Here is a 57,671-nt window from a genome sequence, read left to right as displayed (position 1 = left end):
CATAATGTAGTTGCAGTCACTCCCTTTTAATACAAAAAGAAGAGGCTGCCAGAGATGGCAGCCTTTTCTTTTTGTATTCAGATAATTTATAATTACTCACTTCTGAGCGCTATAACAGGATCCTTCTTAGCTGCAAGTCTCGATGGGATAAGTCCTCCGATCAATGTCAGTATAACGCTGATGATTACCAGCATCACTCCACCCTTCCAAGGAAGCGCCGATACACCGGCAACGTTGATATAACTCTCTATCACCTTACTGATCGGTATATTGATCAGCACCGTCACGCCGATTCCTATGAGTCCTGAGAAGAGACCTATTATAAATGTCTCCGCATTGAACACTCTTGAGATATCCTTCTTTGAAGCTCCTATGCTTCGCAGAATACCAATCTCCTTTGTTCTCTCAAGAACTGAGATATATGTGATTATTCCGATCATGATGGATGAAACTATCAATGAAATTGCCACAAATGCAATGAGTACATAGGTTATCGCGTTGATGATCTTGGTCACCGATGACAGCATGATTCCGATGTAATCAGTGTATGTGATCTCCTTGTCAGGATAATCCTCGTTGTACTTGTCTATAAGCTTTGTTATCTCGTCCTTATCCGCAAATTCTGCACAGTAGAGGTTGATGGAAGCCGGCTTTGCAAGCTCTGCATATCCAAGCTTTGACATGTTATCCTCATAAGTAGATGTTGACTCCTGGAAGAAACCGTAACCCTTGAGCATATCGAAGAGCTGTTCCTTGGTCATGGACGCCATCTGTGCCTGCATGTCCTCAGTAACCTGACCTGAAGCCATAAGCTGCTGCATAACAGAATCCATATCCACATCATCCGCTGTCAGTTCCTTGCCATCTGAAAATGGCATTCCTGTAAATATGTCAGTATCAGGATTATCCATCTGAGCCTTGAGTACATCTGTCTTCTCGTTCTCTGAAACTATGTAATTGGCAAGCTCCGATGTGTAACCTATATATCCCGGCTGCATGGTAGTTGCATACGCTTTATCCGAAGCCCTGATTACTGCCGACACCTTTACTTCAAGGCCCCCGGCCACTGCAGACTTCAGAAAATCAGCATCAGAACTCATATCTGTGTATGTTCCATCATCATTCTTCTTGTACAGATCGCCCGGAAGCACAACCTTAAACTTGAGATTAAGAAGGTCATCGTATGTAAACACCATCTGCTCAAGCTCCGGTGCCTCTCCGCCAGCAAGTATGGTTGAAACCATATCGCTCAGTTCCTTTGAATCCCTAAGTCCAAGAGTATACAGTGTAAAATCACTTATCTCATTGTTCTTGTCGACGACAAGTACAACCTCGTTCTTGTTCTCAGGCCAGTGTCCTGCCAGTACATCGTACTGCTGCTTGAGCAGAGTGTCATTGTCAAGCATCTGTGTCCACATGTCCATTGATGATGAGCCGTAACTAAACGCCGACATGAAATCTGCCGTTGACTCCTGTGCCTCCGCCATACCTCCAAATCCCATATCTGCCATTGTGGTGCTTGGATTTACCTGGGCAACACCGCCATTTGCACTGTTCTCGTTAAACACATATAATGGTGTATCATATGTGTATGTTATATCACTTGTATACTTGGTGAAGCCGTTTGCATCGTCTTCTATATAATTCTTAAATGACTCAAGGTCGTTCTCCTTCACATCTGACACCATGGACACGAGCATGTCTCCCATGATATCTCCCGAATATATCTTGTCCTCGCCAGCGTGATTGTGATCTGAATTCTCCTCGTTGTTACCTACCATCTTTGAGAGCAGCTCATTGTAATCCATCGCTTTCTTCGTTATCTGCACTGGATATGTGGCAAGTGTCTCCTCCTGTACATCGTTTATGTACTTCTGGAATCCAGACGATAGCGACAATATAAGTGCTATTCCTATGATTCCTATACTTCCGGCAAATGCTGTTAAGAATGTCCTTCCTTTCTTGGTCATGAGGTTGTTCAGACTCAGCGAGAACGCTGTGAACATACTCATGGATGTCTTTCTAGGTTCATAACTTCCGTCATCCTCCTTTGCTTCATCCTCATCTGAGAATGGATTGGAGTCATCTATTATATTTCCATCGAGGAGCTTTACGATTCTTGTTGAATACTGCTGTGCCAACTCCGGGTTGTGCGTGACCATAATAACCAGCTTGTCCTTGGCTATCTCCTTGAGCAGTTCCATGATCTGAACACTTGTCTCTGTGTCAAGTGCACCCGTTGGCTCATCCGCCAACAGAATATCCGGATCGTTTATGAGTGCTCTGGCGATGGCAACTCTCTGCATCTGTCCACCGGACATCTGGTTTGGTTTCTTGTGAATCTGATTTCCCAGACCAACCCTCTCCAAAACCTCCTTCGCTCTCTTTCTTCTCTCTGCCTTTGATACTCCAGACAAAGTAAGCGCAAGCTCTACATTTGACAGTACCGACTGATGCGGTATCAGATTGTAGCTCTGGAATACAAATCCGACTGAATTGTTTCTATATGAATCCCAGTCTCTTGACTTGAAATCCTTTGTCGACTTGCCATTGATAACCAGATCTCCACTGGTGTACTGATCCAGTCCGCCCACTATGTTCAGAAGCGTTGTCTTTCCACAACCCGACTGACCAAGTATGGACACAAACTCATTTCTCCTAAAGTTCACAGATACACCCTTAAGTGCCTGAACAACTTCATCACCAGTGTGATAATCCTTCACGATATTCTTAAGCTGAAGCATTCTGTCCTCCCTTTTTAAGATTATATTGTGCAAAAGCATAGTAAGGTGCTTTGCGCCACGTCTGTGTGCATACACATAACGTATTATGTTCTATATGCATTACTCTTTTATATATTTGTCAGTATTACTGGCAAATCATAGCATTTAATTTTTTTCAATGCAATTAAGGCGGACTATTCTTTATAAATGTTTTATTTTTTTCATTTCTATCGATAAGTTCAAACTAACTATATGTTGAACTTTTGGCTAAAAATTCTTTTATTTTCTTATTATATGGGGTATAATCAGCGTAAGTGGGTACATTGTATCCAAATATAATTTTACGGAGGATTTTACAAATGTTAGTTTCAGCAACAGAAATGTTAAAGAAAGCTAAGGCTGGTCACTACGCAGTAGGTCAGTTCAACATCAACAACCTTGAGTGGACAAAGGCTGTTCTCCTCACAGCTCAGGAGCTTCAGTCACCTGTTATCCTTGGTGTTTCAGAGGGCGCTGGAAAGTATATGACAGGATTTGAGACAGTTGCAGCAATGGTTAAGGCTATGGATGAGTCACTTGGAATCACAGTTCCTGTAGCTCTTCACCTTGATCACGGAACATACGAAGGATGCTACAAGTGTGTTAAGGCTGGATTTACTTCAATCATGTTCGATGGTTCACACTATCCATTCGAGGAGAACCTTGCTAAGTCAACAGAGCTCGTTAACGTAGCTCATCAGCTTGGCCTCTCAATCGAGTGTGAGGTTGGTTCTATCGGTGGTGAGGAAGACGGAGTTATTGGTATGGGCGAGTGCGCTGATCCAGCGGAGTGCAAGACTATCGCTGATCTCGGCGTTGATATGCTTGCTGCTGGTATCGGTAACATCCATGGTAAGTACCCAGCTAACTGGAAGGGACTTAGCTTTGAGACACTTGATGCTATCCAGCAGAAGACAGGCGTTATGCCATTAGTTCTTCACGGTGGTACAGGTATCCCAGCTGACATGATCAAGAAGGCTATTTCACTTGGCGTTTCAAAGATCAACGTTAACACAGAGTGCCAGTTATCATTCGCAGATGCTACAAGAAAGTACATCGAGGCTGGTAAGGATCTTGAGGGCAAGGGATTTGATCCTAGAAAGCTTCTCGCTCCTGGTTTCGAGGCTATCAAGGCTACTGTTAAGGAGAAGATGGAACTCTTCGGATCAGTTGGTAAGGCTAACGACTAATTAACAGATCTTTAACAGAACAATTAACAAATGTAACGATAAACTGTTCGACAGCTTTCGGACAAGTATCGCTCACGTAAACTTAAAGGAACCCCATCACAGCTTGCACAAGCCATGATGGGGTTCTTATTCTTACTTATTTTTCTTTTATATTATTTTTTTTCTTCACTAATATAAATTTCTAAATTCTAATCTTGCTTCTCTGCCTTATCCTTTTTTCTGCTGATTGTCCACCATATAGGAACTGATATCAGCATGAAAAGTGCCGCTGCCACGCTGATCCATGCACCGACTCCGAGTCTTGCATTTGCCGCTGCATCTAGCTTTCCAAGATCTATCAATGACAGAACAAATTCAAATATCAATATTCCGCCAACAACTATAGATATAACAAGGTCTGCTATATAACAGCCTGCCTTGTTGATAAATGCACAGATCACGTCTGCTATAATAACTACCGCCACAACAAGCATTGACAGTACATTTATCCCAAACACTCCAACTATACTTCTGGCATCTGTCCCCATATAAGCATAAGGAATAAATACTGATACAACAGCCATGATAATGCCGATCAGGTTTAACATATTAGGTACATGTGTGGATCCCTTCTTCACATCATCAGGTATGTTCTGCCTGTTCTCATATCCCATATAACCCATAGGGTTGTTGTATGGCGTTGGCTGTACCGGCTGGCCGTACTGCGACTGTGGCTGGTATGGCTGCTGGGTTGGCTGGCCATACTGCGACTGTGGCTGGTATGGCTGCTGGGTTGGCTGGCCATACTGCGGCATCTGCTGGTATGGTGTCTGCATTGGCTGTGCTCCCTGGATATACTGTGACTGTGGCTGATATGGCTGCTGGGCTGGCTGACCGTACTGCGACTGTGGCTGGTATGGATGCTGCACCGGCTGGCCATACTGTGGCATATGCTGATACAGTGACTGAGCTGGCTGTGCTACCTGACTATATGGTGCTTGAACTGACTGCACACCCTGACCATTCTGTGCCTGACTATTCTCAGCCATCATAGCCTTTTTCTGCTCAGAAGTCGACCTGCCATCAACTCTGTCAATATCTTCTACTCTATTCTGTTCATCCATGTTCGTCATCTACCTCCGATGTAATTATTCGACACATCCCTTACATATCGAGATACCTCTTCAGATACTGTCCTGTATAGGACTGAGGTATCTTCGCAACTTCCTCTGGAGTTCCTCTGGCAATAACCGTTCCACCGCCAGCACCTCCTTCAGGTCCCATGTCAATAATATAATCTGCGGTCTTGATAACGTCAAGATTATGTTCGATAACCACAACTGTGTTGCCGCCCTCGCTGAGCCTTCTGAGTATATCCACAAGTCTGTGCACATCAGCAAAATGAAGTCCCGTGGTAGGCTCATCAAGCACATATATTGTCTTTCCTGTTCCTCGTCTCGAAAGCTCTGTTGCAAGCTTGATTCTCTGTGCCTCTCCGCCTGACAGAGTGGTGGATGGCTGTCCAAGCCTGATATATCCTAGTCCCACATCTCGCAACGTTTCTATCTTCCTGAGTATTCTCGGAACATTTGCAAAGAACTCACATGCCTCATCAACAGTCATATCGAGAACTTCATTGATACTCTTACCCTTGTATTTGACCTCCAGGGTCTCCCTGTTGTATCTCTTTCCTCCGCACACCTCACATGGCACATATATATCTGGCAGGAAGTGCATCTCTATCTTGATTATTCCATCTCCACGACACGCCTCACATCGTCCACCAGATACATTGAAGCTGAATCTTCCCTTGCCGTAACCTCTTGCCTTGGCATCCTTTGTACCGGCAAACAGGTCTCTTATCAGGTCAAACGTACCTGTGTAGGTAGCCGGATTGGATCTCGGAGTTCTTCCTATAGGTGACTGGTCTATATTTATGATCTTGTCCAAAGCATCATAACCGATGATATGGTCATGCTTTCCTGCCTTAACCCTGCTTTTATTGAGTCTTCTCGCAAGTTTCTTGTACAGGATCTCATTTACCAGAGAACTCTTTCCCGAACCTGATACACCTGTAACGCATGTCATGACTCCAAGTGGTATATCCACATCTATATGTTTAAGATTATTCTCATAAGCATTCTTGACTGTGAGCCATCCGGTTGGCTTTCTCCTCACATCCGGAACCTCTATCTTCTTCCTGCCGCTTAAGTAGTCACCGGTGATAGAATTCTCACATTTCATAATGTCTTCAGCCGTACCCTCAGCTACCACATATCCACCATTTGCACCGGCTCCCGGTCCTATATCTATAATGTGATCCGCCGCCCTCATAGTGTCCTCGTCGTGCTCTACAACGATAAGCGTATTTCCAAGGTCTCTCAGATTCTTGAGCGCTGCTATCAGCTTGTCATTGTCCCTCTGGTGAAGTCCGATACTTGGCTCATCCAGAATATATGCAACTCCGACCAGACCTGAACCTATCTGCGTGGCAAGTCTTATTCTCTGTGCCTCTCCACCTGAGAGCGTGCTTGTACCTCTACTCAGACACAGATAGTCAAGTCCCACATCAATAAGAAAATGCAGTCTCGACCTTATCTCCTTGAGTATGGCCGCACCTATCATCTTCTGTCTGTCAGTGAGCTCCAGATCTTTCATGAACTTTGCAAGTTCTGTGATAGGTAGTTCTGTAAGTTCGGCAATATTCTTATCTCCAACTGTAACAGCAAGGGCTGTCGGCTTAAGTCTCTTACCACCACAGACCTCACACGGAGTTACAGTCATGAATGTCTCATACTCGGCCTTTGTGGACTCCGCAGATGTCTCCCTGTATCTTCTGGCAACACTCTTTATGAGTCCCTCAAATGTTATATCATACACTCCCTCCCCGCGCTGTCCTTTATAATGCACCTTAACCGGTCGTGAGTTCTTTCCATATAATAAGAGATCCTTGATATCCTGTGGATATTCCTGAAATGGTGTATCAAGAGAGAATCCATACTCCGCACTGAGTGCCCTGAGTATTGCATTTGAATAGCTCTTGCCATCATTGCACGACTGCCATCCCAGAACCACTATGGCTCCATCATTTATCGACAAACTCTGATCGGGTATCATAAGATCCGGATCAAATTCCATCTTGAAGCCAAGACCTGCACATGTCGGGCATGCGCCAAATGGATTGTTGAACGAAAAGCTTCTCGGCTCTATCTCATCTATGCTGATTCCGCAATCCGGGCATGAAAAGCTGTCTGAGAAATTGATAATGGTATTCTCCTTCTGAACACCATTCTCATCCCTCTCCCCGATCACCTCAATCTTCATAAGCCCCTCTGCAAGCTGAAGTGCGGTCTCTATGGAATCTGTGAGTCGCCTCTCCACATCCTGTCTTACAACCAGACGATCGACAACTATATCTATACTGTGCTTCTTGTTCTTATCGAGCTTTATCTCCTCCGACAGCTCATACATGCTGCCATCGACTACCACTCTGACAAATCCGCTCTTCTTTGCCTTCTCCAGCAGCTTTACATGCTCTCCCTTTCGGCCTCTGACCACAGGCGCAAGCACCATGAACTTTGTCCTCTCAGGTAGCTTCATGATCTCATCCACCATCTGGTCAACCGTCTGTCTGCTTATGACCTTACCACAGTTCGGGCAGTGTGGTATTCCCACTCTGGCATAGAGAAGTCTGAAATAGTCGTATATCTCAGTGACAGTGCCAACTGTGGATCGGGGATTTCTGTTTGTTGACTTCTGATCTATGGAGATTGCAGGGGAAAGTCCCTCTATCTTATCCACGTCCGGCTTCTCAGCCTGTCCAAGGAACTGTCTCGCATAGGAGGACAGCGACTCCATGTATCGTCTCTGTCCCTCCGCATATATCGTGTCAAATGCCAGTGAAGACTTACCTGATCCCGAAAGTCCTGTCACGACAACAAATTTGTCCCTTGGAATCTTGACATTGATATTTTTCAGATTATTTTCACGTGCGCCCTCAATAGTAATATACTTCCTGTCAATATTCCTGCTGGCGTTGAAATAATCATCATCTTTCATGCTCGCATCCGTTATATTCTCCAAATGCTCACCACGTTCATAATTCTTATTGTCTTCCATCTTGATCTAACCTTTTCTCTTTATTATTTATATTTGTTATATCTTAATTATCTACCCTGCATCCATCTATTCTTTATCATAATCTCTCAGTGCCGCCTTATACACCTTGAGCTGATCCCTGATCTCTGCCGCCACCTCAAAGTTGAGGTCTGCTGCCGCCATATTCATCTTCTTGGTCAGCTTGGCGATAACCTTCTGAAGCTCCTTCTTCGTCATGGACTCAGCGTCCTTATCCTCCTCTGGAAGTTCCTCCTTCTTCACCTCTATGGTTATGAGATCCCTTATGCTCTTCTCTATAGTCTTAGGGGTTATTCCATGTTCCTCATTATACTTCTGCTGTATCTCACGACGTCTGCTCGTCTCATCGAGGGCATACTTCATAGAACCCGTGATAGTATCCGCATACATGATGACATGTCCATCCACATTTCGGGCTGCTCTTCCTATGGTCTGGATGAGTGATGTCTCCGATCGCAGGAAACCTTCCTTATCAGCGTCAAGTATTGCCACCAGAGTGATCTCCGGTATATCAAGACCCTCTCTCAGAAGGTTGATTCCAACAAGCACATCAAATACTCCAAGGCGGAGATCTCTCACTATCTCAACTCTCTCCATGGTGTCTATATCCGAGTGCAGATATTTTACCTTTATATCATTGTCCCTCATATAGCTGGTGAGATCTTCAGCCATACGCTTGGTAAGTGTTGTCACAAGTACCTTGTGTCCCTGCTCGGTCTCCTTGCGAACCTCTTTCAGCAGATCATCTATCTGTCCCTCCACCGGTCTGACCTCAACCGGCGGATCAAGAAGTCCTGTAGGTCTGATGATTTGTTCAGCCATAAGCATCTGGTGCTCCTCCTCGTATTTGCCCGGTGTGGCTGATACAAACATGACCTGATCAAGCTTCTGCTCAAATTCCGAGAAGTTGAGTGGTCTGTTGTCAAGTGCCGATGGAAGCCTGAATCCATAGTCAACCAAATTCATCTTACGGGATCGGTCTCCCGAATACATCGCGCCAACCTGAGGCACAGTCATATGTGACTCATCTATAATAAGAAGAAAGTCATCATCAAAGAAATCCAGCAGTGTGCTCGGCGTCTCTCCGGCTGATCTTCCAGCCAGCGGACCGGAATAGTTCTCTATACCAGAGCAAAATCCAGTCTCTCTCATCATCTCCATATCAAAGTTAGTTCTCTCCTCGATACGCTGTGCCTCGATGAGTTTATCCTTTGACTTGAAGTAAGCAACTCTGTCCTTGAGCTCCGCCTCTATCCTCTTCAGTGCCTTCTCCATCTTCTCCTGTCCAACCACATAGTGGGACGCCGGGAACAGACAGGTATATGTCAGATCCCTCTTTCCCTCTCCAGTGAGCGGATCAAACTCTGTGATCCTGTCTATCTCATCACCAAAAAACTCTATCCTTATTCCATCGTCAAATGTTGACACAGGTATTATCTCAAGTACATCCCCGCGCACTCTGAACGTGCCTCTCTGCAGATCCATGTCATTCCTGTCATACTGTATATCTGTCAGTTCATCGATGACCTGATCTCTGTCCTTTATCATTCCGACTCTGAATGACAGCATCTGATTCCTGTACTCGTCCGGATCACCGATACCATATATGCACGACACAGACGCGACCACGATTACGTCCTTTCTGTCTATGAGCGCAGCTGTTGCACTATGTCTCATCCGGTCAATATCGTCATTAATAGACGAATCCTTTGCAATATAAGTATCCGTAGACGCCACATATGCTTCCGGCTGATAATAATCGTAGTATGATACAAAATACTCCACCGCATTGTTCGGGAAAAATTCTTTCATCTCCCCATAAAGCTGCGCCGCCAGAGTCTTGTTATGTGCAAGTATCAGTGTTGGCTTATTAAGCTGCTGTATGACATTCGCCATGGTAAAAGTCTTACCAGATCCGGTTACACCCAGCAGCGTCTCAAACTGATTACCTTCCTGAAAACCCTTTACCAATTTTTCTATTGCCTCCGGCTGATCTCCGGTGGGCTTGTATTCCGATACCAATTCAAAATGATCCATAAAAGTCTCCTACTCTAGGCTAAAACCTGCATCTATTATATCGAACATTAGTTCCCATATCAAGTAAAAACACGGCAGTTGCTCAAGTTTATTTATCCCCTGAACAACTGCCACTATACTTCATCTGTTTGCTCACAACACCTTCTATACCGCTAGTTCATCCCTACCCAGGCTTATCTCATAGCAGCCTTTCTCATCTACAGTCACCACGACCCTCTCAAATCCTGTGTAAAATCTTAATATATACAGATCATCTGCCCTTGAGATAACCACCTCAGCATTCATCTCCGCAAGATCTGTCATATTGTCTTTCAACACACCCTCGCTGACTCTGATGATCTGTCTCTCCTTCTCCACCTGTCTCTTCTCCTGAAGCTCCTTATAATAAAGGAAGAGATTCTCCTCCAACGCCTTTGATCTGCAGCTGCATCTGTGAAAATAGCTGCCGATGATCATATAAAGCATGTATGCTGTCTCCTGCTGTCTGTGTGATGTCTTTTCTGTAAATGAATATCTCATAATCGTTACCTCCATAATGAAAAAATAAAATAGTTTTTGCTGCCTCGGATACCAGGCAGATGCATATTCAGTTTTCATTTGAAATCTGCCCATGCCCGAAAGGCAACAAAAAAAGAGTCATGATCGCAGACTTGTAGCACTTGCTACTCATCATGTTTTCAAACTCTTCTACTTAAAATATGATTTATTCAATTTTCATTATGGATATCAGCAATCGCTGATGTATATGTTATATCAAAAACTAATTGTGGTGTCAACATATTTATAAATATATCTATAAAACACAAGAGAGCCAGATTTCTCCGACTCTCTTAAATATGCATCCACAAATGCATACCCCAATTAGTATCTATAATTTCCTACCTTATCGCATCGCATCCTTCATGCTCTTCACATAATCTCTCACATAAGGCACACAGTCCTTGCCGTACTGGGCGCACAGCTTAACGATGGCTGAACCGACGATGACACCGTCTGACTTCTCCGCCATCTGCTTCGCCTGCTCAGGTGTGGATATTCCGAAACCTACAGCGCAAGGGATGTCCTTCGCCTTCTTCACCAGATCGACCATTGCTCCTATGTCGGTGGTGATCTTGGTTCTTGTTCCAGTTACACCGAGTGATGACACACAATACACAAATCCACTCGCATCATTTGCGATCATGGATATTCTCTCATGGGATGTCGGTGCGATGAGTGAAATGAGATCCACATCATACTGCTTGCAGATTCCGTCAAACTCATCCTTCTCCTCGTAAGGAATGTCAGGAAGGATCAGTCCATCTATGCCGATCTCCCTGCATGTGCTGATGAATCTCTCCGAACCGTACGAGAACACGACATTTGCATATGTCATGAACACCATAGGTATTGTCACTTTCTTGCGGAGCTTTCTCACAAGGTCAAATACCTTGTCTGTCGTCACACCGCCTGCCAGCGCTCTTATATTTGCGCCCTGGATGACCGGGCCCTCGGCTGTCGGGTCTGAGAATGGAATTCCCAACTCGATGAGGTCTGCACCGGCCTCCACCATTGCGTATACTACCTCCTCTGTCACATCCAGCGACGGATCGCCACATGTCACAAATGGTATAAATGCTTTTCCATGCTCAAATGCTTTTGATATATTACTCATGAAGATCCTCCCCTCTGTATCTTGCGATGGCTGCAACGTCCTTGTCGCCACGTCCTGATACATTGATCACTATTATTTTATCCTTATCCATTGTAGGTGCCAGCTTCATGGCGTAAGCCACAGCGTGGGCGCTCTCTATCGCAGGGATGATTCCCTCGATCCTTGACAGATACTCAAATGCATCAACTGCCTCGTCATCTGTGATCGCCACATACTCTGCACGTCCTATGTCGTGAAGGTACGCGTGCTCAGGTCCGATTCCCGGATAATCAAGTCCCGCTGAGATCGAATATACAGGTGCGATCTGGCCATATTCATCCTGACAGAAGTATGACTTCATGCCATGGAATATACCAAGCTTTCCAGTCGCAATAGTTGCCGCTGTCTCAAATGTATCAACACCTCTGCCTGCTGCCTCACAGCCGATCAGTCTGACGCTCTCGTCAGGTATGAAATCATAGAAAGCTCCGATGGCATTTGAACCGCCGCCCACACATGCCATGACGACATCAGGAAGTCTTCCCTCCTTCTCCATGAGCTGTGCCTTGATCTCTTTACTGATCACAGCCTGGAAATCACGGACGATCTCAGGGAAAGGATACGGTCCCATGACTGAGCCGAGTACATAGTGTGTGTCATCGATCCTGCTTGTCCACTCACGGAATGCCTCAGATACCGCATCCTTCAGTGTTGCTGTTCCAGTCTTTACCGGATGAACCTTTGCACCCAGAAGTCTCATTCTGTACACGTTGAGAGCCTGTCTGATCGTGTCCTCCTCGCCCATGTATATCTCACACTCCATGCCCATCATGGCTGCAACTGTAGCTGTTGCAACACCGTGCTGTCCGGCACCGGTCTCCGCGATAACTCTTGTCTTGCCCATTCTCTTGGCAAGGAGCATCTGTCCGATTACGTTGTTGATCTTGTGCGCTCCTGTGTGGTTCAGATCCTCTCTCTTAAGGTAGATCTTTGCACCGCCCAGATCCTTTGTCATTCTCTCCGCATAGTAAAGTCTGCTAGGTCTTCCCGCATACTCGTTGAGCATCTCTGTGAGTTCTCTGTTGAACTCCGGATCATCTTTATATTTCTTGTAAGCCTCCTCCAGCTCCAGCATCGCATTCATCAGAGTCTCTGGAATGTACTGGCCGCCGTGAACGCCAAATCTGCCTTTTGACATATGTTCTTCCTCCTGTTTTTGTCTTCTCAGATATATTTTCAAATGTAATTTCTACACTTTTGTATTGTGTTTCTTCTATATAATATGTTACTCGCCTCTAAGTTCCGCAAACAACTTCTTCTTGTCGGGACTTCTCATAAATGTCTCACCTATGAGCACCGCATCAGTTCCATTTGCCTTGAGCCTGTCTATGTCCTCTTTTGCCTTGATTCCACTCTCAGACACATACACCATCTTCTGGGGTACTAAAGTGTCAGCCGCAGCTCCTGTACCAGTGACAGGTACCTCCGTCCCCATATGGGTGGCTGGCACCGTATCCGGTATCAGCTTTCTAAGACGAACACTGTTCATGATGTCCACCGTAAATGTTCTGAGGTCTCTGTTGTTCACCCCGATGATGCCGGCTCCGCAGGCTATCGCCCGTCTGACCTCATCCTCATCGTGAGCCTCAACCAGAGCCGACATCCCAAGTTCATGCGCAAGCCGAAGATATGAGGCAAGCTGCTCGTCATCCAGTATGGCGCAAATCAAAAGCACCGCCGAGGCTCCTATGACCTTTGCCTCATATATCATATACTCGTCAACTGTAAAATCCTTCCTCAGCAGCGGTATATTTACCTCCTTCTTTATATCCATCAGGAACTGATTGCTTCCCTGGAAATAAAACGGCTCAGTGAGCACCGATATGGCTGAAGCACCAGCCGCCTCATATTCCTTTGCGATCTCAACATAAGGAAAGTCCGGTGCGATAAGCCCCTTGGAAGGCGATGCCTTCTTGACCTCACAGATAAACGATATTCCATCCGCTGCCAGATTATCCCTAAATGGGAACTTACTATATGGGCTGCTGCCGTTATCCGTCTCTCTGGCAACTATATCAAGTGCCTGTCTCTTCATCTCCTCAAGAGGAACTTTTTTCTTCTGCTCCGCCACACGTTCCTTTGTCTTTGCAGCTATCTCATCTAATATCATCTCTTACCTCTCTATACAACTTTCTATCATAGTCTGCGATAAAACTTATCTACTCATTTGTCAGTCTTACAAATGCATCAAGCGTCTCAGCAGCCTTGTCACTGTCGATCACGTCCTCTGCAACCTTGATTCCATCCGCTATGGAATCTGCCTTGCCTGCGATGTAGATACAAGCTGCTGCGTTCAGTACAACTGCATTTCTCTTGGCTCCAGTAATCTTACCTGACAGGATATCGCGGGTGATCTGTGCATTTTCCTCAGGATCGCCGCCCACCAGATCCTCCTTACTGCACCTCTCAAATCCGAAATCCTCTGGCTTGATCTCATACTTTGTGATCTCGCCATCTTTGATCTCTGCTACAGTTGTAGGTGCGCTCATGGAGATCTCATCCAGACAATCCTGTCCGTATACGACAAGTCCCCGTTTTACGCCAAGACCAACAAGTACAGGAGCCATCTGATCAACAAGCTCCTCCTTGTATACTCCCATGATCTGCATCTGAGCCTTTGCTGGGTTAGTGAGAGGTCCAAGGATATTGAATACTGTCGGTATTCCAAGTGCCTTTCTGACCGGGCCTGCATATTTCATCGCCTTGTGATATACCTGGGCAAACATAAAGCTCATGTTGCACTCAGCAAGAACCTTGCCCATCTTTTCAGGTGATATGGAGATATTTACACCAAGAGCCTCAAGTACATCCGCTGCTCCACTCTTGCTCGATACGCTTCTGTTGCCGTGCTTTGCGATCGGTACTCCGGCCGCCGCTGCAACTATACCACTCGTTGTCGATATGTTAAATGAATTCGCACAATCCCCACCTGTTCCCACGATCTCAAGAACATCTATTCCGTCATGTGGAAGAGACTCCGCATGGTCTCTCATTCCATTTGCACTGGCTGTTATCTCATCAAGTGTCTCGCCCTTCATGTGAAGCGCTGTGAGATATCCAGCCGTTGTCTCTCCCGGCACCTGGCCGCTGAATATTTCATCCATGCTGGCATATGCCTCATCGTATGTAAGATCCTGTCCTGTTACTACCTTCTTAAGAGTTTCCTGTATCATCGCCATATCCTCCTTATTTTATATCATTTTATATCTCTAAAAAATTCCTGAGCATTATCTTGCCCTTCGGTGTCAATATCGACTCCGGATGGAACTGAACTCCATATACCTCATAATTCCTGTGTTTTACTGCCATGATCTCTCCATCCTCCGTCCTGGCTGTGACCTCCAGGCATTCCGGAAAATTCTCATCGGCTGCTGCCAGTGAATGATATCTGGCAACCTGTATCTTGCTCTGAAGTCCTCTGAACAATCTGCAGTTCAGATCCACATCAACCAGCGACATCTTTCCATGCATAAGTTTCTTTGCATATGTGACTGTCGCACCATATGTCTCACAAATCGCCTGATGTCCGAGACACACGCCGAGGATTGGTACTTTTCCTGCAAAATATCTCACCGCTTCCTCACACATTCCCGCATCCGAAGGTCTTCCGGGTCCCGGTGAGATGATTATGTGATCCGGATTCATCGCCTCGATCTCCTCACAGGTGAACTCATCATTTCTTATAACCTTTATATCCGGATTTATTGCCCCCACAAGCTGATACAGGTTGTAGGAGAAGCTGTCATAATTATCTATAAGTATTGTCATTTGTTTTGTCCTCCTTGTATTTATTGTGCATGCGCATGAAAAGCGCTCATTGTGAGTGCTGTTGTAACTGCCTTTGCCTTGTTGATACATTCCTGGAACTCATTTGCCGGAACACTGTCCGCCACGATTCCCGCTCCGGATCTGACAAATACCTTGTCACCCTTTTTGTATGCGATCCTTATGGCTATACATGTATCAAGATTCCCTGTGAAATCTATGTATCCTATGGCTCCACCATATATTCCTCTCTTGTTGTTCTCCAGCTCGTTGATGATCTGACACGCTCTGATCTTCGGTGCTCCCGAGAGGGTTCCTGCTGGAAGTACCGCATCCACGGCTGACAGCTCATCATACCTGCTGTCATCGATCTCTCCTTTGACCGTTGACCCGATATGCATTACATGTGAGTACCTCTGAACCTTCATGTACTGCTCAACCTCAACAGTTCCGAACTTGCTTATCTTACCAAGATCATTTCTTCCGAGATCCACCAGCATGTTGTGCTCCGCCAGCTCCTTCTCATCCGCCATAAGTCCGGCCTCAAGTCTCATATCCTCTTCCTTTGTCTTTCCCCTCGGTCTCGTTCCAGCAAGAGGAAATGTGTGGAGCACGCCATTCTCAAGCTTTACCAGTGTCTCAGGTGATGCGCCCGCAACCTCTATCTGGTCGCCGCTGAAGTAGAACATATACGGAGAAGGATTTGTGCTTCTGAGAACCCTGTATGTATTGAACAGTGAACCCTCCATCTCAGCCTCAAGTCTGTTGGACAGAACCACCTGGAAGATATCTCCCTCGAATATGTACTTCTTTGCCCTCTCGACCATGCTGCAATATTTTTCTTTATTGAACAGAGGCTTGAAATCACTCTTCATCTTAACCGGCTCTATCTCAGCCATCTCTCCATCGAGGATTAGCTTCTTCATATCTTCTATGTCAGCAAGTGCCTTTGCATATCCGGTTTCTATATCGGACGTGTCAGCATTTGCAATGAGGATCAGCTTTGACTTGAAATTGTCAAATGCTATGACCTTGTCAAATAACATCAGATCCAGATCCTGAAATCCCTCATCGTCATCGGCATCGATCACAAGCTTCTTCTCACTGTACTTTATATAATCATATGAGAAGTAACCGACAAACCCGCCTGTAAATGTTGGAAGTCCTTCTATCTTCGGACTCTTGTAATCCTTAAGTATCTCTCTTATGAATCCCTCAGGATGAATGTCATCCGCTTTCTTTATCACATTTCCATCTATATCCTTGAGCTGTATGTGCCCATTCATGCATGTGACATCAAGCTTCGGATTGTAACCAAGAAATGTGTACCGTCCCCACACCTCCTGATTCTCCACGCTCTCAAGTATGTAACAGTGCTCATTTGCCGCTTTCAGCTTTCTGAGTAAGTTGATAGGTGTGATCACATCCGATAACATCTCACAGCACACCGGAACCATCCTATATCCGTCTGCCGCATATTTCTTTGCCTCGTTAAGTTCTGGTCTTATCATGTCTCATCCTCCTTGCCAATTAATATAAAAAAAACCACAGGACATAAAAAAAATTCCTTATCCTACAAACATTAGGACAAGAAATCTAATCTCCTGCGGTGCCACCTAATTTCATCAATAAATAAAAAAAAATATATATAAATAATTTATATATATTTATATATATCGATGCCCTCGACCATATACAATCATATATGTACCTTCTATAACGGTAGGTCTCCGTCTCCCCTACTTGAATCTCAAATCTTTCGGTTTGCCCTCACAAGTCCATTCACCTGCACTCCCATCGCTGCAATCACACCACCTGCAACTCTCTGAACATGTTATATGCCGCTACTCCTCTTGATCAACGGTTTATCTTATATCTGTAACCATAATGCGCTTTCCTAGTAAATTTGTCAAGAATAATTTTTCAAGTTTTTGCTATATTTTCACTCGTTTTTTACTGTTTCCCGCATATTTGCTGGACTTTTTCCACTTATCATTTATTTTATACTTTCTTAATTATTTGCAGATTGACTACACCCCCCAACTGAAATATCCTATACATTAGACTTGAGGACGGAGGGGCATGTACCTCCATCCCCACGATTAACGATAAAGTTTTCAGCGGATTTTATAAAGTTATCAACATTAAGGAGTAGTTATGAACACAAGTACAATTTCTTCAAATTCTGAAGAGAGAATGGGCACGGCGCCGATATTTAAACTTATGCTCTCCATGGGCATTCCAACATTTGTGGCGCAGCTAATCAATCTCTTATACAACATAGTGGACAGAATATACATAGGACATATCCCCGAGGTAGGCGCAGCATCCCTCACCGGAATCGGACTGTGTCTCCCGATCATCACCCTTGTAAGTGCATTCAGCGTGTTCGTGGGCGCGGGCGGAGCACCTCTGGCTTCCATTGCTCTCGGTAAAGGCGACAGGGACAAGGCACAGCGCATCCTGTCAAATGGCGTAATCCTGCTCATCATATTTACAATTATTGTTATGGCTGTCATCTACGCATTGAAGAAACCGCTTCTGTATTTCTTCGGTGCCAGCGATGCCACCTATCCACATGCCGATGACTATCTGAGCATTTACCTTATAGGCACTATATTTGTCATGATCACCACCGGACTGAACACATTTATCACAGCCCAGGGACAGTCAAAGACCGCCATGTTTTCTGTGCTCATAGGAGCCATATTCAACATCATCCTCGATCCGATATTCATATTTGCACTGAACCTCGGAATCAAGGGTGCGGCCATAGCGACCGTCATATCCCAGGCGATAAGTGCGGCATGGGTTATCAGATTTCTGACATCCGACAAGGCTAGTCTTCGCATATCAGCGCAGATGATGCGTCCACAAGGCAAGCTGATCCTGTCAATTGCAGCTCTCGGTGTGTCACCATTTATCATGCAGGTCACGGAGAGCCTTATAACCATCGTGTTCACTCACGGGCTCCAGAAGTACGGCGATGACCTGTACGTGGGATCATTCACCATACTCCAAAGTATCATGCAGATTATATTTATCCCGATGAGCGGTTTCTCCCAGGGAGTCCAGCCCATCATCAGCTACAACTACGGCAAGGGCAACGTGGACAGAGTGAAGAAGACATGTACCATACTGATAACCATGTCCATCATAGTGTCATTTGTCCTGGCTGGGGCCGCATTCCTGTTTCCGTCCGTGGCAGCCGGAATATTTACCTCGGATGAATCCCTCAAAGCACTCTGTGCAAAAGTTCTTCCGATATACATATTCGGAATGATGTTCTTTGGCATACAGAACGGATGTCAGCAGTCCTTCATATCCATGGGACAAGCAGGCAAATCCCTTATATTTGCACTGCTGAGAAAGGTCATACTGATAATCCCACTCGCGATCATCCTGCCATACTGCACGCACTCAGTCATGAGTATTTACTACGCCGAGCCTATCAGCGACATAGTGTCCGCATTCTCATGCGGCGCAACATTCATGCTGACATTTAAGTCAATGATGAAAGGTGCAGGGAAGAAGTAACCCTCCTCATTTTCCTTCTCAGCAACACCATGCCCACCACGCACGACACGATCTCCGTGATCGGGAATGCCCACCATATCAGTGATACATCCGCCTGACCGCCTCTGACCAGAGCCGCAAATGCTCCGGCAAGCGGCAGGATGATTATCAACTGTCTAAGCAGCGATATCACAAGCGATTCCACACCGCCTTCAAGGGCCTGATATATTCCCTGAAATGCAACATTTACCCCGGCAAATACGAAACTTAGGGAGATTATCCTCATGGCGTCTATAAAATACACTCTGGACTGTCCCGCATTGAAAAGTCCGGCAAATGCAGCTGGAAACAGCTCTGTCACAGCCATTCCAAACACCATCAGCACTATTGTGTAGATTATTCCATACTTAATCGCATCATTTATCCTCTTTCTGTCACCCATTCCATAGCTGTATGCCGTGATCGGGGTGATCGCATCCCTGAGTCCAAATGCGAGAAACAGCACAAACTGCTGAACCTTGTAGAACAGACCATATGCAGTCTGCACCGACTGGTTAAACTTGAGAATGAGATTCAGGGCGTATACCATGATGGACATAAGTGCCTGGGCTATGATGGCCGGGAGTCCTATGGCATATATTCCCCGGATGATTCTCCAGTCAGGCTTCATGTATGCACATCCATGTTCAAATTCCTTATTAAGTCTCAGATGGAACACACACAGCAGAACCGCAGACGCTATCTGACCTATAATAGTCGCATAGGCGGCTCCTCTGACTCCCATCTCAGGAAATGGTCCTACTCCGTATATGAGAAGCGGATCAAGTATGATGTTTATGACAGCTCCCATCACCTGACCTATCGTTGAATACATGGATCTGCCAGTTGCCTGAAGCAATTTCTCAAAAAGCGAGAAAAATATTATTCCAAATGAATACACACAGCATATTCTTAGATAATCCACAGCCATCTCTGTGACCTGCGTGTCCATAGTCTGTGAGACTATATAAGTCCTCACTCCCAATATTCCAAATAACAAACACACCACATATATTACAGCACCGAGAAACAGACTGTTGCCAGCCACCTTGGCAGCTCTTTCCTTATCACCCTGACCAAGGGTTCTGGCAATAAACGCATTTGTGCCGACTCCCGTGCCTATGCCCAGAGCAACCATGAGCATCTGCACCGGAAATACCAGCGTGAGGGCATTTAACGCGGCCTCACTTCCCACCTTCATATTTCCCACAAATGCGCTGTCTACGATGTTGTACACCGCCTGAAGCGCCATGGAAAGAATCATAGGAATTCCCATCTGGATCATCAGCTTTCCAACTGGCATATCTTTCATCTTATTTCTCTCTCTGTTTTCCTCTTTGTTCTTATCCATTTCTTCCACTCTTCAAACTCCTTTCCCTGAACAAAAAAAGCAGCTACCGCCTAAGTTAGTTGGACTTACGCTGAATAGCTACACACTAGAAAATTATTATATATACACATAAAAAGCGAGTGACAAAACTGGATTTACGCAATCTTTGCCACTCGCTTTCGATGTGTATTATACTTTTTGTTTTTGAAAAAGTAAAGTTGTAAAATTTATAATGGACTGAACATGTTATCCAGAATATCCTGATAATTTCTGTCACCAAGTGTCTCTATAGCTATTATCATCGTATACTTTCCGTCATCTGATCTTACTATTACATTTGTCAGAGAGTACTCAGTTCCAGACATATCAGCCGTTGCTGTACATATGTAGTGCTCTTCGCCAAATACTGTACACTTGGAATAATCAGTCTCAATATTGCTTGCTTCAGCGCCAATTCTACTTGCTGTAGATGTAATAACAGTATCCATCTGAGCAACAGTTGCCTTTGCTACTGTATTCTCATCAGCCCACACATCATAACCGTAATTTCCACCACCCTTAGGGGACTTTATTTTGAGCAGAATATAGTGTGTACCATCATTTGCACAGAATGCATAATCGTTTCCTACCGTAAAGCTATTGTCCAGATTATCCAATGCCCTCTGTACAGTCTCATCGCTATTGGAATCCTCCACAACCTCAGAGATATCGGTGGCAGTCAGTAATGAACCTCTTGTCTGAATTCCATAGCTTCCTTCAAGGTTGATCTTAAATCCAAAATACGAATTCTCATAACCATTCTTGGTGTATACACCTACTATTGAAGGATCAGCTTCTGCCTCTTCACTGTCCTCTGTATCTTCCTCTGTGTCCTCCTCATCAATGGCGACCGAACTGTCCTCAGTATCATCTGCAGTGTCCTGTGTTTCAGTATCCTGCTCCTCTGTTGCTGCTTCTGTCTCAGCTTCAGTTGTAGCCTTAGTTACAGAATTGTCATTGCCCCCACAGCCTGTCAGCATCAATCCCATCATCATTGCAGCCACTACAATATAACTTGTTCCCTTTTTCATATTGTTCATTTCCTCCTAAATGTATAAAATTAGCAACATCTCTATTATAAGGTAACTATTATATTATGCAAGATATTTATGATTGCAAACTATACAAACCTGACGGCTGTCCACTATAGCTATGAACTTTTCTTTATTATATACGTCCACCATATACAGGAAAACCACTGCTCGCTCCATAGCTCTCGATCTTCTTGAAATTCTTAAGAGCCTCCATATCCTCTGCACTTATCTCGAAATCGACCTCTGTATTGCTCTTCATGTGCTCTGGATTGGCCGTCTTTGGCAGTGAAATTGTTCCGAGCTGGATAGTATATCTGATGCAGAGCTGTGGAACAGTCACACCATACTTGTCCGCCATAGCCTTGATCTCAGGCTGATTGAGTATCTCACCATGTGCGATAGGTGAATAAGCCTCAACAAGTATATCGTTCTTCTGACAGTAATCCACCAGTTCTATCGGAGTATTGCTGATGTGAAGAAGTATCTGGTTGACCATAGGCTTGATCTCAGCAGTCTCCATAAGGCTCTCGATATCACCGATCTGGAAATTGGATATACCAATAGCCTTGAGCTTGCCTTCCTTGTATGCCTCCTCAAGTGCTCTCCATGCTGCTCTGTTGCCCTCCACGTATCTGTCATCGCTCTGATTTACCTTTACCCAAGGCTGTGGGCTGTGAATGATCATCATATCGAGATAGTCAAGTCCCATCTTCTCAAGCGTTCCATCGATTCCCGCCTTGGCCTCCTCATATGTCTTGTGCTCAGCCGCAACCTTTGAGACTACGAACAGTTCTTCTCTTGGAATACCACAGGTTCTAACTCCTTCGCCTACTCCGCGCTCATTGCCGTATGCCTGTGCAGTGTCAATATGTCTGTAACCTATCTTTACGGCCTCCCTCACGGCATCTGCTACCTTGTCATCGTCGATGAACCATGTTCCAAGTCCAAGCTTTGGAATTGCTACTCCATTGTTAAGTGTGTAAGTTTCTTTTAACATTTTTATATCCTCCTGTTTCTTTTTATTTCAATTTCAAATTATTTCCAGCTATGTTTATTACATCTGTTCAGTTACTTATCTGACACATTACTGTCCAAGGCCGAGCCCGCTTATCCAGTCGGCCACATCCTGCTGTGTCACACCCGACGAGAATCTCTGACCATCCTTCCAGTCTCCGCTTCCTGCCTCAGAAGCCAGATCATCTGCACTGCTTCCCAGTCCTGAGCTCGCCGATGTGCAGAACGGATATACAGTCTTGCCAGTGAAGTCATTTGCCTTGACAAATGAATCTACCGGCCATGCAGACGTTCCCCACCATATAGGATAACCTACAAATACCGTATCATACGATTCCCAGCCAGGAACTTCAGTGGTGGTAAGCTCCACATCCCTGAGGCTTTCGTCATTGTGTTCCTTTGATACCCTGCTGCTGTCATCATTGTAGTTCAGATCATCCGATGTATACTCCTGGGCCGGGGTGATCTCAAATATATCTGCTCCTGTCTCTGCCGCTATATATTCTGCAGCATCTTTTGTATTTCCAGTTGCTGAAAAATAGATCACCAGAGTCTTACCTGTCTCTGTGTCAACATTGTCTGTCTCATCAGCGCTGCTTTCCTCGCTGATCTGTTCCTCTGATACCGTAGAGTCAGCGTTGTCGTTGCTTGTATCGGCCTCATTGACCGCATCCGTAACAACCTCTGTCTGGGTTTCTGCCTGTGTGGTACTTTTACTTTCTGTGCTGTCACCACTTCCGCATCCAACAAGTCCAAAAGCCATAACAGCACACACTAAAAATGCTCCTAATTTCTTCATTAAAGCGTCCTCCTGTCTGTTTTAACTACCATATTTTCGAAAAACGTCAGGAACTGTTTCTCTGACATATCTAATAATACTCTTTGGAGTTCACTTCAAGGCAAGGACTTTTTTGTATTCTTGATTTTTCTATCGTCTGCTCATTTTTGCTGTATTTTCACTCCACAAATCAAGCACCATATATTTTGTATCTTTTTCCTTCTGAATCACCCATTTTAGGAAAATATTATCTCCTTTTCCATATAAAAAGGCCCGAAAGACACAAAATCTGTAAATTTGTATCTTTCGAGCCAATTTCAATCTTATTTGCGAAAATATTGTATCTTTTCTGTTGTAATCTGCCTGATGGAAACAATTTTGAGATAATTTTCTTCCACCGGATTTCAGCCAATCTTTATGATAAAGTCATATCTCCATCCTTAACCCAGCCGAGTTTTCTCACCACCATGTTGATGAGCGGGCAGAGAACTGCAGGAAGTACAAATGAGATTAGGATCAGACCAACCCAGTCCATAGCTGTGACCGCTGTCTTGCTTCCCGCCTCGATATCATTCATCCAGCCTGTGTATACTCCGATCTGTCCAACCAGACCACATGTACCCATACCTGATGATACAGGAGTTCCATTCATCTGAAGCTTGAACAGACATGTTGCAAGAGGACCTGTGATCGCAGAGGTAACTATAGGTGCGATCCAGATTCTCGGATTCTTGATGATGTTACCCATCTGGAGCATTGATGTTCCGATTCCCTGTGAAACAAGGCCACCCCATTTATTCTCTCTGAATGACATAACTGCAAATCCAACCATCTGCGCACAACATCCCGCCACAGCAGCACCGCCGGCCAGACCTGTAAGTCCGAATGCCGCACATATCGCAGCGGATGATATCGGAAGTGTAAGTGCCACACCGACGAGAACTGATACCGCAATACCCATCCAGAACGGCTGAAGGTTTGTAGCCAGCATGATGAGATCTCCGACCTTCATGGCTATGGCACCGAGTGTAGGTGCAAGAAGTGCAGACACAGCCACACCACTTCCGATGGTAACCAGAGGTGTCACCAGTATGTCAATCTTTGTCTCCTTTGAGACAACCTTTCCAAGTTCAGTTGCAATAACTGCAATAAAATAAACTGCCAGCGGGCCTCCTGCGCCGCCCAAGGCATTTGCCGCAAATCCAACTGTTATCAGTGAGAACAATACGAGCTGTGGTGCCTTAAGAGCATATCCTATAGCCACCGCCATCGCAGGTCCTGCCATAGCAGATGCGAGACCTCCAACTGTATAATCTGTTCCATTCACGGTCGCAACAACCGCTTTAAGAAATGGCACACCAAACTGATTGCCAAGTGTGTTCAGGATAGTTCCGATAAGCAGAGTACAGAACAATCCCTGTGCCATGGCACCGAGAGCATCTATTCCGTATCTCTTGACACTGAACACAATGTCTTTCTTCTTCAAGAATCCTTTTACCTTTTCCATCATTCTTCTCCTTATTGGAATTATATTGCTGTCAATTACTTCAATTTCTCAAGTATACCCAGTGTATACCTCCATGTTCTCTGTACACTGGCAACATCCATAGACTCTCTGCTGGTATGGATATTTTTCATATCCGGGCCAAATGATACACAGTCCAGACCCGGCATCTTGCCAGCGAAAAGGCCACACTCCACTCCGGCGTGAATCGCCTGTATAACAGGCTTTCTTCCATACTGCTCTTCAAACACATCCACCATAATATCTCTGAGAGGAGAATCATGTCTGTACTCCCATGCAGGATAATCCCCCTGCACTTCCAGACTTCCACCAGCCGAGACAGATACACATCGGAGCTGATCTATCAGATTTTCCTTTTCAGACTGTACACTGCTTCTTACTGAAAAGCTTGCTGTGACCTCATCCTCAGTTGTATTCAATATTCCAAGATTCAGCGATGTCTGCACAAGCCCTTCTATATCATTGCTCATCTTCTGAATTCCATTTGGCATCATCATAAGACTCCTGATAACTATATCCGATGACTTTTCTGTCATAACTCTGTTGATCATGGTTCTACCATACATATCGTTCTGCACATCATCCGCGTTATTATATGAACCCAGATCATCTGACAGATCCGTTTCTACTTTCACTATAAGCTCTGGATCAGTATTTCCAAATTCATGCCTCAGAATATTCTCATTCTTTTCCGCAGATTTTACAAAGTTATCCACATCCTCCGGATCAATACCCACATATGCCTTCGCCTTGTTAGGTATTGCATTGTCCTTAAGACCGCCCTGTATAGATATCAGTCTGTATGGAACATCCCTTCCTATATTATATAGAAGTCTTGCAAGCTGCTTGTCGGCATTTGCCCTCTGTTTTATGATCTCCACGCCGGAATGTCCACCGGTAAGACCCTCTACAATAATTCTCACAACTGAATGATCATCTTCTGCATTCTCATATTCAACCGGAATATGGCACGTAGCACACGCACCTCCGGCACATGACACCAACAGATACCCCTCATCCTCAGAATCCAGATTGAGCATGATCCGTGACTTAAGTGGACTACAGTCAATCGCCGCAGCTCCCAGCATTCCTATCTCCTCATCAACCGTAAATACGCACTCAATCGGTGGATGTGGTATATCGTCGGCATCCAGTATAGCCAGTGCAAATGCCACAGCTATCCCGTCATCTCCGCCAAGGGTGGTTCCATCAGCGGATATCACTCCGTCCTCAAGCACTAGTCTCAGTCCGTCCCGCTCAAAATCAATATCACAGTCAACATCTTTCTCACAGACCATATCCATATGTCCCTGTAGCATGACAGGGGCACTGTCCTCATACCCGGCAGTTCCGTCCTTGAATATGATCACATTGTTGCTCTCATCCTGTATATATCTCAGATTTTTGTCTATGGCAAACTTCACCAGATAATCACTTATCTTCTTTGTATCCGACGATCCGTGTGGAATCCCGCATATCTCCTCAAAGAAACGAAAAACTCCATATGGCTCGATATTTGATAAAACTCCCATGCTATATTCTCCTTTTTATAGTATTTTTCATGCCCAATTACTTTATTAGAATACTTTCTATCAGGTATTTCATTTCAACTCTACAATCCGTATACTATCATGTCTCTGATTATATATTTGACACCCGTCAATTTCAACTCACCTCTCAAATTTCATAGTACCTGCATTCGTTGACTTTGTAACCTCTTAATGATATATATTAATCAAATGCGTAACTTAGCATACAACACAGATTGCACAGACATCCATGTGCAGTAGATTGGAGAGTATCATGTCAGAGAATTGTACACACAACTGCAGTACCTGTGGCCAGAGCTGTTCCAGCAGAACAGAACCACAGAGTCTTATCATAGAGCCACATCCAGGTTCGCATATAAAGCATATTATTGCCGTGGTCAGCGGCAAAGGAGGAGTCGGCAAATCCTCAGTAACCTGTCAGCTCGCCGTTCTCATGCAGCGCATGGGTTACAAGACAGCCATACTTGACGCAGATATCACAGGACCTTCTATTCCAAAGGCATTTGGCGTACATAAGACACCAGAGGCAGAAGGAGATTTCCTGTATCCCGATGAGACGGAAACAGGAATCAAGATCATGTCTGTGAATCTTCTTCTGGACGACGAGACAACACCTGTCCTCTGGAGAGGACCTATCATAGCGGGAACAGTCAAGCAGTTCTACTCAGACATCATCTGGGGAGACATAGACTATATGTTCATCGACTGTCCTCCTGGAACCGGCGACGTGCCACTTACCATATTCCAGTCCATCCCTATAGATGGAGTTGTGGTAGTTACCACCCCTCAGGATCTCGTATCTGTCATCGTTGGAAAGGCTGTTCACATGGCAGACAGCATGAATATCCCTGTCATTGGTATGATAGAGAATATGTCATATTTCATTTGTCCTGACTGCAATAACAAGCACTATATATTTGGCAAGAGCCAGCTTGAGCAGGTCATAAGAGACCTGTATATAGGGCACGCGATCCGTCTGCCTATCAATCCTTCCCTTGCGGGGCTTATGGATAGGGGTGAGATAGAGCACATGGAAGCAAATGCTGATCTTCAGGAATTTGCTGATCTCATAAGCACATTTGACCCTGACAAATACTAATTCACCTGTCAGTTAATAACAATTATCATCTATTTTGGAGGTAAATAATATGGATATCCGGCACATCCTGAACAACTGCATATTGTGTCCAAGAAAATGCGGTGTAGACCGTACATCCGGTCACACAGGTGCCTGCCATATGACAGACACAGTCAGGGTGAGCCGTGCAGCGCTACACATGTGGGAAGAGCCATGTATATCCGGAGAGAACGGTTCAGGTGCCGTATTCTTCTCCGGATGTGCACTTGGATGCTGCTTCTGCCAGAATAAAGCCATATCCGGAGGCAAGGCTGGCAAGGATATATCCATATCAAGGCTGTGCAACATTTTCTTTGAACTTCAGGATAAGGGTGCCAACAACATCAATCTTGTCACACCGGATCACTATATACCACAGATCATATCAGCTATAGACATGGCGAGATCACGGAACTTCAAGCTTCCATTTGTATATAACTGCAGTGGTTATGAAACGGCCGAGATGATACAGCTACTTGATGGCTATATAGACGTGTATCTTCCAGATTTCAAATTCATGTCACCGGATCTGTCCGCAAAATACAGTAATGCTCCAGACTATCCTGAACATGCCAAAACCTCCATATCTGAGATGGTCAGACAATGCGGCGGAGACCAGACCCGCTTTGATGACGACGGAATTATGCAGAGAGGTGTTATCGTCCGTCATCTGCAGCTTCCTGATCATCTGGATGATTCCAAGTCAATAATCACATATCTATATAACACATACAAAGATTCAATATATATAAGCATCATGAACCAGTACACCCCTATGCCGGGAATTGAGAATAGATTTCCAGAGCTTGGCAGAACTATAACTCCTTCTGAATACGATGAGCTTGTGGATTATGCCATTGATATCGGCGTTGAAAATGGATTTATACAGGAGGGTGAGACAGCAAAAGAGAGCTTCATTCCAGCATTCGATAACGAAGGCGTGTAACCCACACATCTTCAAATAAGGAAATAAATAAAAGGCCATGGATTTTTGCACAAAAAAATGGACCAGCCACAACATATTGCAGTCAATCCATCTTGTAGTGGGCCGCCGGGGGCTCGAACCCCGCACACCCTGATTAAGAGTCAGGTGCTCTACCAAATGAGCTAGCGGCCCGTATTTATTTATTATGTTCGTCACAACAGAGTAGATTATATATCAGTTCTGAGAATAATGCAAGTGTTTTTCTCATTTTTTTCAACTTTTCTGACATCCAGCAAATGATTTCAAACTGAGTGACAAAAAAATGGACCAGCCACAATTATATTGCAGTCAATCCACCTTGTAGTGGGCCGCCGGGGGCTCGAACCCCGCACACCCTGATTAAGAGTCAGGTGCTCTACCAAATGAGCTAGCGGCCCGTATTTATCATGTTGTGTTCGTCACAACAGATTAGAGTATACATTAGTTCTTTTTATAATGCAAGTGTTTTTTTCAACTTTTTTCATTTTTATTTGTTCGGTATTACTCTGCTCCTATCCCATATCAAAATTACCAGTTATATATATTGTTTGAATATCATTTTCGCCTATGTTATTATTATAAGGTATGACTTTTTCAATAAAAAGAAGATTTTTACAATAAATAGATGGAGATTACTATGAGACTGAGAAATGTAAAAGGATCAAGAGAGACTATCGCAGCAAATGACTATGTAGTGCACAATGAAACAGGCATGAAGGGACATTGGCATGAGTTATTTGACAACGATAACCCTATACATATTGAGATAGGCATGGGCAAGGGACAGTTTATCATGGAGCTTGCAAGACGCAATCCTGATATCAATTACATAGGCATAGAGAAGTATTCAAGTGTCCTGGTGCGTGCCCTTGAGAAAAGAGAGCTTGAACCTGAGATGACGAATCTCTACTTTATAAGAATGGATGCCGAATATATAACTGACGTATTCGATACAAATGAAGTAGATAGAATATATCTCAATTTCTCGGACCCATGGCCAAAGGACAGGCATGCCAAGAGACGTCTCACATCTACACATTTTCTTGGTCTGTATGATCAGTTCCTCGCCCCTGAGGGAAGAGTTATATTTAAGACTGATAACAGAGGACTCTTTGATTTCTCTCTGGAACAGGTTCCCGAGGCAGGATGGATCCTTGAGAACTACACATATGACCTTCACAATTCAGAATACAACGAAGGCAACATCATGACCGAGTATGAGACCAAATTCTCAGCAATGGGAACACCTATCAACAGACTCGTCGCATACAGGGAAAAGAAATAAACGTTGATTTTGCATTTGTTGACACACAGTTTTTGGTATACTACAATGAAGATTACAGCAAATTTATGGAAAGGAGTTTCATCATGGATACATCTTCTATAGAAAGTCTCAAATTGGTGCGCAAGACCAATCAGGATCTGTTGAATTTCTTTAATGATTCATATATCAGCAAGCTTGAGCAGGTTCAGTCACTCAAAACTGAAGATTTTGAACTCAAGGCAAAGATAGACCAGCTTATAAAGACATTAGATGTATACTCCTTCAAGACAAGCACTGGTCACAATGTATTTTCACCATTCTCAGTAGACACCACCTCACAGCAGGAAAAGGCTACTCAGATAGAGCTTCAGTTAAAGGAGCTTCAGGATATGCAGCAGACTCTTCATCTTCAGATCAAAGAGGACGAAGAAGAAACCGCATTGCTTAAGAAGCGTATAACTGATCTATCCACCTCCAACAGACATATAGATGATCTTCTGACGGAGGTGACTGAGGAAGTATCTACTATTAATAATGAAGATACAACAGAAACAGACGGACCAGATACTGATTCCCTGACAGCAGCGGATCACGGAAAAAATATCCTCAGATTGTACCAATATGAGAAAAAACAGCTTGCGGACAGGATTCAATCTGACATCACAGATGTTCTTGACTCCAATTCACACAAGCTGGATGTACTGTCCTGGCTTATAAGATCAGATATCAACAGAGCTAAGGTCACACTCGAAGAGCTCACCTCGTCAACGGCAAAACTTGCCGACCATGTAGATGAACTTGCCAATTCTCTCTCTGGAGAATCAGACAGCGAAGAGCCTGTATGGAATCATCTTGAGAAACTTTTCCAGGGTTACAGGGATGAACATCCTGAATGTGGCATATCATACGACATCAACTGTGCTGATTATGCCATGAATATTTCAGGTATTGTAGCTACATATCTTTTATCAATAACTAAAGATATTATGGACAACATATTTGTTCATTCAAATGCCAACAAGGTTTCAATCAAGATATATCTGAGCAGTAAGCTCATAGATGTATATATCAACGACAATGGCGTGGGTATAGACAACAATTATGATACCAACAGTCCATGGTACAGCAGTCTCCACAGAATCAAGGAGATCATATATCTGTTAAATGGAACTCTGAAGATCGATGGAGATTCAAAAACCGGAACAAATGTAAGATTTACTATTCCACTTGAATAATAACGTATCTGTTGAAAGACATATATTACTTAGTTTACAGTTTGGATATCTTAAAGTAGCAAAGTGTTATATTGTGTATATGTTGTTTTATCAACACATATATATTTCGAATAAAATAAACATAAAAGGAACATTATCATGAAAGAAAAAATTGCACAGCTTATCTCAAATAACGTAGAAGGAATCGAAATGTCAGATATCATGGCTTCAATCGAGATCCCACCACGCCCTGATATGGGTGATTTTGCATTTCCTTGCTTCAGACTGGCAAAGGTGCTCAGAAAAGCCCCAAATATGATTGCAGCCGATATAAAGGAAGCCATAGGAGATGTAGATTTCATCGAGAAGATCGATGTAGCAGGTGCATACCTGAACTTCTATATCAAGAAAGATGTATTTGTAAAGACAATGATAGAGGCAGCCAACACAGATGACTTCGGCAAATCCGATATAGGCGAGGGACAGACCATATGTATTGACTACTCATCTCCTAACGTTGCAAAGAATTTCCACGTTGGCCATCTCAGAACTACAATAATTGGTAACTCTCTTTACAAGATTTATTCCAAGCTTGGATACAATGTTGTAAGAATAAATCACCTTGGCGATTGGGGCACACAGTTTGGTAAGCTTATCGTAGCTTACAAGGCATGGGGTTCAAAGGAAGCTGTTGAGAAGGATGGAATCTCAGAGCTCATGAAGCTGTATGTGAAGTTCCATGAAGAGGCTGACAAGAATCCAGAGCTTGTTGACGAGGCAAGAGCATGGTTCAACAAGATGGAAAATGGAGACGAGGAAGCACTCAGCATATGGCAGTGGTTCAAGGATATAAGTCTTGTTGAATACAAGAGAACATACAACCTCCTCGGAATGGATTTCGACTACTATCTTGGAGAGAGTTTCTATAGAGACAAGTGCCAGGCTGTTGTGGACAAGGTTAAGGCTGCCGGTCTTCTGAAGGAGAGCGAAGGTGCTATGATCGTTGATCTCTCAGATTACGATATGGCTCCATGTATCATAACCAAGAAAGACGGAAGCTCAATATACGCAACAAGAGATCTTGCTGCTATATTCTATAGAAAAGACACATATCACTTCTCAAAGTGCTTATATGTAACCGGTCAGGAGCAGAAACTTCATTTTGCACAGGTATTCAAGGTAGTTGAGCTTCTTGGAAACGAATGGGCAAAGGATCAGCTTGTTCACATTCCTTATGGTCTTGTAAGTCTTGAGGGAGCAAAGCTTTCTACCAGAAGCGGTAATATCATATACGCAGAGGATATTCTGAAGGATGCCATTGCAAAGAGTCTTGAGATAATCACCGAAAAGAGCCCAAATCTTCCAAACAAGGAGGATGTAGCCAAGAAAGTTGGTGTTGGTGCTGTTCTTTTCAATGACTTATATAACCAGAGAATCAAGGATGTATCATTTAGCTGGGATAAGGTTCTCAACTTTGATGGTGAGACAGGTCCTTATGTTCAGTATACACATGCAAGATGCTGCAGCGTTGTAAGACTTGCTGAGTCATTCGATCCATCAAAACCGGTTAACTACAGTCTCATTACAGAGCAGGATGCCATAGAGTTATTAAAAGAGATCAACAGATTCCCATCTGTGATCAAGGATGCTGCTGATAAGTATGAGCCATCTGTTGTAGCAAGATATGCAGTTGATGTTGCTCAGGCATTTAACAAGTTCTATAACTCAACAAGAATCAATGTAGATGATGTTGAGCTCAAGAATGCAAGAGTTATGCTCACATATCTCACTAAGAATACAATATCTGAGGCACTTAACCTCCTTGGAATCGAAGCTCCAGAGGCAATGTAATCAGTGTTTCTTCTATATTAATATATGACCATATAACCTGGTTAAAGAAAAAGAGAATGTTTCACGTGAAACATTCTCTTTTTCTCATATATCTCCAGGAACCATTTTAAATTATATTGTCATAGATATTATTGTTTTTGATACTTTTCTCTGAATAATATTACTCATGATATTTCTGTTCTGAATATTATCTTCTAAACACTATCTTCCAGACATCATTGTTTCGAAATTATTATCCTAGATAATTTTGTTCTGAATATCTTTACTTCAGGTATTTTTTCTTATATCAGAATATTTTTAGGTATTCTTCTCTTGTTTTTCTAAGTTTTACAGTTCTCTTTGTGAAGATATTGTTTATTGCAATAACAAAATCATATTTCTAACCATATTACGTATTATATAATCTCTTCTATTCTATTCCTTTATATACTTCTATATTCTACATTGCGTTTTTATGAATACAGACTCTTTAAAGCTGTTAAATAATAAATTATATGGTGATTTAATTAATTTCAATAAATAGATCATTTGTATATTTAATTTTGCTTTAATATTATATATATTTGAATGTTTCACGTGAAACTTTATGATAAATGTATTTCAACTCAAACTTCAGATATCGCATGCATTTGTTTTCTACACTTATAAATCTTTTACATCTTGTTTGTCGTTTCTTCTACCTTATTATTCATTTACATTATTACAAAGTATTTTACGACTCAATTATCACTCCATGAACTACTTTTCTGATTTATTTGATAATATTCATGTTTCACGTGAAACATTTTCATCATTACATATAATATTTATATATCTAAGTAATCCACATATAATAATTGTACTTTCTTGTCTATTATTCTGATTTTTTCAAAGAATTTCCAGAACTTTCAAGCATAGTCAATACTTTACTTACCTTTTTAACCATTAATTCAATTATAAAATGTTTCACGTGAAACTTTACCCATATAACGAATACAAAACATGCACACACTATTTATCAGATTTTACACAGTTTAATTGCCACTTTGTATACGATATTATCCATTCATTAGATAATAGAATGTTTCACGTGAAACATTTTATTAAACATCATATTTTTTCTGTATTTTGTAGAATTAGCACTTTATAAGTGCTATAATAGACAAGCACTATTTATAATATAAAATATCATCATATTTTATCTATATTAAATAAGCAAACAACAATGTTTCACGTGAAACATTCTTTTTTTGAATGAAAAGGAGACAAAATGGGCAGAATTATAGCGATTGCTAACCAGAAAGGTGGCGTTGGCAAGACAACAACAGCCATAAACCTTGCCGCATGTCTGGCAGCAAAGGGTAAAAAGGTTCTGGCCGTTGATATGGATCCACAGGGCAATATGACAAGTGGATTAGGTGTAGACAGGGATTCTCTTGAATACACAGTCTATGATATGTTGAGAAATGAGTGCAACATAGGAGAATGTATGCTCATAAACGTATATCCTGGTCTTAATCTCATTCCTGCCAACAGAGAACTGGCAGGTGCTGAGGTTGAATTTGTCGGAATGGAGGATATGCAGCACATTCTTAAGACACATATCAAGAAGGTAAAGAACAAATTTGATTACGTTATCATTGATTGTCCTCCTGCACTTGGAATGCTTACTGTAAATGCTCTTACAGCAGCAAATACGGTACTTGTACCTATTCAATGTGAATTTTTCGCACTGGATGGTCTCTCACAGTTGGTATACACTATCGAACTGATAAGAAAAAATCTGAACAGACTTCTTACTATAGAAGGTGTTGTATTTACAATGTTTGACTCAAGAACCAATTTATCAGTTCAGGTTGTTGAAAATGTAAAAGAAAACCTCAAACAACACATATACAACACAGTTATACCGAGAAATGTCAGACTTGCTGAAGCGCCAAGTTACGGAATGCCAATAATTGAGTATGATCCAAGATCAGCCGGAGCTGAGCATTATATGATGTTGGCAGATGAAGTTATAGAAAATGACTACTATAGATAATGGAGGGCTAATATGGCACAGAAAAAAGGTTTAGGAAGAGGTTTGAACGACCTTTTAGGCACTTCAGAGGCTTCAAAGCCGTCCCGAAGTAGAAATAATCAGCAAAACTCATCTGAAAACACAAGTAAAGAGGTAAAAACAGTAACCAAAGAGGTTGTGAAGGAAGTTGTAAAAGAGGTTGAACAGAAGATTAAGATCAATCTCATTGAGCCAAATAAGTCACAGCCAAGAAAGCAGTTTGATGAAGAAGCATTACAGGAATTATCTGATTCCATTAAGAAATATGGTGTTCTTGAGCCTCTGATTGTCACTAAAAAAGGCGATTATTATGAGATAATTGCAGGTGAAAGACGTTGGAGAGCTGCCAGAATGGCAGGAATAAAGGAAGTTCCTGTAGTTATACGTGATTATACTGACAAAGAAATAATGGAGATTTCTCTTATAGAGAATATTCAGAGAGAAGATCTGAATCCAATTGAAGAAGCTGAGGCTTACGAAGCTCTTATATCGGAATATAATCTCAAGCAGGAAGAAGTTGCAGAGAGAGTATCAAAAAGCAGATCAACAATAACCAATTCTCTCCGACTTCTGAAGCTTTGCGAGGATGTAAGACAGATGGTCATGTATAATATGATATCAACAGGACATGCCAGAGCACTTATTCCTATAGAAGATCCTAAATTACAGTACGAAACGGCTGCAATTGTATACGATCAGAAGCTCAGTGTTAGAGAAACAGAGGCATATGTAAAGGCAATTCTGGAGAAAAAGCCGGAAAAAGAGGAAAAACAGAAGCCTCAAAAGGATTTATCCGTCTTCTATTCTGATATAGAGAACAAATTAAAGTCAATTTTAGGTGCAAAGATAGCTATCAAGGCATCTAATAACGACAAAGGCAAAATTGAGATAAACTACTATTCTCAGGACGAGCTTGACCGAATAACAGAGATGCTTTACTCAATCAATAAAGAAATGATGTAGTAACCATCTGCATCATACATATGCACAATCAAGGAAGGACAATATTATAATGGAAAGTTCCATATTACAAAAAATAGGTATTGATCCTGCCTACATACTAATTGGTATGCTGGTTCTCATAATAGCCTTGTTTGTACTATTATTCATATTGATGGGCAATATTAAAAATAGAAACAAACAGATAAAAAGGCTGTTGAGCGGAACTCAGGCAGGTGATCTTGAAGATATTATCATGAAAAGATTCGCTGAGATGGATGCTGTAAAAAACAATTCCAAGCGACTCACAAAGGAACATAAGGAAATACAGAGTCATCTTTCAGCATGTGTCAGTAAAATTGGTCTTGTAAAGTATAATGCATTTGAAGGAATGGGTGGTAATCTAAGTTTTGCACTTGCTCTTCTGGATACAGAGAACAATGGTGTCGTACTCAACTGTATGCATACCAGAGAAGGCTGTTTTAACTATGCAAAAGAGATCATAGGTGGTGAAGCATATGTTGCACTGTCAGAAGAGGAAAAAGAGGCTATTGAACGAGCTAAAACCCTCGAGGATGAAATAGCTGAAAACAAACTAAAATAACCATATTTCAAAAAATTATTATACAAAACATGCAACGTACAAATGTGTATGAAACACATAAAATAGAAAAGCGTATAAAGCACAAAAGTATATAAAACACAAAAGCGTATAAAACGTAAAATCGCTAAAACGATAAGAACAAGATTTATAAAATAAACAAGAAAATAAAAAGGAACAAAAACATGAAAATATATTATGTAGCTACATTATTATAATATATTTTCAAATAAATTTATATATTTAATAGGAGGATATCATGATTGATATTAAATTCTTAAGAGAAAACCCAGACGTAGTAAAACAGAATATAAAGAATAAATTCCAGAATGACAAACTTCCACTTGTCGATGAAGTAATAGAGCTTGACAAACAGGCTCGTGCTGCTCAGCAGGAAGCTGATACACTCAGAGCAAACAAGAATGCAATAGCAAAGCAGATCGGTGCTCTTATGGCTCAGGGAAAGAAGGAAGAGGCTGAGGAAGTTAAGAAGCAGGTTGCTGAGACATCAGCAAGACTCAAGGAGCTTGAAGCTTTAGAGCCTGAGCTCAAGGAGAAGGTTAAGAAGATCATGATGATAATTCCTAACATCATTGATCCATCAGTTCCTATAGGAAAGGATGACTCAGAGAATGTAGAGGTTCAGAAGTATGGTGAGCCTGTTGTTCCTGACTTTGAGATTCCTTATCATGCAGATATCATGGAGGCACTTGGAGGAATTGACCTCGATTCAGCAAGAAAAGTTGCAGGAAACGGCTTCTACTATCTCATGGGCGACATAGCAAGACTTCACTCTGCTATTATCTCATACGCAAGAGATTTCATGATAGACAGAGGATTCACATATTGTATTCCACCTTTCATGATCAGAAGCAACGTTGTCACAGGTGTTATGAGCTTTGCTGAGATGGATGCCATGATGTATAAGATTGAGGGTGAGGATCTGTATCTCATCGGAACTTCAGAGCACTCAATGATCGGTAAGTTCATCGACACAATCATTCCTGAGGATGAGCTTCCAAAGACTCTTACAAGCTACTCACCTTGCTTCAGAAAAGAGAAGGGTGCTCACGGAATTGAGGAGAGAGGTGTATACAGAATCCATCAGTTTGAGAAGCAGGAAATGATCGTTGTATGTAAGCCTGAGGACAGCAAGATGTGGTTTGACAAGCTGTGGCAGAACACAGTTGATCTCTTCAGATCAATGGATATCCCTGTAAGAACACTTGAGTGTTGTTCTGGAGATCTTGCAGATCTCAAGGTTAAGTCTGTAGATGTTGAGGCATGGTCACCTCGTCAGAAGAAATACTTCGAGGTTGGAAGCTGCTCAAACCTTGGCGATGCACAGGCAAGAAGACTTCAGATCAGAGTAAAGGGCGAGGATGGCAAGAAGTATCTCGCTCATACACTCAACAATACAGTTGTTGCCCCACCAAGAATGCTTATCGCTTTCCTTGAGAACAATCTCCAGGCTGACGGAAGAGTCAGAATTCCAGAGAAGCTTCGTCCATACATGGGTGGAAAAGAGTATCTTGAGAAGACAGAAAAGTAATAATATAAATAAAAACATACAACAAGGGAGGTGTCGGAATGCATAGTTTTCTTCCATCTATAGGCTTTACTAACATAAAAAACAGACAGCAGCTTGAACCTATATACAGGCAGATCCTTGAATCGCCTGACAGGAAATTTATATCAACTATAAGTGCTGACACCTGTCTTGTACAATTCAGCAAAGACTTTGGGGAGAGATTTGGAATATCGCTTGTAGGTGAAATGTCAAAGGATGGCTCAATATCCATTGAGTATTACTTTCCTTACGTCACATCAAAGCTTTTGACCGATGACGAAAATATATACGTTGAGAAATATTCTGACAAGAGAGCATATGCCGGTGTTAGCAGTGATTTCAGTCTTGGAATGACTCTTATTTTCTTCATAACCAACATAGCAGACTATGAAAAATCATTGTGGATGAACAGATCAAACAAGTACTTTTCAAAGGCGTATTTTTCCGGTCTGTCAGTAAATGGTATGATCATTCTTGATGTGGATGATCACAGTGATAAAAATACATCCTATGGCAATGCAAAGAGAAGTAAACTCATCGAGGCTGCAAAGAAGGGTGATCCGGACGCAATAGAAAGTCTTACTCTCGAAGATATGGACACCTATAACACCATTGGAAGAAGGACTCACAAAGAGGATGTTCTGTCCATAGTGAAATCAAGCTTCATGCCTGTCGGTATTGAGACTGATCACTACGCAGTTATAGGAACTATCACATCATATATCGAGACAACCAACAGCTATACAAATGAATCGATATATCTGATTGATGTAGAAAGCAATGATCTGACATTTACCGTAGCGATCAACAAAAACCATCTTCTGGGTGAACCTGCTCCGGGAAGAAGATTCAAGGGTGATGTGTGGCTTCAGGGGCATATAGTTAATCCTTGACTATAAACTCTATAAATGTTACACTTATAATTGATGTGCATCTGTAGCTCAGCAGGATAGAGCGTCCGCCTCCTAAGCGGAAGGTCGTGGGTTCGAATCCCGTCAGGTGCACTATTTTTCACTAATAAATTTTCTAAAGGGACATGACTATGAATTATATTGTTATGGATCTTGAATGGAATCAAAGCTACAATGGGCATATGGGTGAGCATCCACGTATGCCTTTTGAAATTATAGAGATTGGTGCCGTTAAGGTAGATAAGAATCTCAACATCATTGACGAATACTCAAGTCTTATCAAACCAAAAATTTATAAGAAATTACATTCAAAGATCAGAACAATTCTGAACTATGATGAGGATGACCTGAGTCTCGGAAGAGGATTCAAGGAAGTCTGTTCAGAATTTCTTGACTGGTGTGGAAAAGATTACATATTCTGCACATGGGGACCTATGGACCTCACAGAGCTTCAGACTAATATGGACTTTTATTATATGGACAAGCTTCCTAGGCCACTTAAGTTTCTGAATCTCCAAAGTATATATGCAAGCGTTACGAATACCTCAGGAATACCTCAGAGTATGAGTAAACTTGAAAAAGCGGTCAGTGAGATGAATATTCCGGAAAATGAACCATTTCACACAGCTCTCAACGATGCAAGATACACCGCACTTGTTATGAAAGAGATGAAAGCCAAGAATATAAATCAGCTTTACAGCTTTGATCTCTATATAACACCTAAGAATAAAGAAGAAGAGATTGAAGTATCTCATAATAACCAGTACGAATATATCTCAAGGGGTTTCAGAAATAAACATGCAGCACTGGACGATGAAAAAGTAACTCAGATTCGTTGTTACAAATGCAGCAAGAAGGTCAAGACACATATTGACTGGTTTGCAAATAGTCCATCATCGTACATGTGTGTTGGAAAATGCTGGATGCATGGTTATTTTTGTGGCAAGATAAAATTCAAATCTGTAAACAATAACTATTATGTTCACAAGACAATAAAACCTATCGACAAACAGGGTATAGAGGCAATTAAACAAAAACAGGAAGATATTCGTGAAAAAAGAAAAGAAAAAAGACATATGAAATCTTCAAACTAAAAAATAAAACAGCCATTTGAGGCTGTTTTATTTTTTTATGCTATTGGCTTTTTAGCAGCTCCCGCTTTTCTCGGGTACTTGTTGTCTGTATTTGCAATCTTCTTTACAAACACAAAGCTTCTCTGGTTATTGGTCTCCGGTATATTCGTATTAAATATGTTCTCGACCTGTCCCCCAAGAATCCTGATTGCTTTCTTTCCATCCCGCATCTCTTCCGGCAAAGCATTTGACTTATAAGATACAAAATATCCACCCGGCTTGACAAATGGAATACACCATTCCGACAGAGTTGCAAGATTGGCAACTGCCCTGGATACAGCCAGATCATATTTTTCTCTATGCATCTCATCTCTACCTCCATCCTCTGCTCTTGAATGAACAGTGTGGATATCCTGCAGTCCAAGTTCATCTATAACTTCATCGAGGAACTTTAATCTCTTATTCAACGAATCCATAAGTGTTATATTCAGCTCTGGAAAAGCAATCTTCAGAGGAATTCCCGGAAATCCTGCACCTGTACCAACATCTATAACGTCAATATTCTCATGAAGATCTTTATACTTTGAAAGAAGCAGACTGTCAGCAAAATGCTTTATTATTACATCTTCCTTCTCAGTTATGGCTGTAAGATTCATTACCTTATTCCACTCAACCAGAATATCATAATATTTTGAAAATTGTTCTATCTGCTTATCACTCAATTCCAGACCAAACTGTTTTGTTATGGAATTTAATCTGTCCATATTGTTCTCCTTCAACAAATTATTCTGAATAACTTCTATACCAGTTTAGTCTCTACCCTTCATCTTGAGATACACCAGCAATACTGATATATCAGCCGGAGAAACTCCTGATATTCTTGACGCCTGTCCAATATTTTCAGGTCTGATGAGAGACAGCTTCTGTCTGGCCTCGATTCTGAGATTTGATATATCATTATAGTCAATATCTGCCGGCAGCTTTTTCTTCTCCAGCTTCTTAAACTGATTTACCTGCTGATTCTGTCTGTCTATATATCCCTGATATTTTATGGTTATATTTATCTGTTCTATAACATCATCCGGAAGTTTGGTTCTTCCCTCATCTATTGGTTCAATCGCCTCATATGACAGTTCCGGTCTTCTTATAAGTTCTGCAAGAGATGCAGCAGTCTTAAGCCCTGTACTTCCAAGATCCTCAAGGAACTTCTGTATGGTTGAATTTGCTCCAACCATGGTGCTCTCAAGTCTCTGTATCTCATCCATTATCTGTTGTCTCTTCTTTGTAAATGCAGCATATCTCTTGTCATCTATAAGACCGATCTCATGTCCGATCTCCGTGAGTCTCAGATCAGCGTTATCCTGTCTGAGAAGAAGTCTGTACTCAGCTCTGGATGTCATCATTCTGTATGGCTCCGATGTCTCTTTTGTGACAAGATCATCTATAAGAACTCCTATATATGCCTGTGATCTGTCAAGAACCACCGCTTCCTTGCCCTGTACTTTTCTGGCAGCATTGATTCCTGCCATTATCCCCTGGGCTGCAGCCTCCTCATATCCTGAACTTCCATTTATCTGGCCGGCACCAAAAAGTCCTGATACACTCTTAAACTCCAGAGAAGGTTTTAAGTTAATGGCATTTATACAATCATACTCGATGGCATAAGCATTCCTTATTATCTTTGCATTCTCCAGTCCCTTCATGCTGTGTATCATCTCATACTGAACATCCTCAGGAAGAGAGCTGCTCATTCCACCCATATACATCTCATTCGTATATTCACCCTCAGGCTCAATAAATATCTGATGTCTGGTCTTATCAGGGAATTTCGTAACCTTATCCTCAATAGAAGGGCAGTATCTTGGTCCTGTACCCTCGATCACGCCTGAAAACAGAGGTGATCTGTCTATATTATCTCTGATTATCTCATGTGTCTTCTCATTTGTGTAACAGAGCCAGCATGATATTTGATCACGTCTTATATCCGCCTCAGTATTTGTAAATGAGAATGGAACTATCTTCTCATCGCCCTTCTGTTCCTCCATCTGAGAAAAATCTATCGTTCTTTTATCCAGTCTGGCAGGGGTTCCCGTCTTGAATCTTCTTATCTCTATCCCTGCATTCTTCATGGAATCTGACAAATAATTAGCTGCCATAAGTCCATTAGGTCCGGTGTGATATACGACATCTCCGTATATACATCTAGCCTTGAGGTATGTTCCTGTACACAAAACCACAGCCTTTGCAAAATAAGCTGCTCCCGAATATGTCTTTACACCCTTAACCACATTATCCTCGATGATAATTTCCGACACCTCTGCCTGTCTCAATGTGAGATTATCTGTATTCTCAAGGGTGTGCTTCATGGTTCTGGAATAATTTGCCTTGTCTGCCTGGGCACGAAGAGAGTGAACCGCCGGACCCTTAGACGCATTAAGCATCTTTGACTGAATATACGTCTTGTCTATATTCTTGCCCATCTCTCCGCCAAGTGCATCTATTTCCCTTACCAGATGTCCCTTAGAGCTTCCTCCTACATTCGGATTACATGGCATCATGGCCACACTGTCCATACTCACCGTAAAAATAATAGTATTCAGACCAAGTCTTGCACTTGCAAGAGCTGCCTCACATCCTGCATGTCCTGCCCCCACAACTACCACATCATATTCTTCATTCAAAACAGGCATACAAATGTCCTCCTTCCAGTACCTTATATCCTGCAATCTATTTTCCCATACAGAATTCCTTAAATATCTTATCAGCCAGATCATCTCTGGCAGTTTCACCTATTATCAAACCGAGATGTTCATACGCATCCATGAGATCAATGGAGAAAAAGTCTTCCTCCATTCCCATATCTATGCTTTCTTTAACCTTTAACAGTGCATTTTTGGTGCACACAAGTTCATTTTTGTGTCGGGTATTAGTGATATAAAGCTGATCATTATATGTCAGTGTACCCTCAAAAAACATCCTGTTCAGAAGCTCATACAATTCTTCACTGCCATCACCGGTCAGTGCTGACAACTGAATTATATCTGCATCTATATATTTCTTAATATCCGATTCGTCTATCTTCTTTTCCAGATCAGATTTGTTGAGTATCACAACAACATTCTTATCCTGTATTCTGGACATGATCCTGTGATCGTTCTCATCCAGGTCAATTGAACTGTCTACCACATAGAGCACAAGATCAGCTTTATCCACAGACTCTAATGCCTTATCCACACCTATCTTCTCAACTACATCATCTGTATCTCTTATTCCCGCAGTGTCAACTATGTTCAGAGTTATACCTCTTACATTTATCACTTCACTGAGCGTATCCCTGGTTGTGCCGGCCATATCTGTTACAATCGCCCTTTCTTCGCCCACAAACATATTCATCAGCGAAGACTTACCCGCATTCGGTTTACCAACAATAACCGTATTTATTCCTTCAGACAACACTTTTCCATTGTCAAATGTTGTCAAAAGGTTATCCACACTATCTACAAGGTTATCCACAATTATTTCTAACTTTTGTGGAAAACCATCCAGACTGTAGTGTTCAGGATCATCCAAAGCAGATTCAATAAACGCCACATTGTACAGAATCTGTTCTCTCATATCAATGATCTTATCCCTAAGTCTTCCCTGAAGCTGCTCCACAGACGTTCTGGCTGCAAATTCATTTTTTGCATTTATTAAATCCATGACGGATTCTGCCTGTGACAGATCTATCCTTCCACCGAGGAATGCTCTCTTTGTAAATTCTCCAGGTTCGGCTGCCCTTGCACCACATTTTATTACCAGATCAAGTATCTTTCGGAGAACTACTATACCTCCGTGACACTGAAGTTCACACACATCCTCACATGTGTACGTATGGGGAGCCTTCATGACCAGAAGTATAGCCTCATCTATCATTCTGTCATCCTCATACACACCACCAAATGCAGCAGTGTAAGATTTCATATTTACCGCTTTTTTGTTTTTATTTGCAGCGCGGAACAACATGTCTGTTATCTCACATGCCCTGTCTCCGCTGATCCTTATTATTCCAACTCCGGCATTACTCATACCGGTGGTTATAGCTGCAATGGTATCTTCCTTGAACATATCTGTCTTACACTTTTCCTTTCACCGTGATTAAACAACCTATCTATGTAGTGTACAACATTACCAATTCATTTTCCATATAAAAAGACTAAACTGCAACAAAAAAGAGACCATTTTCTCAAATGATCTCTTTCCTGTCACCATAAAATATTGCGATGATCTTTACACGCATCAGCGTGACTATTATTTCTTCTTGAGATATACAATAACCTTACGATATGGCTCCTCGCCCTCGCTTCTGGTTGCTACATACTTGTCGTTCTGAAGAGTAGCATGGATTATTCTTCTCTCATAAGGATTCATTGGCTCAAGAGCAAATGATCTCTTTGATCTCTTAACCTTGAATGCTATATTCTTGGCAAGATTCTCAAGTGTCTCTTTTCTTCTTGCTCTGTAGTTCTCTGTATCGAGCTTAACTCTGATACGTGACTCGCTCTTCTTATTGATAGCAAGTGTTATAATATACTGAAGAGCATCTAGAGTCTGTCCACGCTTTCCAATCAAAATTCCCATCTCTGGTCCCTCAAGATTGATAGACAGAACATTCTCTTCCTCATCAAAATCCATCTGGATCTCTGTCTGGATATCCATAGCCTTGAACAGGCTGTCAAGGTACTCCTTAACATCGTCCAGGAATGTCTTCTTTTTTCTTGCCTTTATGATACAAGGCTTTGAACCTATACCAAGAAATCCCTTTGTCTCTTCGCTGATAACTTCATACTCAAGATCTGTACTAGGGACTCCAAGTTCAACACTGGCCTGCATAAGGGCTTCATCTTTGGTCTTACCTTTGAATTCTAAGAATTCCATTATTTATTTCCTCCCTTATCGTTGCTATTGTTCTGGTACTTAAGCATTATATTCGCCTTAGCTCCTATACTGCCTGGTTTATAGTTTACATTTTCTCTGCGGGTTACATCATCACTGTCAACATTCACTGAATGTGCAGGATTAACATAACTCTTAAGTCTTGAAGAAGCCATCTTATTTATATTCTCTGACTGACTGTTCTCTGTTGGAACGTTACCATTCTGAGCATCCATCATTCTCTCATAGAAAGATTTCTTATCAGGGTTCTTCTTCTTTGCCTGCTTCTTGGCAGCCTTCTCGGCACACTTTGCAAGCAGCTCATCCTTGTCCTGATGATTATAATAAGCATCAACTATAAGCTGAGATATTATCATAATAACAGAACCAACTATCCAGTAAAGACCGATAGCTATAGGAAGAGTTATACAGAATATAAGTGACATGATAGGCATGTAGTACATCATACCCTTCATCATGTTGTTGGCTGTCTGCTGATTGCTATCCATGTTGCTATTCTGTGATGACTTCATGGATATCTTTGTCTGTAAGAACTGCATGAGAGCAGAAACGATAGGAACCACCAAAGCTATTGAAAGCTTCCATCCCGGTGCATCTGCAATATTCAGTCCAAACAGGAACTGGTTCATATTGTGGAACTGATCAACATAGCTTGTGAGAGTAGCATTACCTGTAAGATCAAGATTAGCTATCAGCTTATCCCAATCACTCTTAGAAAACTTATCAAGCACATCAATGATCTGATTCTTTGTAGGGTCATCACCCATCTGTTTCAATGCCATTGTAACTGTGCTTACCTTCGATTCACCTGCTACATCACTTATAGCCTTGACATAATCTGTCTTGGTACTCAGTATCTCTACAATCTTTCCGTAGGTCTTTGTCATTGATGGAACATACGCAGGTATATTCTGGATAACTCTGTACAGACCGTAAAATATAGGTAACTGTATAAGTGAAGTCAGACATCCTGATGCCATGCTGACACCATATTTCTTCTGGATCTTCTGAGTTTCCTGCTGCTGCCTCATCATTGATTCCTGATCAGTCTTGCCTTTATATTTCTTTGTTGCCTTGGCAATCTCAGGCTGGATGAAACTCATGATCTTACTTGATCTCTGCTGCTTGAAATATAATGGGAACAGCGCTCCTCTCAGTACAAATGTGAACAAAATAACGCACACACTGAGATTGACGTATGTGAATCCCATATGGCTTCCAATAAATCCAACGAACATGTAAATCCAATTGAATATCTTACCGAGCAGCCAACAAACTGGTCCGAGTATCATACCATCTTCTCTTGTTAGAAACATAATTTTCTCCTTTATGGAACTGGATCATATCCTCCTTTTGAAAAAGGATTGCATCTAAGTATCCTCCATACTGCAAGGAGACCACCTTTTAAAACTCCATACTTTTCGATAGCCTCAATTGCATACTGCGAACAAGTAGGAAAATACTTGCAGGTAGCATGTCCCTTAAGCGGTGACAAATACTTCCTATAAAATTTGATTAAACCAATAAATATTTTTTTCATTTCTTTACCCTATGTGGCTTATCTTCTTTAACCCACACAAATGCATCAAAGCACTCTCAATGTCCTGACATTTCTTGTCCTTTGATGACGGTCTGGCTACTATCACTATGTCATAGCCAACATCAATATTTGCTCTGTTTAATCGGTAAGCTTCTCTAATCAATCTGGTTACCCTGTGTCTTACCACACTGTTACCAACTTTCTTACTAACAGAGATTCCGAGTCTGTTGTAATCCAAGCCGTTGCTTCTCAGATACATAACTAAATATTTATTGGCTACCGAATTCTTTGTGCTGTACACACTGCCAAACTCTCTGCTGTTTTTTAATGTAATCATCTTACTCATTGTGTAACCACCGAAACTTTGATTATTAGAAAAACTGTTGCTGTGACCCTATAAAAAAAGGTCACAACCATGTGACCTTACGCTGATAATTTCTTTCTTCCCTTAGCTCTTCTAGCGGCCAGTACCTTTCTGCCATTAGCAGTACTCATTCTCTTTCTAAAGCCATGAACCTTAGATCTCTGTCTCTTCTTAGGCTGGAATGTCATCTTCATTACAAAACACCTCCTTCTTTACAAATTTACTTGCCTATTATAAATAAATAGGTAATGTGAGTCAAGCCTTTTTTGCCGTTTTTCCTATATTTTATAAGGATTTCAGCCACTATTTGATAAAGGTGACGAATCGTTCTGGATTAATTAGGTGGATACATTAATATTAATCACAAAATGTTGTGGTTTCATAGATTAATCACATTTTTGTAAGCATTTAATTTTTGTTACCAGTCGCTTTACATAATGTTATCCACAATTTGTTGGTAACTTGTTGATAACTTTTTACTTTTGTGGGTTTAATTCTAAAAAACCCAGTATTTATCGCTGTTTGTGATGTTCACAAATATAAAACAGTCATTTTTTTATATTTACATAAGTTTGAAAATAATAATTATTATGAAACTTATGTAACAAAGTTATCAACATTCCATGTGGATTATACACAAATAAGATTTTTTATTAACTTTTTTATTTTTTTGCCCCTTATTCTCGTTTATTTTGATTTTACCCCCAAATACGTGTACCTAACCGTATAAGCATGTAAAATCAAAATAAAGGCAATTTATCTTGTTTTTAACCTTAATATGCTTGAAATAGGGGTGCATTTATTATAAAATGTAATAGTGTTATTAATAATAGGAAGAATTATTTTTTTGAGGAAGGTTTTTTACGATGAAGGACTTAATATTAGCCAAGTGGAATGACATTTTGAATATACTTGAAAATGAACATGGAATTTCCCATATCATGATCCATACATGGATCGAACCTCTCAAGATATATTCAGTTGAGGATAACAAGGTCTATTTCACTCTGGACGAGGATTACGGACAGAGAGGCGTAGAATTTCTCAAGAGAAAATTATTTGATATATATCTTGAAACAGTTCTCAGAGAGCTCTTTCAGGACGATTCAATTCAGGTTATATTCACACTCGAGAGTCAGATGAGAAAGGATGAAAAGTCCCCTACATATTCAGAGGACTACAACGATGCCATTGCCAAGAGCAATCTCAGACCTGACTACACATTTGAGAACTTTATTGTTGGTGAGAGTAACAAGCACGCTCACGCAACATGTCTGGCAGTTGCCGATTCACCTGGACAGGACAAGTTCAATCCACTTTTCCTGTATGGAGGATCAGGACTGGGCAAGACTCATCTTATGCAGTCCATAGCCCACTATATACTCCAGCACAATAGTAATATGAAGGTTCTCTATGTGCCATCGAACAAATTCACAAATGAGATCATAGAAGCAATCTCCAAGAATAAAACTGAAGAATTCAGGAACAAATACAGAACAGTGGATGTTCTTCTGATCGATGATATCCAGTACCTGATCGGTAAGGCAAGTACGCAGCAGGAATTCTTTGACACCTTCAACGCTCTTCATGACGAAGGTAAGCAGATAATCCTGTCGTCGGATAAGCCACCAAAGGAGATCAAGACTCTGGATGAGAGATTCAGATCAAGATTTGAGTGGGGTGTTCCTATCGACATCCACGCTCCTGATTACGAGACACGTATGGCTATCCTCAAGAACAAGGCTGAGATAAAGGGACTTACCGATATCATCAGCGAGGAGATATTTGAGTATATCGCCAACAATATAACCTACAACGTACGTGAGCTTGAGGGTGCGCTCAACAAGCTCAGCGTATATTCAGAGCTCGGAGATATCAAGATCACTGAGGAACTTGCCAAGAACGTCCTCAAGGATTTCATATCCAAGGATTCCAAGGTGACCATAACACCTGAGCTCATTATCAACACGGTTTCAGAGCATACGAATATATCAGTCAGTGACATCGTATCCACGAAGAGAAGCCAGGATATAGCCACTGCCCGTCAGATATCCATGTACCTGTGCAGAAAGTACACGGACAAGGGTCTGAAGAGTATAGGAGATGCATTTGGAGGAAAGGATCACTCCACCGTGCACAGCAATATACAGAAGGTTGAAGATAAGATTGAGAAGGATCCTGAATTTGCCGAGATGGTTGACGTCATAATAAAGAAGCTTAATCCACAAAAATAGCAAGTTATCCACATTTTTATCTTATAAACTCACTAATTTGTTTATAACCTTACAAACATAACGTGATTGTATATTGTTATTTGATGTTTGTTACATGTTGTTATGTGTTTGAGAATTGTTCTTACGTCAAATTAACCTGATTTTGACATGTTGGTAAATGGTCAGTTTATGAACAGGTTAAAATTGATTAGTAACATGGACACATAATTCTCAAAGCCTTGATTTGTAAGGGCTTGATACACTTTCAACATTATCAAAATCACTACTACTGATACTACTAATTATCTTAATATATTTATAGTTAAGCGCTCGCGCTGTTTGTTGTTATTTGAAGTTATACACACATATCATATTTTGATGATCATTAAATTTGGACATGAAAGGAGATCACACTTAAAATGAAAATTTCCATAAGAAAATCTAACTTACTTCAGGGTATAAATATCGTATCAAAGGCTGTCTCCAACAAGACGACCCATCCGATACTGTCTTGTATCCTGGTTGAAGCTGCAGGCGGTGTTATCAAGCTCACAGCTAATGACATGGAGATAGGAATAGAAAGTTATGTTGACGGTACTGTTATAGAGGATGGAAAGGTTGCACTCGAGGCAAAGCTTTTCTCAGATTTCATAAGAAAGCTTCCTGACAGCGACATAACTATAGAGAGTGATAAGGACAGCAAGACACTTATCAAGTGTGAGAGACTTGAGTTCAACATACCTGGAAAGTCAGGAGAGGATTTCTCCAATCTTCCTGTTGTATCAAAGGATAAGTTCATAACCATATCCCAGTTTGCGCTGAGAGAGGTTATCAATCAGACAATATTCTCTATATCAGATAATGAGAACAATAAGCTTATGACCGGTGAGTTATTTGAGGTATCAAACAATAAGCTCAGCGTGGTTTCTCTGGATGGACACAGAATATCCATCAGATATATAGAGCTCAAGGGAGATAATTCAGACATTAAGGTTGTAGTTCCAGGAAAATCCCTCAGCGACATAAGCAAGATCATGAACGGTGGAGTTGATGATCCTGTAAATATTTATTTCACTGACAACAATATATTATTTGAGTTTGACAATACAAAGGTTGTTTCAAGACTGATAGAGGGCGAGTATTTCAGAATAAGCCATATGCTCTCAGTTGATTATCAGATCAAGATGAAGATAAACAAGAGAGAGTTCCTTGACAGTTTGGACAGAGCAACTCTTCTTATAAAGGATTCAGACAAGAAGCCTATCAGACTCAGCATTGATGACAGAACTCTCGGTCTCAAGATCAGTTCTCTCATCGGTTCTCTGAATGAGGAGATAGATATCGAGAAGGAAGGTAACAATCTTGTCATTGGATTTAATCCAAAGCTTATAATAGATGCACTCAGAGTAATTGACGATGAGAATGTAACTATTTATTTCAACAATACAAAATCTCCATGTGTTATCAAGGATGATGCAGAGACATATATCTACCTTATCCTTCCTATGGGAATCAACGAAGAGTAAGAAGGGGTGAGAATATGGAGATAATCAAGTTAAGAGATGAGTTCATAAAGCTTGGACAGGCGCTTAAGGCTGCCGGTCTGGTGGAGTCAGGAGTTGACGCAAAGGAGGTCATAGTTCAGGGACTGGTTGTGGTTAACGGTGAGATAGAGACCAGACGTGGAAGAAAGCTTTATGATGGTGATGAAGTAGAATTTGATGGTGATAAGATAAGTATTCAGAAATAATTGTGGTCGCCATCTTGCAGATGGTGAAGGTTATGTATATAGAGTCGATAGAGCTGAGTAATTACAGAAATTACAGTAATGTGAAAGTAGAATTTGGAAAAAATACGAATATCCTGTACGGCGATAACGCCCAGGGCAAGACAAATATACTTGAATCCATATACATGGCAGCGACTACGAAGTCACACAGAAAAAATACGCAGGATAAAGATATCATAAAGATAGGTGAAGATGAGAGCCATATAAGATTATTTGTCAACAAGAAAGACATATCGCACAAGATAGATATGCATCTTCGAAAGAGCAAAAATAAGGGAGTGGCGATCGATGGCATACCCATAAGGAGGGCCACGGAATTATATGGTCTTCTCAATGTCATATTCTTTTCACCTGAAGATCTGACTATCATTAAAAATGGACCAGCCGAGAGGAGAAGGTTCATGGATCTTGAATTGTGTCAGATAAGCAGATTGTATTATCAGAATCTGGCATCATATAACAGGATACTCAATCAGCGAAATAATCTGTTAAAGCAGATTTATCATAACAGAAGTCTCATGGATACACTGGATGTGTGGAATATGCAGCTTGTGGACTATGGGTCGAGGATAATAAAAGAGAGAAAAAATTTCATCAACATGATGAATGAGATAATTGGGGAGATCCACAGTCATCTCACATCGGGCAAGGAAAAGCTGGAGATAGTGTATGAGTGCAATGTCGATGAAGATAAATTCGATGAGACACTTCAGGAAAAGACTGAGATGGATATCAGATATTCAAGTACACAGTCTGGTCCACACAGAGATGATATAAGTTTTCTCATAAATGGAATAGACGCCAGAAAATATGGTTCACAGGGACAGCAGAGAACAGTTGCCCTGTCACTCAAGATGGCGGAGATAAAACTTGTAAAAAGGATAATCAATGATAATCCGATATTGCTTCTGGACGATGTCATGAGCGAGCTGGACACCAGCAGACGTGATGCATTGATAGAAGAGATAAAAGATATACAGACTATCATAACCTGTACGGGATATGATGATTTTGTTAAAGAGCAGGTAATAATCAACAATGTTTATAGCGTGGTGGAGGGAACGGCCACCAGAGTAAGAACGGAGGAAGCATGACAATGGAAAATGATAATTATGGAGCTGAACAGATACAGGTTCTGGAGGGACTGGAAGCAGTCAGAAAGAGACCTGGTATGTACATAGGAAGTACATCCTCCACTGGACTTCACCATCTTGTATACGAGATAGTTGATAATTCTGTAGATGAGGCTCTGGCAGGATATTGTACCCACATTCAGGTGTATATAAATGAGGATAACTCCATCACCGTAGTGGATGATGGACGAGGAATTCCTGTTGGAATACATAAAAAGCAGGGAATACCTGCTGTTGAGGTGGTATTTACCATACTTCATGCCGGCGGAAAGTTCGGCGGTGGAGGATATAAGGTATCCGGAGGACTTCACGGTGTTGGTGCATCAGTTGTAAATGCACTTTCAACATGGCTTGAAGTCGAGATTACCAGAGATGGCAAGGTGTACAAGCAGAGATATGAGAAGGGCAAGGTTATGTACAAGCTTCAGGTTATAGGTGAAGCACCTGAGGGAGTATCAGGAACAAAGGTTACATTCCTGCCGGATCATACAATATTTGAAGATAACATATACGATTACGATATACTGAGAAACAGACTTCGTGAGATGGCATTCCTTACAAAGGGATTGAAGATAAGTCTTACAGACAAGAGACTTACTCCTGAGAAGGTGAGATCATTCCATTATGAGGGAGGTATAAAGGAGTTTGTAACATATCTGAACAGACACAGAGATCCTCTGTACAATGAGGTAATCTACTGTGAGGGAGTCAGAGATGGAATAAGTGTTGAGGTGGCACTTCAGCACAATGATTCATATAATGAATCCACATACAGCTTTGTAAATAACATCAACACACCTGAGGGTGGAACACATCTGACAGGATTTAAGTCAGCCATAACAAAGGTGTTCAATGATTATGCAAGAAAGAATAATATTATCAAGGATAAGGATGACAATCTCTCGGGTGATGATCTGAGAGAGGGACTTGCAGCCATCGTATCTATCAAGATAAGTGATCCTCAGTTCGAGGGTCAGACAAAGCAGAAGCTTGGTAATTCAGAGGCAAGACCTGCAGTTGAGAGTGTTGTAACTGAGCAGCTTACATATTATCTTGAGCAGAATCCGCAGATTGCTAAGATAATTGTGAATAAAGCGGCTGTTGCACAGAGAGCCAGAATAGCTGCAAGAAAGGCAAGGGATGTTGCAAGGAAGGCAAATCTTTCAGACAACATGGCACTTCCTGGAAAGCTTGCGGATTGTTCAGACAAGGATCCAAAGAACTGTGAGATCTACATAGTCGAGGGAGATTCCGCCGGTGGTTCAGCTAAGACAGCGAGATCAAGAGCAACACAGGCCATACTTCCACTCAGAGGTAAGATCCTTAATGTTGAGAAGGCAAGAATAGACAGAATCCTTGGAAATGAAGAGATCAAAGCCATGATCACCGCATTTGGAACAGGTATCCATGAGAACTTCAATATAGAGAAGCTCAGATATAACAAGATCATCATCATGACCGATGCCGATGTGGATGGAGCTCATATAGCAACTCTTCTCCTCACATTCTTCTACAGATTCATGCCTGATCTTATCAGAAAGGGACATGTATATCTGGCACAGCCACCACTTTACAAGCTGGAGAAGAACAAGAAGGTATGGTATGCGTACAGTGATGATGAGCTGAACAGTATACTTGATGAAGTCGGAAGAGATCAGAACAACAAGATACAGCGATACAAGGGACTTGGAGAGATGGATGCAGAACAGCTCTGGGAGACAACCATGGATCCAGAAAAACGAATTCTTCTCAGAGTGGCAATTGATGATGACGATGAGTCAGAGATCGATATGACATTCAATGTACTTATGGGAGATAAGGTTGAACCACGTCGTGAGTTTATAGAGACAAATGCCAAGTATGTAAAGAATCTCGATATATAGTATATTGATTAAATAAATGTGATAAAACATAACCAATATCGAGAGAAAGGAAATCAAAAAATGGATGATGATAAGATTTTTGATAAAATAGATGAAGTTGGTCTGAAAAAAACAATGGAGCGTTCATATATAGATTATGCCATGAGCGTTATCGCTGCCAGAGCTCTTCCTGATGTAAGAGATGGTCTTAAACCTGTTCAGCGAAGAATACTTCATTCTATGATAGAACTTAACAATGGACCTGATAAGCCACACCGTAAATGTGCCCGTATCGTCGGTGATACAATGGGTAAATATCATCCACATGGAGACAGTTCAATATACGAGGCACTTGTAAAGCTGGCTCAGGAGTGGAATACCAGATATCCACTTGTGGATGGACATGGAAACTTTGGATCGGTCGACGGTGACCATGCCGCTGCCATGCGATATACAGAGGCAAGACTTTCCAAGATATCCATGGAAATGATGGCAGATATCAACAAAGATACAGTTGATTTCACACCTAACTTTGATGGTACAGAGAAAGAACCTGTGGTACTACCATCACGTTATCCTAACCTATTGGTGAATGGTACATCAGGTATCGCAGTAGGTATGGCTACCAATATTCCACCACATAATTTAAAGGAAACTATCGATGCAGCCATAAAGATCATCGATAACAGAGTGGAAGAAGGACGTGAGACAGAGATAGATGAGATCATGGACATAGTAAAGGGTCCGGATTTCCCTACAGGCGCACAGATACTGGGCAGACAGGGAATAAACGATGCATATAGAACAGGTCGAGGCAAGATAAAAGTACGTGCAATCACAGAAATCGAAACAATGAACAACGGAAAGCACCGCATTGTTGTAACCGAACTGCCATATATGGTAAATAAATCACTTCTTATAAAGAATATGGTCGATCTTGTCAAGAACAAGAGAATCGATGGAATCACAGATATAAGAGATGAGTCTTCAAGAGAGGGAATGAGAGTTGTCATTGAGCTTAGAAAGGATGTCAATGCCAACGTAATACTCAACCAGCTCTTCAAGCACACACAGCTCCAGGATACATTTGGATGTATCATGCTGGCTCTGGTGGATGGAGTACCTAAGATACTCAACATCAAGGACATGCTCACATACTACCTGAAGCATCAGGAGGATGTTGTCACAAGAAGAACAAAGTATGATCTGAACAAGGCTGAGGAGAGAGCCCACATATTACAGGGTTATCTCATAGCACTGGACAACATAGATGAGGTCATCACGATCATCAGAAATTCAAAGAATGTTGGAGAGGCTAAGGCAAAGCTGATCGAAAGATTTGGACTTTCCGAGGCACAGGCCGGAGCAATCGTTGATATGAGACTCCGTGCTCTGACAGGTCTGGAAAGAGAGAAGATCGAGAACGAGTACAATGAGCTTATTGCGAAGATAGCTGAGTACAAGGAGATACTTGCAGATGAGAATAAGCTTCTCGGAGTTATCAAGACTGAGCTTGCAGCGATAGCTGACAAGTACGGTGATGAGAGAAGAACATCCATAACTGCATATTCAGATGATATAACAGATGAGGAGCTTATCAAGAGAGAAGAGATAGTTATCTCCATGACAAAGCTCGGATATATCAAGAGAATGCCAAAGGATACCTTCAAGGTACAGAACAGAGGCGGCAAGGGTATCAAGGGAATGAACACCATCGACAACGATATAATCGATGAGATATTCCTTACTAATACCCACAACTTCATAATGTTCTTCACCAATATGGGAAGAGTATACAGAATGAAGGGATACGAGATACCTGAGTCGGGACGTAATGCAAGGGGCGTTGCGATAGTCAACCTTCTTCAGCTTCTTCCTGGTGAGAAGGTAACAGCCATAATTCCTATAGCCGGATTTGACAAGAAGTATCTCATGATGGCTACAAAGAATGGTATTGTAAAGAAGACCAAGATAGAGGCATTTGAGAATATAAGAAAGACCGGTCTGGCAGCCATAACACTGAATGAGGGAGATGAACTCATAGAGGTTAAGGCAACGAGCGGTGAGAATGATGTATTTCTTGTAACTGCCAAGGGTATGTGTATCAGATTCAATGAGGAATGTGTCCGTGATACAGGACGTACATCCATGGGTGTACGTGGAATAAGATGCGACAAGGGCGATGAAGTTATAGCAATGCAGCTTGATGTTCAGGGCGACGAGATGCTCTTCGTAACCACAAAGGGTATGGGTAAGAGAACTGAACTGTCAGAATTTGCCCCTCAGATGAGAGGCGGTAAGGGTGTCAAATGTTACAGGATAACCGAGAAGACCGGTGACATCGTCAGCGCAAAGGCCGTGACAAATGACCATGACATTATGATGATGACCAATGAGGGAATCATGATCAGAATGCATTGTTCAGATATAACTGTAATAGGAAGAATAACCTCAGGTGTCAAGCTTATGAATATAGGCAAGGATGGCAACACATTTGTGGCATCTGTTGCAAAGCTTGCAAGAAGTGATGAAGATGAAGAGGCAGAGGACTCAGAGAATCCAGAATCAGCAGAAAATGAAGTATCAGAGAATGTAGAGAACGATACGGAGAATGATGCCGAGAGTAATTCAGAGGAGTAATTATAATTACAAATAAAGATAGATGTACTGTGTTGTAATATGCAAGACAGTACATCTTTTTTTATGTCCATGGATGTTTACAGATTGTGTGCAAATAGCCGTTATGATATACTTATCTTGGATTACACATTGGGAGAAAATAATCCTGAACGCAGGATTTTGAAGGTTATTATAAAGAGATTGGAATTATGGGAAAATACAATAAAATTATTGGGGGTAAAAGGCATGACGGCGAATGTGATACAGGTGGTGGCATCGGCAGCTACAACGGCTGCATCTACGGTTACAGAGGCAACAACGGAAGGAAAACTGGACAAGATATTCCAGAGCTCCGAGAAGGCGTCTGAACTTTCTTACAGTATAATGAACATCATATATATATTGGCGGCGATGATCATAGTTGTTGCGATATTTACAGTGGTGTTATACATATACAAATTCATCATGAACAGGAGAGATCCAAACTACAAAAAGAACGATGATACGTTCCTGGATGATTAAAACAAATTTATAAAATGGCGGTGAAGAGATGAGAGTTATTGCAGCAGAAGAGATTACCAGAAATGTAAGGGAGATGTGCATCGAAGCAAATGTAAATCTGTCTGAGGATATGGAGAAGGCGGTCAGGGATTCAGTAGAATCTGAGGACAGTCCGCTCGGAAAACAGATACTTGGACAGTTATGTGAGAATCTGGATATAGCAAAGGAGAATGATATTCCTATCTGTCAGGATACGGGAATGGCTGTTTTCTTTGTGAATGTTGGACAGGATGTACATATAGAAGGAATGAACATAACTGATGCCATAAACGAAGGTGTGAGACAGGGATACACTGACGGATACCTGAGAAAATCAGTGGTAAAGGATCCTCTTATCAGAGAAAATACAAAGGACAATACCCCGGCGATCATACATTATGATATAGTTCCGGGAGATAAAATAGAGATAACTATAGCTCCAAAGGGATTTGGAAGCGAGAATATGAGCAAGGTGTACATGCTCAAGCCGGCAGATGGAGAAGAGGGTGTGAAAGCTGCTGTTCTTCAGGCTGTAAAGGATGCAGGACCAAATGCATGTCCTCCCGTATTTGTAGGTGTGGGTCTTGGAGGAGACTTTGAGCTCGCTGCGAAGCTTGCAAAGAAGGCTCTTACAAGAAAGGTCGGAGTTCACTCAGACAGAGAGCATATAGCAAGGATAGAGAGTGAGCTTCTGGAGATGATCAACAACACTGGAATAGGACCTGGCGGTCTTGGAGGAAAGACCA

General features: G+C 41.9%; 46 protein-coding genes and 3 tRNA genes (1 of these 49 cut by a window edge). 22 read left to right on the top strand and 27 right to left on the bottom strand.

The features are described from left to right. Nucleotides 1-92: 92 nt before the first annotated feature. On the bottom strand, nt 93-2,744 hold the full coding sequence (locus DXB91_RS05980) for an ABC transporter ATP-binding protein/permease (RefSeq protein WP_118017051.1): 2,652 nt from the start codon (nt 2,742-2,744) through the stop codon (nt 93-95). 338 nt (nt 2,745-3,082) lie between these two features. On the opposite strand from DXB91_RS05980, the gene fba reads away from it, so the two are divergent. Continuing rightward, nucleotides 3,083-3,952 (top strand): class II fructose-1,6-bisphosphate aldolase, encoded by an 870-nt coding sequence (gene fba, locus DXB91_RS05975; protein ID WP_022058049.1) that lies wholly within the window; start codon nt 3,083-3,085, stop codon nt 3,950-3,952. A 188-nt stretch (nt 3,953-4,140) separates the two neighbouring features. Here fba and DXB91_RS05970 read toward each other — a convergent pair whose 3' ends face one another. From DXB91_RS05970 to DXB91_RS05925, 10 genes are all read right to left on the bottom strand, one after another. Continuing rightward, nucleotides 4,141-5,055 (bottom strand): hypothetical protein, encoded by a 915-nt coding sequence (locus tag DXB91_RS05970; RefSeq protein ID WP_147343975.1) that lies wholly within the window; start codon nt 5,053-5,055, stop codon nt 4,141-4,143. Nucleotides 5,056-5,095: 40 nt separating this feature from the next. Beyond that, nucleotides 5,096-7,990 (bottom strand): excinuclease ABC subunit UvrA, encoded by a 2,895-nt coding sequence (gene uvrA, locus DXB91_RS05965; RefSeq protein WP_118017109.1) that lies wholly within the window; start codon nt 7,988-7,990, stop codon nt 5,096-5,098. Between the two features lie 126 nt (nt 7,991-8,116). Continuing rightward, nucleotides 8,117-10,105 carry an excinuclease ABC subunit UvrB gene (uvrB, locus tag DXB91_RS05960; protein ID WP_055272008.1) on the bottom strand — a complete coding sequence of 663 codons (1,989 nt, stop codon included), beginning with the start codon at nt 10,103-10,105 and terminating at the stop codon, nt 8,117-8,119. A gap of 144 nt (nt 10,106-10,249) precedes the next feature. Beyond that, entirely contained in the window at nt 10,250-10,624 is a 375-nt protein-coding gene (locus tag DXB91_RS05955) for a hypothetical protein (protein WP_015534409.1), read from the bottom strand. A 364-nt stretch (nt 10,625-10,988) separates the two neighbouring features. After that, nucleotides 10,989-11,759, bottom strand: coding sequence for a tryptophan synthase subunit alpha (gene trpA / locus DXB91_RS05950; RefSeq protein ID WP_199413846.1), 771 nt, complete (start codon nt 11,757-11,759; stop codon nt 10,989-10,991). Further along, nucleotides 11,752-12,936, bottom strand: coding sequence for a tryptophan synthase subunit beta (gene trpB, locus DXB91_RS05945; protein WP_015534411.1), 1,185 nt, complete (start codon nt 12,934-12,936; stop codon nt 11,752-11,754). Before trpB ends, trpA begins: the two co-directional genes overlap by 8 nt. An 87-nt stretch (nt 12,937-13,023) precedes the next feature. Next, nucleotides 13,024-13,908 carry an indole-3-glycerol phosphate synthase TrpC gene (gene trpC, locus DXB91_RS05940; protein WP_118017049.1) on the bottom strand — a complete coding sequence of 295 codons (885 nt, stop codon included), beginning with the start codon at nt 13,906-13,908 and terminating at the stop codon, nt 13,024-13,026. A 49-nt stretch (nt 13,909-13,957) separates the two neighbouring features. Further along, the gene (gene trpD / locus DXB91_RS05935; protein WP_118017048.1) at nt 13,958-14,971 is read right to left on the bottom strand and encodes an anthranilate phosphoribosyltransferase; all 1,014 of its coding nucleotides are present in this window, start codon (nt 14,969-14,971) and stop codon (nt 13,958-13,960) included. 28 nt (nt 14,972-14,999) lie between these two features. Then, a complete protein-coding gene (locus tag DXB91_RS05930; RefSeq protein ID WP_055145999.1) occupies nt 15,000-15,566 on the bottom strand; it encodes an anthranilate synthase component II in 567 nt (188 codons plus the stop codon). Between the two features lie 20 nt (nt 15,567-15,586). After that, nucleotides 15,587-17,074 carry an anthranilate synthase component I family protein gene (locus tag DXB91_RS05925; RefSeq protein WP_118017047.1) on the bottom strand — a complete coding sequence of 496 codons (1,488 nt, stop codon included), beginning with the start codon at nt 17,072-17,074 and terminating at the stop codon, nt 15,587-15,589. A 646-nt stretch (nt 17,075-17,720) separates the two neighbouring features. On the opposite strand from DXB91_RS05925, the gene DXB91_RS05920 reads away from it, so the two are divergent. Beyond that, nucleotides 17,721-19,100 (top strand): MATE family efflux transporter, encoded by a 1,380-nt coding sequence (locus DXB91_RS05920; protein ID WP_118017046.1) that lies wholly within the window; start codon nt 17,721-17,723, stop codon nt 19,098-19,100. Here DXB91_RS05920 and DXB91_RS05915 read toward each other — a convergent pair. From DXB91_RS05915 to DXB91_RS05890, 6 genes are all read right to left on the bottom strand, one after another. Further along, nucleotides 19,066-20,469: an MATE family efflux transporter gene (locus tag DXB91_RS05915; protein WP_118017105.1), complete on the bottom strand. Its 1,404-nt coding sequence runs from the start codon at nt 20,467-20,469 to the stop codon at nt 19,066-19,068. The genes DXB91_RS05920 and DXB91_RS05915 overlap by 35 nt on opposite strands. A 206-nt stretch (nt 20,470-20,675) precedes the next feature. Then, nucleotides 20,676-21,518 carry a hypothetical protein gene (locus tag DXB91_RS05910; protein WP_022217400.1) on the bottom strand — a complete coding sequence of 281 codons (843 nt, stop codon included), beginning with the start codon at nt 21,516-21,518 and terminating at the stop codon, nt 20,676-20,678. A 136-nt stretch (nt 21,519-21,654) separates the two neighbouring features. Continuing rightward, entirely contained in the window at nt 21,655-22,518 is an 864-nt protein-coding gene (locus DXB91_RS05905; protein WP_015534418.1) for an aldo/keto reductase, read from the bottom strand. An 87-nt stretch (nt 22,519-22,605) separates the two neighbouring features. Then, complete coding sequence (locus DXB91_RS05900) at nt 22,606-23,334, bottom strand: flavodoxin (RefSeq protein WP_118017045.1); 729 nt, start codon at nt 23,332-23,334, stop codon at nt 22,606-22,608. 394 nt (nt 23,335-23,728) lie between these two features. Next, the gene (locus tag DXB91_RS05895) at nt 23,729-24,820 is read right to left on the bottom strand and encodes a PTS transporter subunit IIC (RefSeq protein WP_015534420.1); all 1,092 of its coding nucleotides are present in this window, start codon (nt 24,818-24,820) and stop codon (nt 23,729-23,731) included. Nucleotides 24,821-24,855: 35 nt separating this feature from the next. Beyond that, nucleotides 24,856-26,370, bottom strand: coding sequence for an aminoacyl-histidine dipeptidase (locus DXB91_RS05890; RefSeq protein WP_118017044.1), 1,515 nt, complete (start codon nt 26,368-26,370; stop codon nt 24,856-24,858). Between the two features lie 271 nt (nt 26,371-26,641). Between DXB91_RS05890 and DXB91_RS05885 the strand changes: the two genes are divergently transcribed. After that, a complete protein-coding gene (locus DXB91_RS05885; protein ID WP_022217397.1) occupies nt 26,642-27,487 on the top strand; it encodes an Mrp/NBP35 family ATP-binding protein in 846 nt (281 codons plus the stop codon). A 49-nt stretch (nt 27,488-27,536) separates the two neighbouring features. Further along, nucleotides 27,537-28,451, top strand: a complete 915-nt coding sequence (locus DXB91_RS05880; protein WP_118017043.1) for a radical SAM protein — start codon at nt 27,537-27,539, stop codon at nt 28,449-28,451. 98 nt (nt 28,452-28,549) lie between these two features. On the opposite strand, the gene DXB91_RS05875 is transcribed toward DXB91_RS05880, so the two are convergent. Together DXB91_RS05875 and DXB91_RS05870 are read right to left on the bottom strand one after the other, a co-directional pair. Beyond that, nucleotides 28,550-28,622, bottom strand: a tRNA-Lys gene (locus tag DXB91_RS05875). Nucleotides 28,623-28,794: 172 nt separating this feature from the next. After that, nucleotides 28,795-28,867, bottom strand: a tRNA-Lys gene (locus tag DXB91_RS05870). A 239-nt stretch (nt 28,868-29,106) separates the two neighbouring features. On the opposite strand from DXB91_RS05870, the gene trmB reads away from it, so the two are divergent. The 10 genes from trmB (at nt 29,107) to DXB91_RS05820 (ending at nt 39,951) form a co-directional block, all read left to right on the top strand. Continuing rightward, nucleotides 29,107-29,754 carry a tRNA (guanosine(46)-N7)-methyltransferase TrmB gene (trmB, locus tag DXB91_RS05865; protein WP_118017042.1) on the top strand — a complete coding sequence of 216 codons (648 nt, stop codon included), beginning with the start codon at nt 29,107-29,109 and terminating at the stop codon, nt 29,752-29,754. A gap of 83 nt (nt 29,755-29,837) precedes the next feature. After that, nucleotides 29,838-30,968 carry an ATP-binding protein gene (locus DXB91_RS05860; protein WP_118017041.1) on the top strand — a complete coding sequence of 377 codons (1,131 nt, stop codon included), beginning with the start codon at nt 29,838-29,840 and terminating at the stop codon, nt 30,966-30,968. Between the two features lie 138 nt (nt 30,969-31,106). After that, the gene (argS, locus tag DXB91_RS05855) at nt 31,107-32,798 is read left to right on the top strand and encodes an arginine--tRNA ligase (RefSeq protein ID WP_118017040.1); all 1,692 of its coding nucleotides are present in this window, start codon (nt 31,107-31,109) and stop codon (nt 32,796-32,798) included. 1,249 nt (nt 32,799-34,047) lie between these two features. After that, nucleotides 34,048-34,818 (top strand): ParA family protein, encoded by a 771-nt coding sequence (locus tag DXB91_RS05850; protein ID WP_022217394.1) that lies wholly within the window; start codon nt 34,048-34,050, stop codon nt 34,816-34,818. 12 nt (nt 34,819-34,830) lie between these two features. Then, the gene (locus DXB91_RS05845) at nt 34,831-35,799 is read left to right on the top strand and encodes a ParB/RepB/Spo0J family partition protein (protein ID WP_022217393.1); all 969 of its coding nucleotides are present in this window, start codon (nt 34,831-34,833) and stop codon (nt 35,797-35,799) included. 49 nt (nt 35,800-35,848) lie between these two features. Further along, nucleotides 35,849-36,379: a DUF4446 family protein gene (locus DXB91_RS05840; protein WP_022217392.1), complete on the top strand. Its 531-nt coding sequence runs from the start codon at nt 35,849-35,851 to the stop codon at nt 36,377-36,379. Between the two features lie 256 nt (nt 36,380-36,635). Beyond that, entirely contained in the window at nt 36,636-37,928 is a 1,293-nt protein-coding gene (gene serS / locus DXB91_RS05835) for a serine--tRNA ligase (RefSeq protein ID WP_118017039.1), read from the top strand. 38 nt (nt 37,929-37,966) lie between these two features. Beyond that, nucleotides 37,967-38,839, top strand: a complete 873-nt coding sequence (locus DXB91_RS05830; RefSeq protein WP_015534425.1) for a DUF3881 family protein — start codon at nt 37,967-37,969, stop codon at nt 38,837-38,839. Between the two features lie 37 nt (nt 38,840-38,876). Further along, a tRNA-Arg gene (locus DXB91_RS05825) sits at nt 38,877-38,950 on the top strand. Between the two features lie 38 nt (nt 38,951-38,988). Next, on the top strand, nt 38,989-39,951 hold the full coding sequence (locus DXB91_RS05820) for a 3'-5' exonuclease (RefSeq protein WP_022217390.1): 963 nt from the start codon (nt 38,989-38,991) through the stop codon (nt 39,949-39,951). Between the two features lie 35 nt (nt 39,952-39,986). Here the strand turns inward: DXB91_RS05820 and rsmG are convergent, their stop codons facing one another. The 8 genes from rsmG to rpmH form a co-directional block, all read right to left on the bottom strand. Continuing rightward, nucleotides 39,987-40,694, bottom strand: a complete 708-nt coding sequence (rsmG, locus tag DXB91_RS05815) for a 16S rRNA (guanine(527)-N(7))-methyltransferase RsmG (protein ID WP_015534426.1) — start codon at nt 40,692-40,694, stop codon at nt 39,987-39,989. Nucleotides 40,695-40,739: 45 nt separating this feature from the next. Then, nucleotides 40,740-42,620: a tRNA uridine-5-carboxymethylaminomethyl(34) synthesis enzyme MnmG gene (gene mnmG, locus DXB91_RS05810; protein ID WP_118017038.1), complete on the bottom strand. Its 1,881-nt coding sequence runs from the start codon at nt 42,618-42,620 to the stop codon at nt 40,740-40,742. A gap of 37 nt (nt 42,621-42,657) precedes the next feature. Then, nucleotides 42,658-44,037 (bottom strand): tRNA uridine-5-carboxymethylaminomethyl(34) synthesis GTPase MnmE, encoded by a 1,380-nt coding sequence (gene mnmE, locus DXB91_RS05805; RefSeq protein ID WP_118017037.1) that lies wholly within the window; start codon nt 44,035-44,037, stop codon nt 42,658-42,660. 183 nt (nt 44,038-44,220) lie between these two features. Next, nucleotides 44,221-44,847 (bottom strand): RNA-binding cell elongation regulator Jag/EloR, encoded by a 627-nt coding sequence (jag, locus tag DXB91_RS05800; protein ID WP_022217387.1) that lies wholly within the window; start codon nt 44,845-44,847, stop codon nt 44,221-44,223. Continuing rightward, the gene (locus DXB91_RS05795) at nt 44,847-46,181 is read right to left on the bottom strand and encodes a YidC/Oxa1 family membrane protein insertase (RefSeq protein WP_118017036.1); all 1,335 of its coding nucleotides are present in this window, start codon (nt 46,179-46,181) and stop codon (nt 44,847-44,849) included. Before DXB91_RS05795 ends, jag begins: the two co-directional genes overlap by 1 nt. Before the next feature lie 11 nt (nt 46,182-46,192). Then, a complete protein-coding gene (gene yidD / locus DXB91_RS05790) occupies nt 46,193-46,405 on the bottom strand; it encodes a membrane protein insertion efficiency factor YidD (RefSeq protein ID WP_022217385.1) in 213 nt (70 codons plus the stop codon). A gap of 4 nt (nt 46,406-46,409) precedes the next feature. Continuing rightward, nucleotides 46,410-46,751, bottom strand: a complete 342-nt coding sequence (gene rnpA, locus DXB91_RS05785; RefSeq protein ID WP_022217384.1) for a ribonuclease P protein component — start codon at nt 46,749-46,751, stop codon at nt 46,410-46,412. 77 nt (nt 46,752-46,828) lie between these two features. After that, nucleotides 46,829-46,963, bottom strand: a complete 135-nt coding sequence (gene rpmH, locus DXB91_RS05780; protein WP_004852723.1) for a 50S ribosomal protein L34 — start codon at nt 46,961-46,963, stop codon at nt 46,829-46,831. A 672-nt stretch (nt 46,964-47,635) separates the two neighbouring features. Here rpmH and dnaA point away from each other — a divergent pair. From dnaA to DXB91_RS05740, 8 genes are all read left to right on the top strand, one after another. Next, nucleotides 47,636-49,003, top strand: a complete 1,368-nt coding sequence (dnaA, locus tag DXB91_RS05775) for a chromosomal replication initiator protein DnaA (protein WP_022217383.1) — start codon at nt 47,636-47,638, stop codon at nt 49,001-49,003. Nucleotides 49,004-49,401: 398 nt separating this feature from the next. Further along, nucleotides 49,402-50,508 (top strand): DNA polymerase III subunit beta, encoded by a 1,107-nt coding sequence (gene dnaN / locus DXB91_RS05770; RefSeq protein ID WP_022217382.1) that lies wholly within the window; start codon nt 49,402-49,404, stop codon nt 50,506-50,508. A gap of 14 nt (nt 50,509-50,522) precedes the next feature. Further along, the gene (locus DXB91_RS05765; RefSeq protein ID WP_015534430.1) at nt 50,523-50,732 is read left to right on the top strand and encodes an RNA-binding S4 domain-containing protein; all 210 of its coding nucleotides are present in this window, start codon (nt 50,523-50,525) and stop codon (nt 50,730-50,732) included. A 32-nt stretch (nt 50,733-50,764) separates the two neighbouring features. Then, entirely contained in the window at nt 50,765-51,865 is a 1,101-nt protein-coding gene (gene recF / locus DXB91_RS05760) for a DNA replication/repair protein RecF (RefSeq protein WP_118017035.1), read from the top strand. Between the two features lie 2 nt (nt 51,866-51,867). Then, nucleotides 51,868-53,787, top strand: a complete 1,920-nt coding sequence (gyrB, locus tag DXB91_RS05755; RefSeq protein WP_118017034.1) for a DNA topoisomerase (ATP-hydrolyzing) subunit B — start codon at nt 51,868-51,870, stop codon at nt 53,785-53,787. Between the two features lie 60 nt (nt 53,788-53,847). Further along, entirely contained in the window at nt 53,848-56,406 is a 2,559-nt protein-coding gene (gene gyrA / locus DXB91_RS05750; RefSeq protein WP_118017033.1) for a DNA gyrase subunit A, read from the top strand. Between the two features lie 225 nt (nt 56,407-56,631). Continuing rightward, complete coding sequence (locus tag DXB91_RS05745; RefSeq protein WP_015534433.1) at nt 56,632-56,907, top strand: hypothetical protein; 276 nt, start codon at nt 56,632-56,634, stop codon at nt 56,905-56,907. A gap of 28 nt (nt 56,908-56,935) precedes the next feature. Beyond that, nucleotides 56,936-57,671, top strand: the 5' portion of a protein-coding gene (locus DXB91_RS05740; RefSeq protein ID WP_055145945.1) for a fumarate hydratase. It continues 107 nt past the right edge of the window; 736 of the gene's 843 nt are visible here — the first part of the coding sequence; its start codon is at nt 56,936-56,938; its stop codon lies beyond the right edge, outside the window.

Source organism: Coprococcus sp. OM06-34AC (genome assembly GCF_003462545.1).
In the GTDB taxonomy this organism is placed as follows: domain Bacteria; phylum Bacillota; class Clostridia; order Lachnospirales; family Lachnospiraceae; genus Coprococcus; species Coprococcus aceti.
This window is presented reverse-complemented; position numbering and strand designations above follow the sequence as displayed.

Excerpts from the sequence above, each read along its gene's own strand:
- rnpA (WP_022217384.1), bottom strand. The coding sequence starts at position 46,751 with ATGAGTAAGATGATTACATTAAAAAACAGCAGAGAGTTTGGCAGTGTG.
- DXB91_RS05980 (WP_118017051.1), bottom strand. The coding sequence starts at position 2,744 with ATGCTTCAGCTTAAGAATATCGTGAAGGATTATCACACTGGTGATGAA.
- DXB91_RS05885 (WP_022217397.1), top strand. The coding sequence starts at position 26,642 with ATGTCAGAGAATTGTACACACAACTGCAGTACCTGTGGCCAGAGCTGT.
- DXB91_RS05830 (WP_015534425.1), top strand. The coding sequence starts at position 37,967 with ATGCATAGTTTTCTTCCATCTATAGGCTTTACTAACATAAAAAACAGA.
- mnmE (WP_118017037.1), bottom strand. The coding sequence starts at position 44,037 with ATGTTCAAGGAAGATACCATTGCAGCTATAACCACCGGTATGAGTAAT.
- DXB91_RS05955 (WP_015534409.1), bottom strand. The coding sequence starts at position 10,624 with ATGAGATATTCATTTACAGAAAAGACATCACACAGACAGCAGGAGACA.
- trpA (WP_199413846.1), bottom strand. The coding sequence starts at position 11,759 with ATGAGTAATATATCAAAAGCATTTGAGCATGGAAAAGCATTTATACCA.
- serS (WP_118017039.1), top strand. The coding sequence starts at position 36,636 with ATGATTGATATTAAATTCTTAAGAGAAAACCCAGACGTAGTAAAACAG.
- DXB91_RS05880 (WP_118017043.1), top strand. The coding sequence starts at position 27,537 with ATGGATATCCGGCACATCCTGAACAACTGCATATTGTGTCCAAGAAAA.
- fba (WP_022058049.1), top strand. The coding sequence starts at position 3,083 with ATGTTAGTTTCAGCAACAGAAATGTTAAAGAAAGCTAAGGCTGGTCAC.
- rpmH (WP_004852723.1), bottom strand. The coding sequence starts at position 46,963 with ATGAAGATGACATTCCAGCCTAAGAAGAGACAGAGATCTAAGGTTCAT.
- DXB91_RS05820 (WP_022217390.1), top strand. The coding sequence starts at position 38,989 with ATGAATTATATTGTTATGGATCTTGAATGGAATCAAAGCTACAATGGG.
- DXB91_RS05900 (WP_118017045.1), bottom strand. The coding sequence starts at position 23,334 with ATGAAGAAATTAGGAGCATTTTTAGTGTGTGCTGTTATGGCTTTTGGA.
- DXB91_RS05895 (WP_015534420.1), bottom strand. The coding sequence starts at position 24,820 with ATGGAAAAGGTAAAAGGATTCTTGAAGAAGAAAGACATTGTGTTCAGT.
- DXB91_RS05910 (WP_022217400.1), bottom strand. The coding sequence starts at position 21,518 with ATGAAAAAGGGAACAAGTTATATTGTAGTGGCTGCAATGATGATGGGA.
- DXB91_RS05915 (WP_118017105.1), bottom strand. The coding sequence starts at position 20,469 with ATGGATAAGAACAAAGAGGAAAACAGAGAGAGAAATAAGATGAAAGAT.
- dnaN (WP_022217382.1), top strand. The coding sequence starts at position 49,402 with ATGAAAATTTCCATAAGAAAATCTAACTTACTTCAGGGTATAAATATC.
- trpD (WP_118017048.1), bottom strand. The coding sequence starts at position 14,971 with ATGATACAGGAAACTCTTAAGAAGGTAGTAACAGGACAGGATCTTACA.
- uvrA (WP_118017109.1), bottom strand. The coding sequence starts at position 7,990 with ATGAAAGATGATGATTATTTCAACGCCAGCAGGAATATTGACAGGAAG.
- yidD (WP_022217385.1), bottom strand. The coding sequence starts at position 46,405 with ATGAAAAAAATATTTATTGGTTTAATCAAATTTTATAGGAAGTATTTG.
- mnmG (WP_118017038.1), bottom strand. The coding sequence starts at position 42,620 with ATGCCTGTTTTGAATGAAGAATATGATGTGGTAGTTGTGGGGGCAGGA.
- DXB91_RS05930 (WP_055145999.1), bottom strand. The coding sequence starts at position 15,566 with ATGACAATACTTATAGATAATTATGACAGCTTCTCCTACAACCTGTAT.
- DXB91_RS05840 (WP_022217392.1), top strand. The coding sequence starts at position 35,849 with ATGGAAAGTTCCATATTACAAAAAATAGGTATTGATCCTGCCTACATA.
- argS (WP_118017040.1), top strand. The coding sequence starts at position 31,107 with ATGAAAGAAAAAATTGCACAGCTTATCTCAAATAACGTAGAAGGAATC.
- trmB (WP_118017042.1), top strand. The coding sequence starts at position 29,107 with ATGAGACTGAGAAATGTAAAAGGATCAAGAGAGACTATCGCAGCAAAT.
- DXB91_RS05845 (WP_022217393.1), top strand. The coding sequence starts at position 34,831 with ATGGCACAGAAAAAAGGTTTAGGAAGAGGTTTGAACGACCTTTTAGGC.
- DXB91_RS05860 (WP_118017041.1), top strand. The coding sequence starts at position 29,838 with ATGGATACATCTTCTATAGAAAGTCTCAAATTGGTGCGCAAGACCAAT.
- trpC (WP_118017049.1), bottom strand. The coding sequence starts at position 13,908 with ATGATATTAGATGAGATAGCTGCAAAGACAAAGGAACGTGTGGCGGAG.
- jag (WP_022217387.1), bottom strand. The coding sequence starts at position 44,847 with ATGGAATTCTTAGAATTCAAAGGTAAGACCAAAGATGAAGCCCTTATG.
- gyrA (WP_118017033.1), top strand. The coding sequence starts at position 53,848 with ATGGATGATGATAAGATTTTTGATAAAATAGATGAAGTTGGTCTGAAA.
- dnaA (WP_022217383.1), top strand. The coding sequence starts at position 47,636 with ATGAAGGACTTAATATTAGCCAAGTGGAATGACATTTTGAATATACTT.
- DXB91_RS05920 (WP_118017046.1), top strand. The coding sequence starts at position 17,721 with ATGAACACAAGTACAATTTCTTCAAATTCTGAAGAGAGAATGGGCACG.
- DXB91_RS05905 (WP_015534418.1), bottom strand. The coding sequence starts at position 22,518 with ATGTTAAAAGAAACTTACACACTTAACAATGGAGTAGCAATTCCAAAG.
- rsmG (WP_015534426.1), bottom strand. The coding sequence starts at position 40,694 with ATGGACAGATTAAATTCCATAACAAAACAGTTTGGTCTGGAATTGAGT.
- DXB91_RS05890 (WP_118017044.1), bottom strand. The coding sequence starts at position 26,370 with ATGGGAGTTTTATCAAATATCGAGCCATATGGAGTTTTTCGTTTCTTT.
- DXB91_RS05850 (WP_022217394.1), top strand. The coding sequence starts at position 34,048 with ATGGGCAGAATTATAGCGATTGCTAACCAGAAAGGTGGCGTTGGCAAG.
- DXB91_RS05795 (WP_118017036.1), bottom strand. The coding sequence starts at position 46,181 with ATGTTTCTAACAAGAGAAGATGGTATGATACTCGGACCAGTTTGTTGG.
- DXB91_RS05925 (WP_118017047.1), bottom strand. The coding sequence starts at position 17,074 with ATGATAAGACCAGAACTTAACGAGGCAAAGAAATATGCGGCAGACGGA.
- uvrB (WP_055272008.1), bottom strand. The coding sequence starts at position 10,105 with ATGGATCATTTTGAATTGGTATCGGAATACAAGCCCACCGGAGATCAG.
- recF (WP_118017035.1), top strand. The coding sequence starts at position 50,765 with ATGTATATAGAGTCGATAGAGCTGAGTAATTACAGAAATTACAGTAAT.
- DXB91_RS05765 (WP_015534430.1), top strand. The coding sequence starts at position 50,523 with ATGGAGATAATCAAGTTAAGAGATGAGTTCATAAAGCTTGGACAGGCG.
- gyrB (WP_118017034.1), top strand. The coding sequence starts at position 51,868 with ATGGAAAATGATAATTATGGAGCTGAACAGATACAGGTTCTGGAGGGA.
- DXB91_RS05745 (WP_015534433.1), top strand. The coding sequence starts at position 56,632 with ATGACGGCGAATGTGATACAGGTGGTGGCATCGGCAGCTACAACGGCT.
- DXB91_RS05970 (WP_147343975.1), bottom strand. The coding sequence starts at position 5,055 with ATGGATGAACAGAATAGAGTAGAAGATATTGACAGAGTTGATGGCAGG.
- trpB (WP_015534411.1), bottom strand. The coding sequence starts at position 12,936 with ATGTCAAAAGGCAGATTTGGCGTTCACGGCGGCCAGTACATTCCAGAG.